At 40.1% G+C, this 57,671-nt stretch carries 59 protein-coding genes, 1 tRNA gene and 1 other annotated feature (2 of these 61 running past the window's edge); of the genes, 17 read left to right on the top strand and 43 right to left on the bottom strand.

The genetic code is table 11. The features are described from left to right. From IGI49_RS00830 to IGI49_RS00780, 11 genes are all read right to left on the bottom strand, one after another. Nucleotides 1–195: the 5' portion of a PTS mannitol transporter subunit IICBA gene (locus IGI49_RS00830; protein ID WP_429963058.1), read on the bottom strand. 1,566 nt of this gene lie to the left of the window's left edge; 195 of the gene's 1,761 nt are visible here — the first part of the coding sequence; the start codon lies at nucleotides 193–195; the stop codon falls past the left edge of the window. Between the two features lie 359 nt (nucleotides 196–554). After that, nucleotides 555–1,439: an IS3 family transposase gene (locus IGI49_RS00825; RefSeq protein WP_429963057.1), complete on the bottom strand. Its 885-nt coding sequence runs from the start codon at nucleotides 1,437–1,439 to the stop codon at nucleotides 555–557. Between the two features lie 14 nt (nucleotides 1,440–1,453). Then, nucleotides 1,454–2,137, bottom strand: coding sequence for a transposase (locus IGI49_RS00820; RefSeq protein WP_429963056.1), 684 nt, complete (start codon nucleotides 2,135–2,137; stop codon nucleotides 1,454–1,456). Nucleotides 2,138–2,220: 83 nt separating this feature from the next. Further along, nucleotides 2,221–2,958 carry a helix-turn-helix domain-containing protein gene (locus tag IGI49_RS00815; RefSeq protein ID WP_429963055.1) on the bottom strand — a complete coding sequence of 246 codons (738 nt, stop codon included), beginning with the start codon at nucleotides 2,956–2,958 and terminating at the stop codon, nucleotides 2,221–2,223. A 161-nt stretch (nucleotides 2,959–3,119) separates the two neighbouring features. Continuing rightward, nucleotides 3,120–3,491, bottom strand: coding sequence for a DUF956 family protein (locus tag IGI49_RS00810; protein WP_429963054.1), 372 nt, complete (start codon nucleotides 3,489–3,491; stop codon nucleotides 3,120–3,122). 106 nt (nucleotides 3,492–3,597) lie between these two features. After that, nucleotides 3,598–4,509 carry a PTS system mannose/fructose/sorbose family transporter subunit IID gene (locus IGI49_RS00805; RefSeq protein ID WP_207704297.1) on the bottom strand — a complete coding sequence of 304 codons (912 nt, stop codon included), beginning with the start codon at nucleotides 4,507–4,509 and terminating at the stop codon, nucleotides 3,598–3,600. An 18-nt stretch (nucleotides 4,510–4,527) separates the two neighbouring features. Next, nucleotides 4,528–5,337, bottom strand: a complete 810-nt coding sequence (locus IGI49_RS00800) for a PTS mannose/fructose/sorbose transporter subunit IIC (protein ID WP_207704296.1) — start codon at nucleotides 5,335–5,337, stop codon at nucleotides 4,528–4,530. Between the two features lie 33 nt (nucleotides 5,338–5,370). Next, nucleotides 5,371–6,345 carry a mannose/fructose/sorbose PTS transporter subunit IIA gene (locus IGI49_RS00795; RefSeq protein ID WP_429963053.1) on the bottom strand — a complete coding sequence of 325 codons (975 nt, stop codon included), beginning with the start codon at nucleotides 6,343–6,345 and terminating at the stop codon, nucleotides 5,371–5,373. A gap of 75 nt (nucleotides 6,346–6,420) precedes the next feature. Further along, entirely contained in the window at nucleotides 6,421–6,921 is a 501-nt protein-coding gene (locus IGI49_RS00790) for a PTS system mannose/fructose/N-acetylgalactosamine-transporter subunit IIB (protein ID WP_207704294.1), read from the bottom strand. 186 nt (nucleotides 6,922–7,107) lie between these two features. Then, the gene (locus IGI49_RS00785) at nucleotides 7,108–9,885 is read right to left on the bottom strand and encodes a sigma 54-interacting transcriptional regulator (protein WP_429963052.1); all 2,778 of its coding nucleotides are present in this window, start codon (nucleotides 9,883–9,885) and stop codon (nucleotides 7,108–7,110) included. Nucleotides 9,886–10,204: 319 nt separating this feature from the next. Further along, nucleotides 10,205–10,477, bottom strand: a complete 273-nt coding sequence (locus IGI49_RS00780; protein ID WP_207704292.1) for a SemiSWEET family transporter — start codon at nucleotides 10,475–10,477, stop codon at nucleotides 10,205–10,207. A 442-nt stretch (nucleotides 10,478–10,919) separates the two neighbouring features. On the opposite strand from IGI49_RS00780, the gene IGI49_RS00775 reads away from it, so the two are divergent. From IGI49_RS00775 to IGI49_RS00765, 3 genes are all read left to right on the top strand, one after another. Next, complete coding sequence (locus IGI49_RS00775) at nucleotides 10,920–11,216, top strand: MazG nucleotide pyrophosphohydrolase domain-containing protein (protein ID WP_429963051.1); 297 nt, start codon at nucleotides 10,920–10,922, stop codon at nucleotides 11,214–11,216. Then, nucleotides 11,209–11,988, top strand: coding sequence for a helix-turn-helix domain-containing protein (locus tag IGI49_RS00770; protein WP_429963050.1), 780 nt, complete (start codon nucleotides 11,209–11,211; stop codon nucleotides 11,986–11,988). The genes IGI49_RS00775 and IGI49_RS00770 overlap by 8 nt, the downstream gene beginning before the upstream one ends. A gap of 85 nt (nucleotides 11,989–12,073) precedes the next feature. Then, nucleotides 12,074–12,457: a VOC family protein gene (locus IGI49_RS00765; RefSeq protein WP_429963049.1), complete on the top strand. Its 384-nt coding sequence runs from the start codon at nucleotides 12,074–12,076 to the stop codon at nucleotides 12,455–12,457. Nucleotides 12,458–12,491: 34 nt separating this feature from the next. Here IGI49_RS00765 and IGI49_RS00760 read toward each other — a convergent pair whose 3' ends face one another. From IGI49_RS00760 to IGI49_RS00745, 4 genes are all read right to left on the bottom strand, one after another. Beyond that, on the bottom strand, nucleotides 12,492–13,130 hold the full coding sequence (locus IGI49_RS00760; protein ID WP_207704288.1) for a DUF536 domain-containing protein: 639 nt from the start codon (nucleotides 13,128–13,130) through the stop codon (nucleotides 12,492–12,494). Between the two features lie 299 nt (nucleotides 13,131–13,429). Continuing rightward, nucleotides 13,430–14,761, bottom strand: a complete 1,332-nt coding sequence (gene rsgA, locus IGI49_RS00755; RefSeq protein ID WP_429963048.1) for a ribosome small subunit-dependent GTPase A — start codon at nucleotides 14,759–14,761, stop codon at nucleotides 13,430–13,432. Nucleotides 14,762–14,899: 138 nt separating this feature from the next. Continuing rightward, nucleotides 14,900–16,804, bottom strand: a complete 1,905-nt coding sequence (locus IGI49_RS00750) for an endonuclease MutS2 (RefSeq protein WP_429963047.1) — start codon at nucleotides 16,802–16,804, stop codon at nucleotides 14,900–14,902. Between the two features lie 326 nt (nucleotides 16,805–17,130). Beyond that, entirely contained in the window at nucleotides 17,131–17,292 is a 162-nt protein-coding gene (locus IGI49_RS00745) for a hypothetical protein (protein WP_429964948.1), read from the bottom strand. Between the two features lie 69 nt (nucleotides 17,293–17,361). Here IGI49_RS00745 and IGI49_RS00740 point away from each other — a divergent pair, with 69 nt between their 5' ends. Both IGI49_RS00740 and IGI49_RS00735 read left to right on the top strand, forming a co-directional pair. Beyond that, nucleotides 17,362–18,123 carry an ABC transporter ATP-binding protein gene (locus tag IGI49_RS00740; protein WP_429963046.1) on the top strand — a complete coding sequence of 254 codons (762 nt, stop codon included), beginning with the start codon at nucleotides 17,362–17,364 and terminating at the stop codon, nucleotides 18,121–18,123. Further along, nucleotides 18,113–19,414 (top strand): FtsX-like permease family protein, encoded by a 1,302-nt coding sequence (locus IGI49_RS00735; protein ID WP_429963045.1) that lies wholly within the window; start codon nucleotides 18,113–18,115, stop codon nucleotides 19,412–19,414. The genes IGI49_RS00740 and IGI49_RS00735 overlap by 11 nt, the downstream gene beginning before the upstream one ends. A 37-nt stretch (nucleotides 19,415–19,451) precedes the next feature. Here IGI49_RS00735 and IGI49_RS00730 read toward each other — a convergent pair whose 3' ends face one another. The 5 genes from IGI49_RS00730 to rplU form a co-directional block, all read right to left on the bottom strand. After that, nucleotides 19,452–20,018 carry a methyltransferase family protein gene (locus IGI49_RS00730; protein WP_429963044.1) on the bottom strand — a complete coding sequence of 189 codons (567 nt, stop codon included), beginning with the start codon at nucleotides 20,016–20,018 and terminating at the stop codon, nucleotides 19,452–19,454. Between the two features lie 223 nt (nucleotides 20,019–20,241). Next, nucleotides 20,242–21,594, bottom strand: a complete 1,353-nt coding sequence (brnQ, locus tag IGI49_RS00725) for a branched-chain amino acid transport system II carrier protein (protein ID WP_429963043.1) — start codon at nucleotides 21,592–21,594, stop codon at nucleotides 20,242–20,244. A 206-nt stretch (nucleotides 21,595–21,800) separates the two neighbouring features. Then, the gene (rpmA, locus tag IGI49_RS00720; protein ID WP_207704279.1) at nucleotides 21,801–22,094 is read right to left on the bottom strand and encodes a 50S ribosomal protein L27; all 294 of its coding nucleotides are present in this window, start codon (nucleotides 22,092–22,094) and stop codon (nucleotides 21,801–21,803) included. A 16-nt stretch (nucleotides 22,095–22,110) separates the two neighbouring features. Beyond that, complete coding sequence (locus IGI49_RS00715; RefSeq protein ID WP_429963042.1) at nucleotides 22,111–22,452, bottom strand: ribosomal-processing cysteine protease Prp; 342 nt, start codon at nucleotides 22,450–22,452, stop codon at nucleotides 22,111–22,113. A 16-nt stretch (nucleotides 22,453–22,468) separates the two neighbouring features. Further along, nucleotides 22,469–22,777: a 50S ribosomal protein L21 gene (rplU, locus tag IGI49_RS00710; RefSeq protein WP_010755682.1), complete on the bottom strand. Its 309-nt coding sequence runs from the start codon at nucleotides 22,775–22,777 to the stop codon at nucleotides 22,469–22,471. A 20-nt stretch (nucleotides 22,778–22,797) separates the two neighbouring features. Then, nucleotides 22,798–22,868: a sequence feature (ribosomal protein L21 leader region), on the bottom strand. A 112-nt stretch (nucleotides 22,869–22,980) separates the two neighbouring features. On the opposite strand from rplU, the gene IGI49_RS00705 reads away from it, so the two are divergent. The 5 genes from IGI49_RS00705 to IGI49_RS00685 all read left to right on the top strand — a co-directional run bounded on the left by IGI49_RS00705 (nucleotide 22,981) and on the right by IGI49_RS00685 (nucleotide 26,379). Continuing rightward, on the top strand, nucleotides 22,981–23,625 hold the full coding sequence (locus IGI49_RS00705) for a uracil-DNA glycosylase (protein WP_429963041.1): 645 nt from the start codon (nucleotides 22,981–22,983) through the stop codon (nucleotides 23,623–23,625). A gap of 4 nt (nucleotides 23,626–23,629) precedes the next feature. Next, on the top strand, nucleotides 23,630–24,298 hold the full coding sequence (locus tag IGI49_RS00700) for an O-methyltransferase (protein ID WP_429963040.1): 669 nt from the start codon (nucleotides 23,630–23,632) through the stop codon (nucleotides 24,296–24,298). Nucleotides 24,299–24,404: 106 nt separating this feature from the next. Continuing rightward, nucleotides 24,405–25,247, top strand: coding sequence for an alpha/beta hydrolase (locus IGI49_RS00695; protein ID WP_429963039.1), 843 nt, complete (start codon nucleotides 24,405–24,407; stop codon nucleotides 25,245–25,247). 62 nt (nucleotides 25,248–25,309) lie between these two features. Beyond that, nucleotides 25,310–25,383 (top strand) — tRNA-Arg (locus IGI49_RS00690). A gap of 237 nt (nucleotides 25,384–25,620) precedes the next feature. Further along, the gene (locus tag IGI49_RS00685; RefSeq protein WP_429963038.1) at nucleotides 25,621–26,379 is read left to right on the top strand and encodes an SDR family NAD(P)-dependent oxidoreductase; all 759 of its coding nucleotides are present in this window, start codon (nucleotides 25,621–25,623) and stop codon (nucleotides 26,377–26,379) included. Nucleotides 26,380–26,485: 106 nt separating this feature from the next. On the opposite strand, the gene IGI49_RS00680 is transcribed toward IGI49_RS00685, so the two are convergent. Then, entirely contained in the window at nucleotides 26,486–29,026 is a 2,541-nt protein-coding gene (locus IGI49_RS00680) for a cation-translocating P-type ATPase (RefSeq protein WP_429963037.1), read from the bottom strand. Between the two features lie 304 nt (nucleotides 29,027–29,330). On the opposite strand from IGI49_RS00680, the gene IGI49_RS00675 reads away from it, so the two are divergent. Both IGI49_RS00675 and IGI49_RS00670 read left to right on the top strand, forming a co-directional pair. Continuing rightward, nucleotides 29,331–29,705 carry a MerR family transcriptional regulator gene (locus tag IGI49_RS00675; RefSeq protein WP_429963036.1) on the top strand — a complete coding sequence of 125 codons (375 nt, stop codon included), beginning with the start codon at nucleotides 29,331–29,333 and terminating at the stop codon, nucleotides 29,703–29,705. A gap of 65 nt (nucleotides 29,706–29,770) precedes the next feature. Then, nucleotides 29,771–30,556: an SDR family NAD(P)-dependent oxidoreductase gene (locus IGI49_RS00670; RefSeq protein WP_429963035.1), complete on the top strand. Its 786-nt coding sequence runs from the start codon at nucleotides 29,771–29,773 to the stop codon at nucleotides 30,554–30,556. A 332-nt stretch (nucleotides 30,557–30,888) separates the two neighbouring features. Here the strand turns inward: IGI49_RS00670 and IGI49_RS00665 are convergent, their stop codons facing one another. Genes IGI49_RS00665 through IGI49_RS00655 form a run of 3 tightly spaced genes read right to left on the bottom strand, consistent with a single transcriptional unit; the run spans nucleotide 30,889 to nucleotide 33,135 of the window. Beyond that, a complete protein-coding gene (locus IGI49_RS00665) occupies nucleotides 30,889–31,650 on the bottom strand; it encodes an ABC transporter permease (RefSeq protein WP_429963034.1) in 762 nt (253 codons plus the stop codon). A 13-nt stretch (nucleotides 31,651–31,663) separates the two neighbouring features. After that, entirely contained in the window at nucleotides 31,664–32,389 is a 726-nt protein-coding gene (locus IGI49_RS00660; protein WP_429963033.1) for an ABC transporter permease, read from the bottom strand. After that, nucleotides 32,386–33,135 carry an ABC transporter ATP-binding protein gene (locus IGI49_RS00655; RefSeq protein ID WP_429963032.1) on the bottom strand — a complete coding sequence of 250 codons (750 nt, stop codon included), beginning with the start codon at nucleotides 33,133–33,135 and terminating at the stop codon, nucleotides 32,386–32,388. Before IGI49_RS00655 ends, IGI49_RS00660 begins: the two co-directional genes overlap by 4 nt. A 149-nt stretch (nucleotides 33,136–33,284) precedes the next feature. Here IGI49_RS00655 and IGI49_RS00650 point away from each other — a divergent pair, with 149 nt between their 5' ends. Both IGI49_RS00650 and IGI49_RS00645 read left to right on the top strand, forming a co-directional pair. After that, nucleotides 33,285–33,995, top strand: coding sequence for a response regulator transcription factor (locus IGI49_RS00650; protein WP_429963031.1), 711 nt, complete (start codon nucleotides 33,285–33,287; stop codon nucleotides 33,993–33,995). Continuing rightward, on the top strand, nucleotides 33,995–35,350 hold the full coding sequence (locus tag IGI49_RS00645; RefSeq protein ID WP_429963030.1) for a sensor histidine kinase: 1,356 nt from the start codon (nucleotides 33,995–33,997) through the stop codon (nucleotides 35,348–35,350). Before IGI49_RS00650 ends, IGI49_RS00645 begins: the two co-directional genes overlap by 1 nt. Nucleotides 35,351–35,405: 55 nt before the next feature. Here IGI49_RS00645 and IGI49_RS00640 read toward each other — a convergent pair whose 3' ends face one another. Continuing rightward, nucleotides 35,406–35,924 carry a S26 family signal peptidase gene (locus IGI49_RS00640; RefSeq protein WP_429963029.1) on the bottom strand — a complete coding sequence of 173 codons (519 nt, stop codon included), beginning with the start codon at nucleotides 35,922–35,924 and terminating at the stop codon, nucleotides 35,406–35,408. Nucleotides 35,925–36,270: 346 nt separating this feature from the next. Here IGI49_RS00640 and IGI49_RS00635 point away from each other — a divergent pair, with 346 nt between their 5' ends. Continuing rightward, on the top strand, nucleotides 36,271–37,803 hold the full coding sequence (locus tag IGI49_RS00635; protein ID WP_429963028.1) for an MFS transporter: 1,533 nt from the start codon (nucleotides 36,271–36,273) through the stop codon (nucleotides 37,801–37,803). Between the two features lie 130 nt (nucleotides 37,804–37,933). Here IGI49_RS00635 and IGI49_RS00630 read toward each other — a convergent pair whose 3' ends face one another. The 12 genes from IGI49_RS00630 to IGI49_RS00575 form a co-directional block, all read right to left on the bottom strand. Then, nucleotides 37,934–38,638, bottom strand: coding sequence for a helix-turn-helix domain-containing protein (locus tag IGI49_RS00630; protein WP_429963027.1), 705 nt, complete (start codon nucleotides 38,636–38,638; stop codon nucleotides 37,934–37,936). A gap of 26 nt (nucleotides 38,639–38,664) precedes the next feature. After that, complete coding sequence (locus IGI49_RS00625) at nucleotides 38,665–38,895, bottom strand: hypothetical protein (protein WP_429963026.1); 231 nt, start codon at nucleotides 38,893–38,895, stop codon at nucleotides 38,665–38,667. 67 nt (nucleotides 38,896–38,962) lie between these two features. Then, complete coding sequence (locus IGI49_RS00620) at nucleotides 38,963–43,447, bottom strand: WxL domain-containing protein (protein WP_429963025.1); 4,485 nt, start codon at nucleotides 43,445–43,447, stop codon at nucleotides 38,963–38,965. Then, the gene (locus tag IGI49_RS00615; protein ID WP_429963024.1) at nucleotides 43,431–43,757 is read right to left on the bottom strand and encodes a hypothetical protein; all 327 of its coding nucleotides are present in this window, start codon (nucleotides 43,755–43,757) and stop codon (nucleotides 43,431–43,433) included. The genes IGI49_RS00620 and IGI49_RS00615 overlap by 17 nt, the downstream gene beginning before the upstream one ends. A 35-nt stretch (nucleotides 43,758–43,792) precedes the next feature. Next, entirely contained in the window at nucleotides 43,793–44,866 is a 1,074-nt protein-coding gene (locus tag IGI49_RS00610) for a DUF916 and DUF3324 domain-containing protein (RefSeq protein ID WP_429963023.1), read from the bottom strand. Nucleotides 44,867–44,932: 66 nt separating this feature from the next. Next, nucleotides 44,933–45,577, bottom strand: coding sequence for a WxL domain-containing protein (locus IGI49_RS00605; protein WP_429963022.1), 645 nt, complete (start codon nucleotides 45,575–45,577; stop codon nucleotides 44,933–44,935). 277 nt (nucleotides 45,578–45,854) lie between these two features. Further along, nucleotides 45,855–46,715 carry a sensor histidine kinase gene (locus IGI49_RS00600; protein ID WP_429963021.1) on the bottom strand — a complete coding sequence of 287 codons (861 nt, stop codon included), beginning with the start codon at nucleotides 46,713–46,715 and terminating at the stop codon, nucleotides 45,855–45,857. Nucleotides 46,716–47,112: 397 nt separating this feature from the next. Further along, nucleotides 47,113–47,856, bottom strand: a complete 744-nt coding sequence (locus IGI49_RS00595; protein WP_429963020.1) for a LytR/AlgR family response regulator transcription factor — start codon at nucleotides 47,854–47,856, stop codon at nucleotides 47,113–47,115. Nucleotides 47,857–48,132: 276 nt separating this feature from the next. Beyond that, complete coding sequence (locus IGI49_RS00590; RefSeq protein WP_429963019.1) at nucleotides 48,133–49,140, bottom strand: lipoate--protein ligase; 1,008 nt, start codon at nucleotides 49,138–49,140, stop codon at nucleotides 48,133–48,135. An 11-nt stretch (nucleotides 49,141–49,151) separates the two neighbouring features. After that, nucleotides 49,152–49,889: an MBL fold metallo-hydrolase gene (locus tag IGI49_RS00585; protein ID WP_429963018.1), complete on the bottom strand. Its 738-nt coding sequence runs from the start codon at nucleotides 49,887–49,889 to the stop codon at nucleotides 49,152–49,154. After that, nucleotides 49,886–50,671, bottom strand: coding sequence for a DUF975 family protein (locus IGI49_RS00580; RefSeq protein WP_429963017.1), 786 nt, complete (start codon nucleotides 50,669–50,671; stop codon nucleotides 49,886–49,888). Before IGI49_RS00580 ends, IGI49_RS00585 begins: the two co-directional genes overlap by 4 nt. Nucleotides 50,672–50,701: 30 nt before the next feature. After that, a complete protein-coding gene (locus tag IGI49_RS00575; RefSeq protein WP_429963016.1) occupies nucleotides 50,702–51,781 on the bottom strand; it encodes a M42 family metallopeptidase in 1,080 nt (359 codons plus the stop codon). A gap of 133 nt (nucleotides 51,782–51,914) precedes the next feature. Here IGI49_RS00575 and IGI49_RS00570 point away from each other — a divergent pair, with 133 nt between their 5' ends. Continuing rightward, complete coding sequence (locus IGI49_RS00570; protein WP_429963015.1) at nucleotides 51,915–52,328, top strand: NUDIX domain-containing protein; 414 nt, start codon at nucleotides 51,915–51,917, stop codon at nucleotides 52,326–52,328. A gap of 76 nt (nucleotides 52,329–52,404) precedes the next feature. Then, complete coding sequence (locus tag IGI49_RS00565; protein WP_429963014.1) at nucleotides 52,405–52,677, top strand: hypothetical protein; 273 nt, start codon at nucleotides 52,405–52,407, stop codon at nucleotides 52,675–52,677. Between the two features lie 51 nt (nucleotides 52,678–52,728). Here the strand turns inward: IGI49_RS00565 and gndA are convergent, their stop codons facing one another. The 6 genes in view from gndA to IGI49_RS00535 are tightly spaced (at most 18 nt apart) and all read right to left on the bottom strand, a layout consistent with a single transcriptional unit that may run on beyond the window. Beyond that, nucleotides 52,729–54,138 carry an NADP-dependent phosphogluconate dehydrogenase gene (gene gndA, locus IGI49_RS00560; protein ID WP_429963013.1) on the bottom strand — a complete coding sequence of 470 codons (1,410 nt, stop codon included), beginning with the start codon at nucleotides 54,136–54,138 and terminating at the stop codon, nucleotides 52,729–52,731. Next, nucleotides 54,135–55,091, bottom strand: coding sequence for a Gfo/Idh/MocA family protein (locus tag IGI49_RS00555; RefSeq protein WP_429964947.1), 957 nt, complete (start codon nucleotides 55,089–55,091; stop codon nucleotides 54,135–54,137). Before IGI49_RS00555 ends, gndA begins: the two co-directional genes overlap by 4 nt. 18 nt (nucleotides 55,092–55,109) lie before the next feature. Then, entirely contained in the window at nucleotides 55,110–56,267 is a 1,158-nt protein-coding gene (locus IGI49_RS00550; RefSeq protein ID WP_429963012.1) for a PTS fructose transporter subunit IIC, read from the bottom strand. Beyond that, on the bottom strand, nucleotides 56,267–56,575 hold the full coding sequence (locus IGI49_RS00545) for a PTS fructose transporter subunit IIB (protein ID WP_429963011.1): 309 nt from the start codon (nucleotides 56,573–56,575) through the stop codon (nucleotides 56,267–56,269). Before IGI49_RS00545 ends, IGI49_RS00550 begins: the two co-directional genes overlap by 1 nt. After that, on the bottom strand, nucleotides 56,563–57,033 hold the full coding sequence (locus tag IGI49_RS00540; RefSeq protein WP_429963010.1) for a PTS sugar transporter subunit IIA: 471 nt from the start codon (nucleotides 57,031–57,033) through the stop codon (nucleotides 56,563–56,565). The genes IGI49_RS00545 and IGI49_RS00540 overlap by 13 nt, the downstream gene beginning before the upstream one ends. Before the next feature lie 11 nt (nucleotides 57,034–57,044). Next, nucleotides 57,045–57,671, bottom strand: partial view of a BglG family transcription antiterminator gene (locus IGI49_RS00535; RefSeq protein ID WP_429963009.1) — the end only. It continues 1,302 nt past the right edge of the window; only the last 627 of its 1,929 coding nucleotides appear in the window; its start codon lies beyond the right edge, outside the window; its stop codon occupies nucleotides 57,045–57,047.

The following is a 57,671-nucleotide window of genomic DNA, read 5'->3' as shown; positions in this document are numbered from 1 at the left end:
CAATAAGAAAGTAAGCATCGGGCCAACAAGTGATGCTAGCTGTTCATTTGGGAAATACCCCGCCTCAATAAATAATGCTGTGATAACACCCCATGCGATAAAGGCCCCGATATTCGGCATGACCATCCCTGACAAGTGGCTGCCCAGTCGCTGGACTTTCGCTTTCAGTCCACTTTTCTTTGCAGTAGTTTCCATTTTCATTTCCTCCTTCAAAATAATAAAATAGAATGATTTCGTTTACATGTATATTGTAGCTTGTATCAGTAAGTGCTTTCAATCAATAGTAAATAGAGCTTTGGCACAGAACTTTGTGCCAACTTTGTCAGACATATTTTTTGACAGCATCTTATATTATGTCAAAAATGCCTAAAATCCTCTTAATAAAGCGAATAAATAATGCTGAATCCAATTATATAATCGAAATAAATGATCATAAAAAAAGACGTCGAGTCTTGGTGCGCACCCCGTCAATAGGACAGTGAAATAGTATAAAAATTTTGTGGACTGCTCATCAAAAATAGATGAGTAGTTTTTTTTGAATATACCTTGGTGATTTATGCAGCTTTGTAGTAATTGTTGTGAAATTCCATCGGCGTCATTACTTGTAATTTTCGTTGGTAACGTCCAGTATTGTAGTACTTCATGTAGTCAGTAATCATTGTGACGAGTTCTTCGCGACTGGTAAACTTTCGTCCATAATAGTTTTCTCGCTTAAGCATTCCCCAGAAACCTTCCATAGGCCCATTATCAGTACATTTCCCTACACGAGACATACTCTGAATCATATCGGCTTTTACGATGCGGCGGAAGAAGTTCACATGGGTATATTGAAACCCTTGATCACTGTGGAAAATTGGATGAGCCTCTGGCTCCAATTCGACTGCTTGATCAAACGTATCAAAGACCAAGTCCAAATCATTGGTGTCACTCAGTACATACGTGACAATGCGGTGATCGTAAAGATCTAGAATCGCACTCAAATAGAGTTTTTTGACTATTGGTCCAATAAAATACTTGAATTCTGAAACATCTGTCACCCACTTCTGATTCGGCGCCTCTGCATGAAATTGGCCACGCAAAACGTTCTTTGCTTTGTAGTACGGAGCATAAGCACGCCTTGTAATACAATTTGCTGGATGTTTTATCCTCGATTGGATTTGTTCATGACGACAGATGCGTAAGACTCGTTTATCGTTAACATTTATCTTATAGGTCCGCTTCAATTCATCTTTAATTCGACGATACCCCATATCTGGATGCTTCTCATGAATTGTTCGAATGTCTTTTGTGATTTGACGATTGATTTGTTCACGTACACTCTCTGGATGTTTCAACCAGCGATAATAGGCAGAGCGTGTTATCCGCAAGAGTTCGCACAAGGGTTTTATCGGGTAGTCCATTTCTTCGTGCAAGAATTTGATTGCTTGGTAAGCAGCCACGTTTCGAAATTACCCTAACGATTCCTCCTCTCCAATTCCCTCACTTTTTTTAACAGGTCATTTTCCATTCTCAATTGTCTAATCTCACTCTTCAATTTGGCTAGCTCAATTGCTTGTTCTTCTTCTGGTGTTCGGCCGACTTGTTTCGCTTTGCGTCGGCCTCGCCGATCTTGAAGCCCGTCATAGCCTCGCTGCTCATACTTCTTCACCCAGTTATAGACGTTCTGATAGGACACTTGATACTTGATTGCCATCGCTCCATAATCCTTATTATTGGCTAGACACTCTAATACAATCTTCAGACGTTCCTCTTGACTGGTCTCACGGGTTTGACTCATTCTACTTCCACCACTTTCTGATTTGAAGTCTTTATGAGTATTATAAACCTTGATCCAGTCCTGTAGTTGCCTCTTGCTTCTTAATCCATACTTTTTGGCGATATAAACTTGGCTGCCTCCACCAGTAAAGTAATCTTGAACGGCTATCAGCTTCAAATCCTTCGAATAATTGTTATTCTTTCTTGAAGCAACCAAACCTGCGGCTCCTTCATTTTCATACAAATTGCACCATCGTTTGATTGTTTCTGTGGAAACCTGTGCTTCCTTGGTGGCTCTCTTCAAACTGATCTCATGTCTAAGATAACTCTCGACAATCTTTAGACGTTCTTCTGGACTCAGCTTCATCCTTCTTTTTCCCATAACAAATACCCCTATCTAGGATTTAATTATTTCCTTGTCCTAGATAGGGGTAGCATATCATCTGCCGATCAACGTCTTTCTTTCTATTGGACAATTTCCGCTCTTTTTTCAGAAGTACGTTTCAGCAAGCTCACATACGCCTTTTTGTGCTCTTCTATAAAACTTTCAATGGCTCGTTTCTTGTCTGAAGACCACTCTTTGTCTTCTATTATATTGGCCTGATCATCCACTTCAATACTTCCGGTATAGGTTTTACCATTAAATTTCGCATGATTGACTGTGATCGTTCTTTGGTTCTTTTCTTTCTCCTGCACGACCAAATTGCCTTCTTGGCCAATTACCCATGGATGACGTTCCTGTAAAGGAATAGGCAGCCATCCGGTTTGTAAAATGTACGTGTAAAACGCACCCCCGCCTTCGCTCAACTTGTACTCATCAGGAAACTGCGAATCTGTTCCTCGCTTCCAAGAATGAGTCACCAAATTATCTCTGTATTTTTGTTCATCCCAGCGCAGCTTAGCCAAAGAACCTGCTGCCAAAATAGCGACCAGTGCCATCACGCCTAACATAATTTTATAGTATTTATTCCAACGCAGTTTTTTTGAATAGTCCTTGGTCATTTCTCGATCCCCTCTCAATAAGTTATCCAGAGAGATACCAAATAAATCACTGATGGCAACAATCATTTCCAGATCGGGATAGTTTCGTCCCACCTCCCAGCTAGAAATGGTTGGCCGCGATACATTCAGCAGCTGACCTAGCTGCTCCTGGGTCCATTCTTTTTTTAAGCGCTGCTCTCTAATTTTGTCACCGATATTCATTAGTACCCACTCCTTATTTCCATTATCCGAATAGCTTATCAGAAAAGAAAGCTATCTTCTCTAGCATCCAACTTTTCTCTTTGATACAATACGTATCATCTTGATTTGACGGTCTTTTATGTACATCTGGGCAAATAAAAAAACTGACTACTATAGCCAGTTTATCTGCTAAATCTTGACTTAAATCCTCGCTTCACGACATCCCAAAAGCTTAAGGATTGTACCATGTTACTCGGATCAACATATTCGCGAATCGCCCGCAAGACTTTTTTAGGTTCCTTCGAAGAGAAAGTATAGGTTCCGTTCTTCTTAGTTTGAATGGCATAGCGCGGAATCCATTTACCCTTGAACATAATAGAAGCAATCACATGATCTACTTCCTCCCAAGGAATTTGGATGAATTTACGTGCATCACGATCATTGAAAAATTCGAACCCCTTATCGCCAATCATAATTTTCCCATAATCGGTCATTCCCATATGAGAAGTGGCATTCATGACTAAGTCAACTTGGGTGTTGATTGATTGAACCATTGCTTTACTCCATCTCCTTTGATTTCACTAGTCATTATACTGGTTTTTAGTTTTTTAAGCAAAAGACATAAAAAGCCCAGGCATCACTGCCCAGGCTAAGTTTTTCTTACATTAATCCTACTAGGTGAGCAAGGATACCCACTACGAACAAACCAAGAATGATGATGATTGGTGAAACTTTCTTCTTAAGCAACCACATACATAGAAGTGTTAAGCCCAAGCCAGCTAATCCTGGAATTAAGCTGTCCAAGTTATCTTGTAATGTTGTTACTTTTACATCGCTCAGTGAAAGTCCAGCTGCTTGTTGTTCTAATGCTGACTTGATTCCTTCAGCACCTGATGGCAAGCTGCCCCAGTCAATAAAAGCGCCTTTGTCTAACTGAACTTCTGATACAGTTGGTTTGAATCCAACAGATACCCACCGGTTAACCAATGAACCAAGGATAAACATCCCCAGAATTGAAGCCCCTTTAGTAATGTCTTGCAATAAACCACCTGATAAGTCATCAGTAATTTTAGAACCTGCTTTGTAACCAAATTCTTGAGTGTACCACATAAATGCCATACGGATAGCATTCCAACCAACAAAGTAGATGATTGGTCCTAAGATATTTCCAGCTAAAGCTAGAGAAGCAGCTAACGCACCCAGGATTGGTTTAACAGTGAACCAGAAAACTGGATCTCCGATACCGGCTAAAGGTCCCATCATACCAACCTTAACCCCTTGGATTGCTACGTCATCTACAGGAGCGCCATTTGCACGTTCTTCTTCCAGTGCCAATGTTACACCGATAATTGGTGAAGCTACATACGGATGTGTATTAAAGAATTCTAAGTGACGTGTCAATGCAGCGGCACGATCTTCTTTATTAGGATATAATTTCTTGATCGCTGGGATCATTGAGAAGGCCCAACCACCATTTTGCATACGTTCATAGTTCCAAGAACCTTGAATAAAAGTTGAACGCCACCAGATGGAAATGCGATCTTTTTTCGTTAATTTTATTTGCTCTGCCATTTCGTGTTAGCTCCTTTCTTAATAGTTATCAATAATATCGCCTAATGGGTCACCAGTATTTGAACCGCCGCCGTTACCTGAGCCGCCGCCTTGTTTAGAAAGCGCCAAGTAGATAAGAGCAAGAGATACACCGATTGCACCAAGACCAATAAGAGTAATTTGTGAAATTGTTGCCAATACAAAACCAATTGCGAAGAATGGCCATACTTCTCTCGTAGCCATCATGTTAATAACCATTGCATAACCAACAGCTACTACCATACCACCGCCGATTGCCAAGCCGTCTGTTAACCAAACAGGCATAGATTCAAGCAAGCCGCGCACTGGACCTTCACCAATTGCTAAGATTAAGATAGCAGGGATTGCAATACGAACCCCTTGCATAGCGATAGCAATAATATGCCATAATTCAACTTTTCTGATATCGCCTTCTTTTGCTGCTGCATCCATTAAATGTACGAATGCTGTAGCAATTGTACGACAGATGATTGTTAGCAATAGACCTGCAACAGCTAGTGGAACTGCGATAGCGATAGCTGAAGATACTCCAGCTTGTCCTTGTCCACCAAGTACCAAGATAATTGCAGATGCAATTGATGCCAATGCAGCATCGGGTGCTACGGCAGCGCCGATATTCGCCCAACCAAGAGCGATCATTTGTAGGGTACCACCAAGAATAAGACATGGCATTAGGTTACCTGTAACTAAGCCGATTAACGTACAAGCGATTACTGGTTGGTGGAAATGGAATTCATCCAAGATACCTTCCATACCAGCTAAGAATGCGACGATAACGACTAATATCATTTGAATAATATTTAATTCCATGATTATTAATCCTCCGTTTCTCTGATAAAATAATTATTTTTGTTTGTTCAATTCTTCTTGTGCTTTTTTCATGATTTCATCCATATCGCCTTTTGAATCATTTGGCACTTTACGAACATCAAAGCTTACGCCTAGATCTTTTAATTTTTTGAATGAATCTAGATCTTCTTGACCGAAAGCCAACACTTTGTTTGGTTGAACTTTACCCGGTGAGTGAGCCATTGAACCGACATTGATTGTCTTCAATGGAACGCCGCCTTCAACTGCTCTTAGTGCATCTTGAGGATTCTCAAAAAGCAATAATGCGCGTTGTCCACCAAAATGTTTATCGTCTTTTGCCAGCTCGATCATTTTAGCAACTGGTACAACGTGTGCTTTAACTCCTGGAGGCGCTGCTTGTTGGATCAATTTCTTACGAAGTTCATCCTTTGCTACGGTGTCGGATACAACAATAATACGTGTTGGTCCTGTCGTTTTTGTCCATGCAGTCGCTACTTGTCCATGCAGCAAACGAGAGTCAACCCGTGCTAAAACATAAGACAATGAACCTGGTGTTCCAGCATTTGAAGGTTGTGCTTGAGTTGGCGCTGCAGATGCTTCAGCAGGTTCCAATTCTTCTGGTCTAACTTTTACTCCTTCTTTTGCAGTGCCCAAAATATGAGCGGCAATTTCATGAGCAGTATTCATTGATAAACGAGAAGCATATGCTTCAATCAACATTGGTAAATTCATCCCAGCAACAATTGCCCAAGTGTCTTTGTGTTCTTCAAACAAGCTGTTGGCTTGGTTGAAGGGGGTTCCACCCCAAAGATCGACTAAGAACAGCACTTCATCCTGATTTTCGAAAGAAGCAATCGCGTCTTTCATTTTTGCCTTAACGTCATCTGGACCTTCGCTCGGCATCAATGTAACAGCTGTTACATTTTCTTGTTCTCCAAAGATCATTGCTCCGGATTGCAAGATACCATTTGCGAATTCACCATGACTGGCAATGATAATTCCTACCATCTTTTTACCTCCTACTAGTATTGTTACAGTGTTAAATGAATATAAATAAGTTCTAAGAACCTGTAACCAAATTTTTTACGGCAGCATCTTTTCTTTTTGAATCTGTTGGATCAAATCATTTTTGCGATCCGAGGGAACCTTCCTTGTTTCCAACTCAATTCCATGTTCAGCAAGTGTTAAAAAGCATCTCACATCGTCTTCATCTAAAGAAATAAAATTAGTAACCATTTTTTTGCCTTCTAGAAAACGCATACCGCCAATATTAACTGACTTTAAGTCAACACCAGCTTCGACTACTTCTAAAACATCCTGAGGTACAGCAAACAGGAGCATCACACGCAATTGATCAAACAGCTGGTCATGATAGATTTCAACCAATTTTTTCTTTGTAATGACATTGGATTTAATCCCAGGCGGAGCTGCTTGCTTTAACAGGAATTTACGCAATTCGTCATGTGCCACCTCATCGCTGACAACAAGGATACGTTCCACGCCAGTAGCCTTAGACCAAACCGTAGCTACTTGTCCATGAATCAATCGATCATCAATCCGAGCCAGTCGGACATCCATCACCATTGCGCCACCCCCAATTCTGATTCAACTCATTTAAAAAGCTTCAATGTGCGTTTGAGTACACAAGCACTCACTTATATATAAGCAAGTGCCGTGCCAAAATACACTAGATTAAAAAAGCCTTAAATCAAGCCTTTTCAAAGATACACAAAAAGCGATACAGTATACTGTATCGCTTTTTGTGTATCTTTATTGAACCAATTCTTCATGGTTTCTTAATAGCTGGTAAATATAGTATCGTTCAGAATCAGGGAATGTAACCTTCAGTTGATTTTCCAAATCATTCAATCCACGATTCAGTGTCGTATTGTCAGTCACATGCTGATACTCAGTCAAGGTTGCTTTATCAATATGCAAAGGTTGATTTAAAATGCTTCGTTCAATCGCTCCAGCCATATGCATGACGAAATTTACCATTAATGCATAATCAGAGGAATGGCCTTCATCAAGAATAACTGAATTAGCCAAACGCCAGACCGGTTCGATAATTTTCTTGGCATTAATAAAGGTGTAGCTTTCTTCCATAAAACGGATACATAGATCTCTTGCCGTTTCGTGGCTCAGCTCAACCTCCATTTGATTCTCCAAATCATTTTCCAGCAACAGCTCATCAATCACTTGATCTGCCCGCTGATTGATAAATTTTTCCATTGGAATGTATGGGGCACCAATTTTAGGATCCATAATTCCTGTGGTCGCGATTATTTTGTAGTTCTTTTTTAATTGAGGAATTTTAGTGCCAATTTCTGTAACTGAAAGTGTCAGCACTTGTATGTGATCCAGCTTGCGCTGTTTCAGCGGCCATTCAATAATTTCTTTCAGTCGCTGAGCAGTCCCTTCACCGGAAGCACAAATTGCCAGAATTGCCTGCTTTTCTTCTGATTTCGGCGTTTCTTCCTCTAAAACAACTTTTCCATATCCACGGAAGCCTTTTAAAGACTCATACAACTCTTCGATTCCTGATCCTAGTACACTAGACTTTCTGGCAGCCTCTACCACTAGTGGTGTCGTGACCATATCTAAAGTTCGAATCGATATACCGGTTTCTTTTTGCAGCTCATCGTTAAATGAAGCTAACGAACCCATGTCTACCATTAGCAGAACACCGCTGCCTTCTTCCACCTGAAGAACCGCCTCGCGAATTTTTTCAAAAGCCGTTCGTGGATGCATATCCAACGGCATGTCAACCGCTCTTAAATTGTTCACATCTAAAAGTTCTCTTACTACTTGCGCCATCGAAGAAGCTGTACTATTTCCATGTGCGGCAACTACCACACCAATTTTCCCAGTCGGTTGATCTTCTCGTAACGAAACCAATAGAACGGTCAAATAATAGTCTTCGCTATCAGGAATTCTCACTTGAAATTCATGCTCCACCAATTGACGAATTTCTTGAGCTACTTGGAACTCTTTCGGGTAGTTCGTCGCCATCTCGCGAATGTTCGCATTGGTCTCTCTCGTTTCCCCTTCATGAATTTTTTTCAAGAAAGAAGAAATATGCAAGCTCATAGCATAAACAAAATTTTGTTGAAAATAGGTATTTAATCGTTCACTTACTAAGGTAGCAATTCGATTGCTGACTTCGATAACATGCTTGTCAACAAACTCAGCCAAACGAGTTTCAGTATCAAAGTTAAATCCATGATCTTTGTAGAAGGATTTCAAATGAATGTTAATATCTGTTGAAATAAAATGATTGATCGTTTCCTGATCCAATCCTTCCATTTTTAAAAGCGCGGCTTTATCGCCAATAATATCATAGAGATTATACGGTAGTTCATACGTGTCCGTTTTAATTAATTCCTCAATTTCATTTGGTGTAACAATCATTTTCGGTTCCAAATATGGCGAAATATCCGTTGATTTTATTCGATCTGCCGATAGCTGTACCAAGCCCGACTTAATCCCATCGGTTAAATCATTAAGGGCAATACTAATTTTATCCTGGTTCATGTGCAGCATAAATCCACGAGCACATACCAGTTGGACATTTGATTTTAACTGCCCGACATTCCCGTAAGTCACACTGCCTAACAAAGCCTTGACCACATCTTCAGCTAAAGTAATATTGCGTTGAATTCGATTGGCTTCCATTGCTACCATCACCCGCACCAATTCAATCTGTTCGGCAGCTGGCCGACTATTAAAAGATGGCATCTGAATATTAATAGGGATCCGACGGACAAAGGTATCTAATAAAGAAGAATGAGGGTCTTCTGTTGTAGCTCCCACAATTCGAACGTCTGCTTGATGATTCTTACCGGTTTCACCTAGGCGATTATAGCTGCCATGATCCATAAAGTAAAAAATCATTTCCTGACCTTCTGGTGGCAAACGATGAATTTCATCTAGAAAAAGCATTCCACCGTCTGCTTGCTGGATCAAGCCTTCTTTGTCGCTGTCTGCTCCGGTAAAAGCACCTTTTACGTAGCCAAATAGATGACTCATTAATAATTCTGGATTGTTCGCGTAATCGGCACAGTTAAAAACCACCAACTCACGTTCTTCATTAATTACCTGTTGCGACTGTGCAAATTGGAACATCGCATGGGCAAAAAAAGTTTTACCTGAGCCGGTAGGTCCTGTAATCAAACAGTTCAACCCTCTCGGAGGATAGAGAATAGCTGCTTTTGCTTGCTCGACGGCATTGCGCATACTGCCGCTGGATCCGATAATTCGAGTGAAAACGTCTCCCTGCTTTTGAGTCAGAATCCGCTTTTCCGGTCGCTCCTTTTGAACAGTGGAAAATGCTTCATTCGTTACTTGAGCCAATCCCGATTTTTGAGCTTGTGCAAAATAGCGAACCGGCCGACCATCCGTCTTGCGTAAGGTCCCGTTTTTAATCAACAAATTCAAATCTTTACTAGCATTCGTTCGCTGAATCTGCAGCGCTTCTGAAACGTCATTGGTTGTCACATTGGCATGATCACAAACATACTGGTAAATCCGATCAATTCGTCGTTCCATTTTTCCACCCACTTTTAAGTGTATCGTTTTCTCTATCTATTTCACAAAATCGTAATTATTTTCTAAAGAAATAATACACTAATTCTGTGTCAAACACAAAAGATTACCCTTTCTCTTTACGCATTTATAATATATTTCATTAAACAAATGCCTCTTTTAACGACTGATAAACACCAAAAGGTTATCCTTTCTTAACTGACAAATTATAAGCAACAGTAGTGTATTATTCTCCGGTCAGCGAATCCTTACTATCTTTTATTCTAATGGAAAAACGCTCCTTTAATTTAACTCAATAAAAAAGACCCGTAAAAACGGATCATTAAATCGCAGTAAAGAAAGTAATCGCCCCTAAGAAAATTCCGGGCAAGTTCGCAATTACTAAAGGCCAATCTTTTTGTTTCTTCAGAGCTCCATAGATTACCCAGCAGGTACAGTTAATCATTGCAACAAATGGTTGGATAGGACTCCCCTTATCTCCTTGAAGATTATTCAAAATCTGAGGAATGTAAGACACATACATCATCACTGATAACACTGACGCTGCCCTTCCTAGCTGTTGAATTTTGTGTTCTTTATCATTTTTTTTGCTCATTTTTACTCATCCTTTAAATAAACTTTTCTCTTAATTAGTATAGCACAGACACCTTTAATCACCTGTATAGGACACTCTTAAAGCAGTAATTAATTAGACATAAATTGTTCCTAAAAAGCAATAAGCAAAAGATTTGAAGCAGAAGCAGCTTTTACTAGAATTAAATTCTGCTCTCATTGGGGCAGCTATCCTATTCTCTACTGCAAAAGTAACACCAGCAATTAGATTGCCTTTATATAGATATAGAAGACTAGGATTATGGTGATTTAAACTGATAAATTTATGTATAGAAAGCTCTGCTGCCAATTAGCTAAGTCTTTTCTTCTTTAGTCTGCTAAAGACTTTTGCATAAGATTCATTTCAGATTTTCAAAGAATGATTTTTCTTTTCTTCCCAATTTTAACCCTATATAATAGAAGAAAACTAATTGAGGAGAAGCGTTATGAATGAATTATTAGCAGAAATCTTTCAAACGGCCGAAAAGGAACAAAAAAATGAGCAGCAGCTGGTACTAAAGCTGATGGAAGAAGTGGGTGAAACTGCTCAGGCCTTATTATCCAGCCAAAAGGCCCCAGGGAGCGAATACAAACACCTAACAACTGAGGATGTACAGGAAGAATTAGCGGATACTTTGTTGGTCACTCTCGCACTTTTCCAGAAACTAGGTGTCAGCAATGAACAATTGCACTGCTTGTTGCGAACTAAATTGGCTAAATGGCAGGCAAAGCAAGATGCCTAAGACAGCTGGATACTATCCTATCCAAATTCCTTATCTGTTGTCTGAACCCTTCCAGCAATACGTTGATTATCAGGAAGAATCAGTTGCTTCATTGAGTGAATTTGTCATTTGCTGCTGGCAGATGATTCCTCGTACTAAAGAAATTCAGCCACTCGAAAACATCATTATTGCTGATGGGTGCATTGATTTAGTTGTAGCCTTTGATCAGCAACGAATAGGATTTTCCGGTACTCGAGAGACTGATTTCCATTTCCCGGTTTCATCTACCGAACGCTTCATGGGCCTTCGCTTAAAACCCGGCGCTTTCGCTCAACTTTTTCAACGATCAGCTGAACAAGGCATGGATCAATTTTTACCCATTGAAAGGATCGACTCTGATTTTGATGCAGAAGAATTCTTCAAGCACTCTTTTTCTGAAGCAAAAGAATACTTGATTGCTTATTGCGAGAATCAATTGATGACAAGAACAGCTGATGCCTACACTAGATTGTTTGACGAACTGACTGAACAGCTGCCAGCTTCAGCAGCCGAATTATATGATCAACTTGGGCTAAAAGAACGCAGCTGCCAGCGGATTTTTCAAGAGAAGTATGCCTTATCGCCAAAAAAAGGGCTCTCCATTTTACGCTTTCAAAAAGGCTTGAATGACTTGCTGCAGACCAATGAACAAACTACCTTGAATTATTATTACGACCAATCCCATTTTATCCAAGACTTCAAGCGCAACATTGGGATTACACCTCGAGAATTAATTCAGTATTACCGTAATTGACGGATTTTTCCTATCGGTTCCAGCATTTTTACTTTAAAGTAGAAAAAAAGGCGGCTCAAATGAGCAGCCGGTGGGAGGAATATATATGTATCAACAATTAACTGCTAATTTAATGGTAGATAGCATCGAAGAAACACTGTCTTTTTATCAAGAGAAATTGGGCTTTACCCTAGTAGCATCTGTACCTAATGAAAATGGTTATTTACAGTTTGCTATTGTAGAAAAGGATGGACTGCATCTGATGTTTCAAGAACGTCGCAACATGATGGACGAATATCCAATGCTGGAAGCTTCTGCTACTAAGCCTGGGATTACTTTATTTATTAAAGTCACAGATTTTGATCAGCTCTATCAATCGCTGAAATCCAACGTGTCCTTGGCAGCCGATCTCCACGAGACCTTCTACGGTACCAAAGAATTTGCCATTCTTGATAATTCAGGCTATGTTTTAACCTTTGCCGAAAACTAGAATCATGTCCCAGCTAAAATTTAGCTGGGATTTTTTATTTGAAGCTCCAACGTTTCTTCAAGAAGCTGGTTTGTCCAGCCGTCGCCTTTTCATATTTATCCTGCAGGTCGGCGTAGTAATTCATCCAATGGTTTAGATTTTCAGTCACTCGCTGCTTTTCTTCTGCCAGGCTGATTTCCTTTTGTTTTAAACGTAAATTCTCCTGCTTCAGCTGTTTATTTTCTAAAACCAAAGTCTCAACAATTTGTTCATCCAAAAAGGGAATCTTTTCAGACGAGATGAATTCTCTAGTGTTTTCCGTCATTTGATTACTGAAAAAACGCAGCATTCGTTTGTCCTCAAGACTCAGCTGCTGCTGCTGATCCAAGAGCTTTTGCAGCTGGATAATCGTCTGATCCTTTTGCTCCAGCTGCTCTAAAACAAACTCACCCACACTGGGAAAACCTTTTTCTTCTATGGGGTCTTCCAAAATCTGCTCTCTCGGCGATTCGCTAGTGATTCGTTTTTGTTGGCGCAAGCGCTGATTATCAACAATTAAGCGAATGAACTTTGTCTGCTTGCTGCTTAAAGCGGACTTGCCCACTACGACAATTCCCATTTGATTCAGTATTCTTTTTATGGCTCCTTTGCTTACCAACAGTTCCTGCGCTAACTCTTCTATCGTTTTCTCCATGTCTTACTCCCCTAGTTAACGTTCTTTTTTGCCTCTCATTCAGATTATAAATCAATCAATATCGTTTAACAATCACGCTCTTTTCCAGGAAAATCCCCATTTTTTATTAGATATGAGTCCTATATCAATTGAAATTGAGTAGTTATTTATCTTAGTTACTCTCTAGCAAATATTCCGCTCGTCGAAAATCCTGTCTTTGTTTATTTTTAGTTAAAAACAATGCGGCAATTTTAAGGAAAAATGATAAGGAAAATAAAAGACTACAGCAACCTTTTTTCTGGTTGCTGTAGTCTGGTTGCTCATTTAATAGGAAAAGGGGAATCTCTCATTACTTGCTGGATCAATTGCAGCAACTTCTCTTGATTATCATCGGCTGCTACCCGATTGGATTTCAATACTCCGCAGGAACGGCAGCGATGTATAATTGCCCATTCACCTTGACCTTTCGACCAAAGGCTGACCGCCTCCATGGTCCCTCGGCAAAGAGCTGCCCGATCTCCTGGACGATTATCGACATGTTTACTGGTCAAACAATGAGGGCAATGATTCCGATGTTTGCTGCCAGCCGTTTCTGGAGCGGCAGCTTTCCCACACTCTTCACAGATGAAACTCTCAGTACACGATACTACACGATAATCCGGTTGTTTCAGCTGTTTAGCAAATTGAGAAATCTCTTTAAGACGCTGCTCCTTCTGCCGCAGGTATCCTTCCTTGTCTTCCGTATAGCGAGCCTCAGCGGCAAGCTTCAAATAGCTTTCCCATCTTTCCAGCGAAAGTTCACCCGCTTGCAGAGCCGCTTTCACTCGGCAACCCGGTTCTTTTTGATGTTGGCAGTCGCTAAATTTGCAGTGCCCTAAATAATCACTGATATCAGAAAAGCTTTTTTCCAAACCTTCAGAGCTGTCCCACATGCCTAGCTCCCGCATCCCAGGAGTATCAATAATTTGAGTACCTTCTTGTAAAAAAATCAACTGGCGATGACTCGTCGTGTGCTGACCTCGATCATCCTTAGCTCTGACCTTGGCTGTATCCATATAGTTATCCTTGGCTAAATAGTTCAACAACGTCGATTTGCCAACGCCCGAAGAACCTAATAAGACAATGGTTTTGTTTGGTTGCAAGTATTCATCAAGCTGGTTGATTCCGACGCCAGTTACAGCGCTGATCCCATGAACCTTCGCTCCTATAGCAACTCCTTCAGCTGCTGCAAGCTGGCGGGAATAGTCCGGCACTTCATCAATTTTCGTCAACAATACCACGGGTAAGCCGCCCGATTCCCAAGCCAAGCTCAAATATCTTTCCAGCCGCCGCAGGTTAAAATCGCGACCCAATGCTTGTAAAATAAAAACAAAATCAAAGTTGGCCGCTACAACTTGTCGTTTGTTACTGCCAACGGCTGAATCAGCCCGAACAAATAAGGACCTGCGCGAATAGGTTTTTAAGATTAGGCTGTGATCTTGACCTCGATAATCTAGAACTACCTTATCACCGACTGTAGGATAATCCTCAGCCTGTTCCGGGTAATTCCCTCGCTTCACCTTGGCAAATCCAGTGCCTTTAGTGCAGGTAAAGCCAAATAAATCTTTATGAACAGAAGTAATTAATGCTTCTTCTAAATAGTTTGTATTCACAATTTTTTCTCCTTATGTTTAGTTATCCTGCTCCCTTCTTGACTTTCCAGCTTTTTTCACATCATTGATCCATCAGCTGAAAAGCCGATGGTTGACACTTAGCATCAAACAACTACACCTCTTTCTACTCACTTCCGACTATTTACCAGAGAAACGTCTTTCTCGCATTTCTTTATCTAACTGCTTTTGGGCTGTTTTCGATCCGCGATCTAAGTCGCGATTTCTTTTCCGAGTTTGGTAATCACTAAACAGGCTGTCTAACTCATAGTCCTGCGGGTACAGCTCCTGAGCTGACATCATCAATTGCACGCGCTGCCGCAGCACCTTAACGAGTTGATCATCTACCAAGACTTCGATTTGATCGTCACCCTCATCCTGATAAACTAAGCCAATCGCCTCAGTTTCCGTTAGCCGGACGCGATCACCCTTTTGATAAGTCGTGATCTCCTTTTCTTTTCTAAACAAACTAGTCTCTTCCACTGGTTTGAAGTTCTGTTTAGTCGTTTGATAATCTTTTTGATCAATATACTTTTGAGCCTGACGAATCAGTTCCTTAGACATATGCATCTTTTTCGCAATCCACAAAGCCTGACTATCTCCAATTTCACCGACCTGCAGCCGATACTTCGGTGTTAAGGTTTCACGATCAAAAGCCATTGCCGCTGGAACAAAGTCTTCATGAATTTCAGCAAAACGTTTGATTTCGCCATAATGGGTTGTAGCAACAACTAAACCGCCTTTCTCATACATGGCTTCCATAATTGCCACTGCCAGAGCGGCACCTTCATTCGGTTCCGTTCCGCTGCCGATTTCATCCAACAGAATCAGCGTATTGCGTTTCACCTGGTTCAAAATCTGGGCGATATTATGCATGTGACCAGAAAAGGTACTCAGGGCATTTTCCAAATTCTGCTGATCCCCAATGTCTACAAACAAATTGTCTAAGACCGCTATCTTAGTTCCTGCTTGTGCTGGAATTTGCAATCCGATCATGGTCATCAACGTCAGCAAACCCACTGTTTTCAAGACGACTGTTTTTCCACCTGCATTGGCTCCAGTAATGACTAACCCGCGATAGGCTTCTCCTAACTGAAAGTCCAATGGTACCGCATCCTTCGGTAAGAAAGGATGGCGGCCTTTTTTAATCTCAATAATTTCCGACTTATTCACACTCGGTGTAATCCCCTGCAGTTCACGACTATATTTTGCTCGGGCAAAAATAATATCAAAGGCCGTAATAGTTTCCACCGCATAATCAATGACTGTTTCATATTCAGCGAACAAGCCGGTCAGCTCTGCCAATACCTGATATTCTTCGGCGACTTCTTCAGCCTTTAACAGCGCATGCCGTTCATTTAGCTTTGCGATAGCAGTCGGCTCAATAAAAACAGTTTGTCCTTTGCTGGATTGTTCCACGATCGTTCCGGACACACGATTTTTGTAGCTAGCTATAATCGGAACAGTGTAATGCTCACCCTTTTTGATAATTAAGGCTTCCTGCAGCATTTCCTTATTGGAAGGATGGCGAATAAACTTCATTAACTTATCTTGAATAGTTTTCTCAGCTTCCTGCAGCTGCTTGCGCACTCGACGTAAGCTCTTGGAGGCATCGTCACTAACCTTTTTGTTATGAATTTTTTGATAAATACTTTCTTCAACCGCTTCTAGCTGCGGCAATTCCTTGGCATAATTGTACAGCAATGGCGTCTGGAACTGATTTTTCTCGAAAAACTTAGTGATCATTCGGCTGCTGCGTAAAAAGTCAGCGGCTTCGATCAGCTCCTGCGGTGACAAAATCATCCCCCTTTTTACTTGGCCGATCAAATGGTTAATCTGACTCAAGCCCATAAAAGGAACATGCTGACTGCTGTCAATGATCAGTCTGGCTTCCTCGGTTTCCTTTTGCCACATTTTCACCGTTGCCAAATTGCTTTGCGGTGTAATCGTGGCGATTCGTTCTTTACTATATTCACCAATCGCTCGCGTTTGGATTTCTTTAATAATCCGGTCAAATTGTAAATGGTTAATTGTTTCGTTATTCATTGATCTCTTCTCCTTCTTTGAAGAGAGATACCCGTCCCTAAATAAATTATTCACCTAGAAAATACAAAAAAGACGATAGCCATACTATCGTCTTAGAACACACTCATTCTATCTATCGACAGGTATCACTCATATAAGCACGCCAAATAAACCTACTTGTTTACTGGCTATTCAACTTACTGATTTAGATACCTGTTACACTCACAAAAATATCCCCATTCGCTCTAGGTTTTAATTTATTCTCAACAACACTATAACAAGTCGTCGAATTCTTGTCAACTTTATGAAAAAAACGATTCACCGAGGCAGCAAATTGTTAGAACCTCTTATCCTCGCCAGAAGGATTTAGAGAAAAGAATAAAGATCGGGAATATTTCCAAGCGCCCTATCAGCATAATGAAAGTGAGAGTTAATTTTGAAGCATCCGACAAAAAAACAAAATTCCCAGTTGGACCCACCAGATTAAATCCTGGTCCTACATTGTTAATACAAGTTTTCTAAGTCTATCCCCGTCCATTATGCTATGATTAAACTAATAATTTTTAGGGAGTTGAGTTATGCGTATTTTAGAAGTGAAAAATCTTACCAAAACCTATGAAATAGACGACAATCACTACAAAGCCTTGGAGAACCTCTCCTTTTCCGTTAGAAAAGGTGAATTCGTAGCGATTATGGGCGCTTCTGGTTCAGGAAAATCTACCCTACTAAATATTCTTTCTACCTTAGACTTCGCTAGTTCTGGACTTGTACTATTAGGAAACGAAGATCTCTCCCAACTGTCGGAAAAACAACGGGCCGATTTTCGCAGCCAGCACTTAAGCTTTATTTTCCAAAACTACAATTTGCTGGGAAATTTGACCCTGCAGGAAAATATCGCCTTGGCTCTAACTGTCAAAGGACATCCTAAACAGGAAATCTATCAATTAGTCCTTGAAACTGCTGCTAAATTGGGCATTGAAAAACTATTAGCCAAATACCCGCACCAAGTTTCCGGTGGTCAACAACAACGCTGTGCTTGTGCTCGGGCCTTAGCAACTTCGCCGGACTTAATTTTAGCCGATGAACCTACTGGTGCTTTGGATACCCAATCAACCAAGCAACTGCTGACTATTTTGGAATCCATGAACGAAACGCTGGGAACAACAATATTGCTGGTCACTCATGATGCCATTGCTGCTAGTCATTGTCAACGTGTCTTATTCATGCAGGATGGCCAATTCGTTAATGAGCTTCACACAAAAGACCAAACCCAAAAAGAAAGCTTTCATCAAATTCTTGAGTTGATGGGTGCTTTAGGAGATGATGCCCATGTATCTTAACTTAACCTTACGCAATGCCCGACGTTCGCTAAAGGATTATTCGATTTATATCATTACCCTAACTGTTCTAACTGCCATCATTTGTTTATCCAATATTGTTTCAACTATTTCAACCGTAACCGGAATTGAAGGCACCTCCCTTCCGGTGCTGATTGTTTCGATCGCCGTAGCGATGCTTCATTACATGAATCAATTTTTTCTTAAACAGCGCTCAAGAGAACTCGCTACCTATTCTTTATTAGGGATGAATAAAGATCGAATTGCCCTGTTAATTTGTGTTGAATTATTTTGGCTGGGAATACTTTGTTTATTACTGGGGACGTTCTTAGGTACTGTCCTTTTTAGTATCTTTACGCTTTTAGCTGAATCCAACCTTTCACTAAACGTTCCCTTATTTACAATTTTCGTTCAAAATTTTGGCTGCTTGCTGCTGATTGAATTGTTCACGGGCATCCTTTTGCGTCGAAAAATTAAACAGCTGCCACTAGGTCAGCTGGTAGATATGAACGCTCAGCAGGAACGAAGAGAAAAACGTACCCTTAACTTTTGGAAGAAAACCTGCCTGATCAGCACGCTTCTCACAATAATTATTAGCGGTCTGATACTGTGGGATTTTGAATCCTTTGGCTATTCCCTCACTTCCATGCTGAGTGTTCCATTGATCTCTTCTATCTACTCTTTTTACAAATTTGGCTTTCTAGAGTTACAAAAATTCCGCCAACCGGAAAATGCTAGGCTTTATGAGAATAACCGTCTATTGCATATCAGCAAGCTTCTAAGCAGCCATCGCTCCAATGTGATGCTGTACACCATTCTTTCCTTATGTCTACTGTTTGCGTTCGCCTCCTTGGCCTTCGCCAATGCACTAAAGTCGGGATTGTTCCCAACCTTTTCAGTTTCTGAATATATGGTTTTTCTGCAAAGTGTCTTAAGCTTTATATTTACTTTTCTTTATTTTTGCTTGCTATCTCTGCTGCAAATGGTGGACAGTTATCAGACAAGAAATGATTTTCGCATTTTACATTATTTAGGCAAGAGTCAGACAGCGTTGAAGAAATTCGCCTTGATCGATCTGCTAACCCGTTTCCTTTTACCCCTTTTGTCATTTGTGTTGATTACTGGACTGCTGCTATTAGGTCTTTCAGCAAGCAACTTCTCGACCATTCTGGTTCAAACACTCTGGTCATCAGCTGGTACCTATTTTGTCATTCTGCTAGTTTTAAGCCTTTTGTTTTCCAGTATATCCTATCAGCTGAACACCCGAACCATCAAAGAAGTCATTCAGTCTTAGTTCAAAAAAATCGGTCCCCGCGGATCGATTTTTTATCTTAAAAATATTTTCTGACCTTTTGCTGATAATCTCGATAATTTTCACCGAATTCAGCTGCGAGATAAGCTTCCTCTTGATTAATCTGAAGATGAAAAAGGATCAACGCAACAATTGCCAGTGAGATTGTTAAGATATTTGGAAACACCAACGCTATGCCTATATACAAACAGTCAAAACCTACAAATGCCGGATTACGACTGTATTGATAAATCCCTTTAGTCACCAGTTCAGTCTCTTGCCCTTCACTAAACCCAACACGCCAATTATTCTGCATCGTTCGCACAGCGACAATAAAAATCCCCATTCCTAAACAAGCAATGCCTAATCCAAGTATACTTAAAAGCAAAGTCCCAGGTTCTGTAAAAAATGGCACAATAACTTGAACAACTCCTCCCACTCCAGTTGCGGCCCGCAAGAGTCTTTCAAAACGTACATTTTTTTTAGGTTCCTCACTATCTCCTAGAAAATTTACCTTAATCCCCCGACGCGCTAATAACACTGCCTTCATAAAATAAGCGGAATAAAAAACTAAAACTATTCCCAACATCAAACCTCTAATCATCATTTAAAAACCCCAATTCATATGTTTGTTTATTCATATGAACATTATCGCATGTGGTCGATTAATCAGTCAAGTACTTCCTAATTTTTGCGGCTAGCCACTTTCGTTAAAGACATTCCCTGAACTTTAAGACGGCTTACTGAGTTTATCCTAAAAACTCTATCTGTTTTTTACAACCATCAAAAAAAGCCCACCGATTGGTGAGCTTTTCTCAAGACTAGCATTCCTAAGCGACTGTTCTTCTCTCCGTAAACAGCGCATAAATTAACCCAATCAAGAAGCCAACGAGCGCTGGTAAAATCCAACCCATACCGATGTGAAAAAAGGGTAAGTATTTTCCGACAAAAGTTAACAGTGAGTCGATAACAGGCAGTCTCAAAATACCTGAAGGGCTAGCTGCCAATCCATCAAAAATTGCTGGAATAATAGTAAACGCGGTGGTCATTTGATAAACAACCTTCCGCTGCTTAAAGAGTGGACTGACAATAGACAATAAAATCAAGGTCATTGCTAACGGATAGACAAACATTAAAACAGGTAAAGAAATTTGAATAATTTTTGTTAATCCAATGTTCGCAAACAAACAAGGCAATACACTAGCCACGACGATGAAAAATTGATAGCTGCGTTTTGGAAACAGCTCAACAAACGTTTCAGAGAAAGCCGTAACTAAGCCAATTGCTGTCTTCAAGCAAGCAGAAATAACTATCAATGCCAACAAGATACTGCCAGCTGTCCCAAGATATTCATTCGCAATTTGTGCTAACGCGATACCGCCGTTTTCACTCAAGGCAAATTTCCCAAGACTCATTGCTCCCAGATAAGCCAGCAAAGTATAAATGATACCCATCAATAGGATACTAATTGCTCCAGACTTAATCGTATCCCTAGCAATTTGGCTCGGCTTCTTAATACCCATGGACTGGATAGTAGTTACAATAATAATTCCAAATGCCAGTGAAGCCAAAGCATCCAAAGTATTGTATCCTTCGATAAATCCTCTAGAAAAAGCGGTGGTCTGATAAGCTGGCTGCACCACCGCACCTGCTACCGGACCCAATGGACGTGTAAATCCTAAAAACAACAGCGTACCTAGCAGAAGCAAAAAGATCGGATTCAAAAACTTCCCTACATAATCCAAAATCTTAGTCGGCTTGCGTGAAAAGAACCAGGTTGCTGCAAAAAATACTAAACTGAAGGCTGCCAAAACAATTGATTGATTCCCGCTATCAATAAATGGGGCCAAACCAATTTCAAATGACGTGGTGGCTAGCCGCGGTAACGCAAAAAAAGGACCGATAACCAGATAGATCAAGATGGTAAAGATAAAAGCATACCTTCGATCAATCTTTGAGGCTAACTCAAAAACCCCTTTACTTTGGGAAATCCCAATAGCGATGACACCTAAAAAAGGCAGCCCAATTCCTGTAACCAAAAACCCCAGGTTCGCTTGAAAAACATTCTCACCCGCCAATTGACCCATATTCACAGGAAAAATTAAGTTTCCTGCTCCAAAAAAAAGACCAAAAAGCATGGACCCTACATACAAATATTGCTTAAAAGAAAGCTTATTCTCCAAAAAATCGCCTACCAACTATATAGTCTAAAAGAAACATAGAGTAATAGTACCTAAGAGAATGAAAGTTTACAAGTTATTCTCTTCAAATTTTCATTCTCAAGTTAAATGAAGTATCTTTTGGTAAAATATATGTACAGCAAAAATATCTGTGGTTTGACTACAAAAAAAACTAGAATCCTCGAAAGGATTCTAGCCATTAGTACTAATTAAGCTTCTTGAGCTGCTGGATATACTGATACTTGCTTTTTGTCGCGGCCTTTACGTTCGAAACGTACTACGCCGTCGCATTTAGCGTACAAAGTATCATCTCCGCCTTTACCCACGTTTACGCCTGGGTAAATTCTTGTACCGCGTTGGCGGTAAAGGATTGATCCACCTGTAACAGTTTGACCGTCTGCACGTTTAGCGCCTAAACGTTTAGATTCTGAGTCACGTCCGTTAGAAGTTGAACCGCCACCTTTTTTATGAGCGAAGAATTGCAAATTCATTTTCATCAACATGAGATGCACCTCCTGGTTATTGTTTGATAGTTTTGGTTTGAATGTACTGATCGTTCTCTTGTTCAATGGCCTGTAGGCCCAACAATAAATTTTCCAATAAAATTTGCGTGATATTGGTTTGCTCCTGAGTCAATCCTTCAGCAAGTTCGATATAAAGGTAACCACCTTCAACTTCATCCGCATCAATGGTTGGCTGAGTTCCAGCTAGAGAATCAATGCCGTTAACGGTACTAATTGCTAGAGCAGAAACACCGGCACACACGATATCATGTCCGTATTCACCGGACTGTGCATGACCAGAGAGTTCAAAAGAAACAATCCGTCCTGATTCATTACGTCTGAATGTACCTGTAATCATTTAGGCACCTTCTTTATTACGCTTTGATTGAGTCAATGACAACTTTAGTGTAAGGTTGACGATGACCTTGTTTACGGTGTGAATGTTTTTTAGGTTTGTACTTGAATGTTACGACTTTCTTTTGTTTGCCGTGTTTTTCAACTGTACCTTCAACGGTTGCACCTTCAACGATCGGAGCTCCTACTTTCGTAGTTTCACCGCCGACTAAAACAACTTGATCAAAAGTAACTTTTTCGCCAGCTTCAACATCTAATTTCTCGATGTAGATTGCTTGACCTTCTTCTACTTTGATTTGTTTGCCGCCTGTTTTGATGATTGCGTACATGCTTGTGGCACCTCCTTATAATTTATACTTAGACTCGCCATCACAAGTGACTTGCGTACTTAAGACTTGCTCTGTGCGGTTGTAGCTGTGGAGTCCACAATTACAACATTCTTAGTTTACTAAAAAAATACTATCAAGTCAATGATTAAATTATTGACGAGTGACCGGGTTATTCTTTACTATAGAAAGGCGAGGTGAAATACATGGAATATCCGGAAATACTAGTAACGCTGGTCCAAGAGAGATCTGTCGGAATGCGCTTGGAAGGTTTTGTCACTGGACAAGGACCCACTAAACCAAAATTGATGCTGGTTGGTGAAGCACCTGGGCGTAACGAAGTCGAAAACTTTATTCCCTTTAGCGGAGCTGCCGGTAAAGAATTGCTCAGTGCTATGGCTTCCATCGAACTAACTCGAGAAAACACCTATATCACTAGTGCCGTTCGCAGTCGTCCTTTTAAGGAAGTGCATCGCATCAATCGCCGGACAAACCAAGAAGAAACGGTTTATCCTAATCGGACACCTTCAAAAAAAGAAGTGTTGGCTCATGCCCCGATACTGGATTATGAACTGTCCATTATTGATCCACCTGCAATTGCTACCTTAGGCAACATTGGGTTACAACGACTTCTGGGGCCCGGTCACCAGATTACTGAGCTGCATGGACAACTTTATCAAGGACCGGTTCAAGAGCTGAATCAGGAACAAAACGGGTATCAATCTTCTCACAAAGAATATTTAGTTTATCCCTTGTATCATCCAGCCGCAATTTTTTATAATCGTTCATTAACAGAAAGTATCGCTGAGGATTGGAAAAACCTCGGCTTATTATTAGAAGAAAAGAGGTAGCAACATGCGCAACGAAATGATGCACCGTCCAATTGTAAATCAGGACGTTTTACACTACATGCGAACAGAACAAAAGCAATTAACCGGCAAATTAGGCGAATTAGAAACCTACGCTCATGAACAAGGGATCCCTGTCATTCCTCATGAAACTGTCGTATTTATGCAATTTCTACTAAAACAATTACAAGCAAAGGAAGTTTTGGAAATCGGAACAGCGATTGGTTTTTCTGCCAGCTTAATGGCTGAAATTTTAGGTGAGGATTCCCATATCACCACCATCGATCGCTTCCCAGTCATGATCGAAAAAGCCAAAGCTACTTTTGAAAGAATGGGTTTAGAAGATCGAGTGACTTTATTGGAAGGCGAAGCAGCCGAATTATTACAAACTCTTGAAGGTCCCTACGATTTCATCTTTATGGATAGTGCTAAATCAAAATATATTACTTTCTTACCAGAATGCTTGCGTTTGCTAAGACCTGGTGGTGTGCTGATGGTAGATGATATTTTCCAAGCTGGAACTATTTTCCACCCGATCGAAGAAACACCACGGAAAAATCGAGCGATCTACCGCAAGCTGAATGAGTTTTTAGAGACTGTAACTAAAACTCCTGACCTAACTTCAAGTTTGCTTCCTTTAGGCGATGGTGTGGCATTGATTACCAAAGAGAAATAAAAACGGCTCAATTTTTACTTTTTTCTTGAGAATTTCTATTTTCTCTTGTTCCCAAGGCAAAGCAGCATAAACTAAAGAGGAAGACACTGTATGGGAGGTCCTTTGCTTGAACAAAAGAAAGAATTCGCTGATTACTTATTTGATCATTACTATTATTACCTTTGGGTTAGTTTGGATCGGAACAAAAAATCGAGCGTCTGCTTCGCCGCAGGAATTGAATGCTTTGCCAATTTCGGAACCAGTTGTAATGGTCCCCGGCACAAATGGCAATGTGGATCAGTTTGACGGGTTAATTAAAACATTGGAAAAGAAAGAGTCTGGTATTGATGTAGTGAAGCTCACTGTCGAAACAGATGGCTCGGTCCAAGCAGCTGGTAAATTTTCGACTGGAACCCAACATCCGATTTTAGTCGTTGCCTTTGATGACGGCTCAGATGAGTCCCTTTCTAAGCAATCTGAATGGCTGCAAAAGGCGTTTGCCTATACAGAACAATTTTATGCCTTTTCTACCTACGACTATTTAGGTTATTCTAATGGCGGATTAATCCTCACCGGCTATTTAGAGAATGAGCAGCAAAAAAGTGACCCCACCCTCAATCATTTAGTAACACTCGGAACTCCTTACAACGGAACAGACTGGGAAGACAACGACAATAGCACTGTCTTTACCGAACCAAGAAAAAAGAGTCCCCTATTGATGGACTATTTAAAGGGCCGTGACAATATTCCGAAGAATATCTCTGTTTATAATATTAGCGGAAATGTTGACAATCAAAACACCGATGGGACAGTTCCCCTAACCAGTGTTTTAGCCGGAAGACTTATCTATGGCGATTCTAAAAGTTATCAAGAAATCACTATTGATGAAAATGCAGATCATGGATCGCTCATTGAGAATACAAAAACGGTGCAGCTGATCCAGAAATATCTGTTTGATCAAATAAAATAACTCAATAATGATTGACATTCTAAAGTAGTTTTTCTATAATAGCTATTGTTGCTAAACTACTTGTGCTAGTAGCTCAGCTGGATAGAGCACTCGCCTTCTAAGCGAGCGGTCGTGGGTTCGAATCCCTCCTGGCACGTAATAAACATCGTTTTAACTACTTATCGAGGTATTAACAGGAAGAGATTTTCTGTTGATACTTTTTTATTTACTCAAAAGATCAGCCACCCATTTCCTAATACTTCTCACTGATAGCTCAGCAATTTTGATCACGCCAAAAATTAGTAAGTTAACTTTACTAGAAAGCGGTCATCCCACCTACTTGTGAAAAGGTTTTCATTTTGTTAAAATTATAGAAAAAAAGGGAGGTTTTTTTTTGAAAAATTACTTAGATTTAACTGGTCGTGTGGCTGTCGTTACTGGTGCATCATCAGGATTAGGTCGTGAATACGCAAAAGCTTTAGCTGAGAACGGAGCGAAGGTTGCCATTTTGGCTCGTCGGGTTGAACGTTTAGAAGAAGTAAAAAATGAAATTGAAGGTGCAGGTGGAGTATGTTTGCCTGTTCCTGTCGATGTCACTGACGAAAGTGCTGTGGTTACTGCAGTTCAAAAAGTTGTAGATCATTTTGGTAAAATCGATATCTTAGTGAACAATGCTGGATCGATTCAGGTGACACCTTCCGTTGATTTATCTTTGGCAGATTGGCAAAAGGTCGTGGATGTCAGCCTAACCGGATATTTCTTAATGGCACGAGAAGTTGGAAAAAATATGATTGAAAATGAATACGGCCGGGTCATTAATACAGGTTCGATGTTTGGTATGATAGCTGGCATGCAAATGCCAAACCTTGCCTATAATGCTACAAAGGGAGCTGTACCAAACTTTACCCGCAGTCTTGCGCAAGAATGGGCCCAGTACAATATCACTGTCAATGCCATCGCACCAGGTATGTTTCCAAGTGAGATGATGATAATCGACGAATCCGTCGAACAACTATTACAATTCCGTACGCCAATTGGACGTCCAGGAAAAATCGAAGAGCTCTTGGGGCAATTATTATTGTTTGCTTCTGAAAACTCTTCTTATACTACAGGACAAACTATTGCCATCGATGGTGGCTGGACTGCGGTATAAAAATAAGAACCCTTCTTTTTGTTTGTCAGTAAACAAAAAGAGGGGTATTTTTAGGTTCTATGGACTGCATAGAATTCCAAAATTCCTAGTTCTCTGCAATCGTTAATCAATCCTTTATCGGAAGCTCTTGAACTTCACGCCTATTGATAACCAATTTGACCACATCATACCAGCAAACCGCTGCCATACCTAGGAGCGCACACAATGCCAATTGTGGAAGTGATAATGCTGCTAAGTCTAAAAAGCCGTTAATAGGAGAATAAATTAGACCGAGTAAAACAACGATGGTCCCGCCTAATATTCCCCAAATCACTTTATCATGGCGCAACTGGAGGAAGGTTTGCATTCCCAGCAAATGATTCGAGCTGTTCACTAAGACTAAAAAGATATTAGAAATGATTAAAACAGTCAATCCCATTGTTCGTGCCAACTCATCATTAGCCGGTGCTTGCTGCAAACTAAGATAATAAGCACCAAAAGATGCGATAAAAATGACCAGACCTTGAATCACACTTTTCACTAACAATTTTGTTGACAAAATACTCTCATAGCGATTTCTTGGTGGACGATTCATATTGTCAGGCTCACTTGGCTGCCTTTCCAGCACCACCGAACATGTGGGATCAATCACCAACTCCAGCAGCACAACATGCGTAGGTAGTAAAAATAAAGCTGTTTGGGCTATTCCTAAAAGCGGCCCGAACAAAGCAGTTAAAGCAATCGGAATGTGTATGACAAAAATATAACCGATTGCTTTTTTGATGTTATCGTAAATTCTCCGACCATCCTTAATCGTGTTAACAATAGTAGAAAAATTGTCGTCCATCAGAATCAAATCCGCTGCCTCGCGAGAAACCTCCGATCCACGTTTGCCCATCGCAATGCCAATATCCGCATATTTTAACGCTGGTGCATCATTTACTCCATCGCCCGTCATTGCTACAACCTCATCGTTTTGTTTAAATGCTTTGACAATTTTCATTTTGTGTTCAGGTGTTACCCGTGAAAAGATAGTCATATCTACCACTTTTTCTGCCAATTCTTCCTCATTTAGCTGATCAATTTCTTGACCTGTCATCGCATACTCTGCATTCGCAATTCCCACTTGCCTAGCAATAGCACTAGCAGTAATTCCGTTGTCTCCAGTAATCATTACTACTTTAATTCCTGCTCTTTGACACTGTAAAATATCTTGTTTTATCCCAAGGCGCGGCGGATCACTTAATCCAATTAATCCTAAGAAAGTAAGAGAACAGTCTTTAATTGAGGCGGGAACTTCGTCTGCTGCTGCGACTACCTGCTCTCCTACTGCCAGAACACGCAAACCCCTTTTAGCAAATTGATCAATTTCTTTAAAAACCGCTTGCTGCTCTTCCTTTGAAAGATTAGAGATTGATAGAACGCTTTCCGGCGAACCCTTAACTGCAATTGCAGCTCGGCCCTGTTTCTGCCAAACATGTCCCATCATTTTCAACTCATCAGTAAAAGGATACTCCGTAATTAACACATCAGAAAACAATGCCTGCTTATCCCAATTATGCTCAGCTGCGTATTCCAAAATCGCAATTTCCATTGGATCATAGGGTTCAGTTTCGCAAGCTAAGCCCACAATTTCAGTGAAACGCTGCTGAACTGCTTGGTCTGTCACCCAACTATCAGTAACCGTCATCCTATTCTCCGTGATTGTTCCGGTTTTATCCACCGCTAGAACCGATACCGAGCCCATAGTTTCAACTGCTGGCAATTTACGAATCAACGATTGCTTTTTAGCTAAACGCCAAGCACCCATCGATAGAAAAATCGTCAACACAACGGGGAACTCTTCAGGGATCATAGCCATTGCAATGGTAATTCCAGATAAAATACTCTGAATTATGCGGTCGGTAAAGGCTAAGGTATCATCATTGAAGAAAGTAACCACTGCTACAAGCAATAAAAAAATAAAGGCGATTATTGCACACGCCTTTACCAGCTTGCCTATTTGTTTATCTAAAGGAGACGGAGCATTTTCTGCCGTCACTAAATGCTTGCCAATTTTTCCGTATTCCGTTTGTGATCCGGTTTTATCCACTAGTATCGTCGCACTTCCTGTCGTGACCAGTGTCCCGGTGTAGACATAGTCCTCACGCCAATAATCCGCACCCAGATTTTCTTCAGAAAGAGCGAGTACTTTCCAGACCGCTTCAGCCTCCCCAGTCAACGAGGACTCATTTACTCTCAGATCACTCGCTTTTATAACATAACCATCCGCCGGGATCTTTACTCCTTCTTCAATCAGCATTAGGTCTCCAGGAACTAGTTCCTCACTTAAAATCTCGACTGTTTGCTTATTGCGAATTACTTTGATTCTAGGCGCAGACAGATCCTTCAAAGCATTCAAGGTTTGATCTGTCTTCCATTCCTGAATCACTTCAATTGCAATAATCACGACGACAAAAGTCAGCATAATCAGCCCATCCTGCGGCTCACCTAAAAAGAAATAAATCAGTGCAGCTACCACCAATAAGAGAAACATTGGTTCTAAAATAATATGAAGGACTTTTAAATAGAAAGGTTCCTTCTTCTTTTGTTCCAATTGATTTTTTCCATACTTTGCTAATCGTCTTTCAACCTGATCAGTCGTTAAGCCATCCCAATTCGTTTTCATATCTATCTCTCCTCTACCAAAAATAAAAATGGTCCACTCATCATACCTGCATTTTTTGATGATTACGACGCTATTTTTCTATTTCTTAGGCAACTTTTACTGTTTAGCAGAAACGAAAAAAATAAAAGCTGGTCGCTTAAAAAAATTTCTATAGGCCACCCTAATATAAATTTACGCGGGGTTAAAATTTGAATCAGTCTCCCCCTGATGGTTCCTCTAAAGTACAACGAAAGCTATTGGTGATCGTAACCTTTTACGATATACTTGTCTTTAAAATAACTGTACAAGCAAAGGAGGAGCGCTAGTGATTTACAGCATTGGAAAATTTTCAGAATTAACAGGCTTTAGCATCGATACCCTGCGCTACTATGAAAAACAAGGAATTATTATCCCTAAAAGAGACCATAATAATCGACGGATTTTTGATGAAAAAGATGTGGAGTGGTTGGCCTTTATTCGTAAATTGAAACTGACAGGAATGAAGCTGAAGGATATTCAAACTTATTCTAGACTCCGCTACGAGGGGGATCAAACTGTTCAACCACGGTTAAATTTACTATTGGCGCAATCGGAACTTCTCTACCAGCAGAAAGTCGAAATTGAACAGCATATCAGCTTTCTGAATCAGAAAATTTCTGTCTATCAAAAGATGCTGACTGAACAAAATAAAACAGAATAACTCGCTTGACATGGAGTATACTCCAGCATGTATTTTTATTACTATACATGAAGGAGGATTCAAAATTGACCACTAAAAAATACACTGTAATCACTGGTGCCAGCTCAGGAATCGGCAAAGAAACGGCCAGAGCCTTTGCACGACGCAATAAAAATCTCCTCTTAATTGCTAGACGAGAAGAACAATTGCTTCAGCTTAAGCAGGCTATTCAAGCAGAAAATCTACAGATCGATGTCCAACTATACCCGACGGACCTATCCGTAATTCAATCTATCGAACCACTTTTTGAAAAACTGTCCGTTTACGAAATAGAAACCTGGATCAACAATGCAGGCTTTGGTATGTATGGCGAGCTGGCAACAAATGACATTGAAATGATCGAAGCCATGCTCCATTTGAATATCGAAGCGCTCATCTTACTGTCCACCCTATTTGTAAAAAAATACCGCAATACACCGGGTACCCAGCTAATTAATGTCTCTTCTGCCGGCGGCTACACAATCGTTCCTACGGCAATTGTTTATTGTGCCACCAAGTTCTTTGTCAGTGCTTTTACTGAAGGCTTAGCCGATGAGCTGAAAACTACTGGCGCTAAGATGCAGGCCAAGGTTTTAGCCCCAGCCGCCACTAAAACAGAGTTTGGTAAAGTTGCTAATCAAGCAGAATCCTATGATTATGACCAGGCTTTTGGCACCTACCATACTAGTCAAGAGATGGCTCAGTTTTTATTACAGCTGTATGATAGCCAGCAAACCGTAGGCTACATTAATCGTGATTCCTTCACATTTGAATTAAGTCAGGGACGTTTGCCTTCAGCCATTGGTTCAACAAACAACCAAAAGTACAACTAACTATTTTTTATGAAAGACACCAACTCCCAGCAATAGTATACCTTTGACCCAAGCAGCCAATGGTCCGATGACAAGGGCAACCAGCGGCATGGGGCTGTCCGTGATCATTTAAATCAGCGAGAGCAATCTTCCCAGCAAACGCGGTTCAGCAGTTTCTTTAATTGGTCACGATCTTTGCTTATTTTTGAATTAGTCATAGGCAATTGATTTTGAGAGGCTAATTCGGAAATACTGCATTGACAACTGGTGTTAAAATACCTGCTGCACCAGAGAGAATTGCCTATATCCTAAAAAAGAATCCTTACTAAAAAGAAAACGGAAAGCAAAACAATTTACATTCGTACTTTTCCAAAGCACCAAGAAGACAGCTGTAAAGCGAGTAAAAAAATCAGCAGGGCTATCGGAAGAAACGGAAACCATTGCAAAGCACTAGTGGTCTCTCCTGTTGAAAAAGCATTCAGCAGGAGAGACACAAAGTATCCGCTGTAGCAATAAGGATAAACGATCCAAAAAGAAGTATTCGCTGCCAAAATAGCTGGAATTGTCAGCAAAAGATTTAATCCAATCGACCAAATCGGTTTGGAAAATAAAACTGTCAGCAGCCATATCACTCCGATACATGGAAGCATGGTTAGGAACAATCCGCTGCACCACAATGAAATCTGAAAAACAGGTATTCCACCAGGCACTCCCATCATTTGCGTTGCTGCAAATCCAGCAACGACAAAAACTAAAAAGAAAATAATGATTTCTGCCAGTAAAACGAACACCAGTAGACAAAATTTTGACAATGATAAAGCCGACCTGCTGACTGGCAATGTCAGCATTTTGACTAAGCCTCGGTTTTGAGTTTCCTGTGCAGATAGCATGGTACAAAAGACAATCATGCTAAACGGTAAAAGATAGTACGCATACACTAATGCACTTTGGATAAACATTGCTCCCCAAGCATTCGTATACTCTGGAGTAAAATATTGACTGATATTAGCAATTCCCGAGACGACCACCAAAATTGGTGCTATAAATAGCAGGGGAATTATTTTTGAACGCCTGATTTTCAGATGCTCATTCTTTAGCAATTTAGAAAAGTTCATGTAAAGCCACTCCTTATACATAACGTATTTTTTTAGTTGCGATCAGACCAGCGGCTAAAAATATGGCCGCTTCTCCAAATAACAGAACCACTATTTTAGGATCAACCTCCGCTGTCATAGCTACTGCTGGACGAAACAACAGGACAAATGGATGGAGTAAGAAAATAGCTGGCTTGACTGTAGCAAAGATTAATCCGGTTAAAAATCCAATTACACCGACTCCTAAAGGCAGCCAAATATTTTCAAAATGAGCAGCTATCAACAACATAAAAGTTAATACGGGTAAAGTTGTTGCAAAGGAATACCCCGCAAATCGCAGCAATGTAGGCCAATCAAAGGCTCCCTGGCTCAACTCTGTCAAACCGATCTTTGCCAACGCGGCATTTTCCAACACAATAGCCATAAACAGCCCCCCTGTAACAATCACAAACTTACTTAGGTAGTATTTCGTTAGCGTAATGGGCAGTACATACATTTTTCTTACTGCTTGTCCTTTAAATTCCAATTGATAAATTAAGCAAGCAGCCATAATCACCCCAAACAAATTAAAAATCAGCACTACTCCATATAATTGAGTCAGTAAAATATCCATCGGCGGCAGCGGAAGTCCCAACAAAGAATCTTTGCGAAGACCAAAATTTAGCAGGCTGTATAGTGCCCCTACTATGCCCACTGCAATAAGAATCCAAATAATCCCAGTGCGCTTTTGTTTTCGTAATTCAATCAAAAATTCCATCATAAACGAGCCCTCTGTTTCCTTGCAGCATTATCTTTTTGGATCATTGTTAGAAAGATATCCTCTAGATGTTGGCTTACCTCTCCTTGTTGCCGTAACGCATCTAGGCTTCCTTCAAAAAGCAGCCGGCCATGATTCAACACGCCCACATCAGTTGCCATCTGTTCAATCTCAGCCAGCATATGTGACGATATCAAGAGGGTGCAATCGTACAGGGTGGGCAATGACCGAATCAGATTACGGATCTCATGAATCCCCGTCGGATCTAAACCATTTGTTGGTTCATCGAGAATAAGAATGGGCGGCCGACCAATTAAAGCCGTTGCCAATCCTAACCGCTGCTTCATTCCCAATGAATAATTTTTTGCTAACCGATCACCAAAGCTGCTAAGATCAACTAGCTCCAACACCTCATCCACCGCCTGTTTCTCCAAGCCAAGAATACGTTGAATAATTATAAGATTTTCCCTTCCTGTTAAATTGGGATAAAACGAAGGACTTTCTATAAATGAACCTACCTCACTTAATATTTCCATTCGATCTTTAGGAAACCTTTTCCCATTAATAGAAAAGTCGCCGTCGCTAGGAGAGGTTAGACCCAGCAGCATTTTCATCGTCGTCGATTTTCCCGCGCCATTTGGTCCGATAAACCCATAAATGCTATTTTTCTTAATATGAAGGGTCAAATTATCTACAGCAGTAAACTCCTTGTATTGCTTTGTTAATCGATTAGTGGTAATAACTTCCATAATCAGTCGCCTCGCTTTCTTTCCTCTATCATGCAGTACTAAGCTTACGTCAACCTCCTGCTGACCTTACATTTACCTTACCTTTTCATTGCTAAGGTAAATGGCTTTGCTGGGAATGCTATAATAATAAAAAAATGAGGAGTGACAGCATGAAAGATTCCTATCTAAAAGAAAGACGGCTGCTTCTAGTTGATGACGAACCAGAATTATTAAAGCTGTTAACTTCCATTTTGCAGGATGATGGCTTTCGAAATCTTCACACAGCTTCCAATATGAAACAAGGTTTGACCCAAGCAAAAGATCTGCAGCCGGAATTGATTTTACTAGATGTGATGCTGCCAGATGGTGACGGATTCACCTTGTTTCAGTTGCTGCGTCAGTTTACTGAGGTTCCTGTCATTTTTCTGACGGCCAAAGATCAGCCCGTGGATAAGCTGGAGGGGTTAGGTTTGGGGGCGGATGATTATATCGTTAAACCCTTTTTGCCTCAGGAATTACTGCTGAGAATACATGCGGTCTTACGAAGATGCTACAAAGAAGATGTTATCAGTACGCAATTGGATTTTTGTCGGATTGATTTTAGTCGAGCGGAAGTTTCTCGCGCTGATGGAACTCAGTTGGTGCTTACCGCTACTGAACGTACCTTGTTAAGTACTCTAGCTCGAAATGCGGGAAGAATTGTTACCATCGATACGTTGTGTGAAGCAGTGTGGGGGGAGAATCCTTTTGGCTACGAAAATAGCTTGATGGCTCATATACGACGGATTCGAGAGAAAATTGAAGAAGCACCTTCTCGACCAACCTCTCTTTTAACTGTCAAAGGTCTCGGGTATAAACTAGTGATAAAGAGGGCTGACTAATGCACTCATTCAGCAAATACATTACAAAGTATCTATCCGCTTTCGCGGGATTCATTTTATTGCTGCTTTTAATCAATTTGATCCTGTTCGGTTTAGCTTTTCAGAAGATTATTTTTCAAAGCAAGGAGACACCTTCTCCCAAAGTGATGCTGGAACAAACCACCAAGGATTTTTCAGCAGAAGGATTAAGCAATCAAGGCAAACAACGACTAGAGGAACAAAATATTTGGGGAATGTATCTTGATGAATCCGGCCAAGCAGTCTGGTCGCTGGATTTGCCTAAAGGAGTTCCGACAGCTTATTCACTACAGGATGTTGCAACCTTTTCTAAAGGCTATATAGCAGATTATCCTGTGTTTATTCAAAAAGAAGGAGCGGGTTTGCTCGTTCTCGGCTATCCCAAAAACAGCTTCACAAAATTAATGAGCAATTACTACCCGATTCAAACAATCAAATCATTGCCAGCCTTTGTGTTCGTCGTTTTAAGTTTAGATTTTATTTTACTTTTCGGTGCTTACTTTTTATCCAAAAGAAAAATCATTGCCAGTACTCAGCCGATTGTTGAAGGTCTTCAGCAGTTATCTGCCGGTGAAACCGTTCAGCTAAAAACTAAAAATGAGCTTTCTGAGGTAGCTAAAAATCTCAACCTCGTTTCCTATAAATTGAACCAGCAAAACGAGGCCCGTGCCAACTGGATCAGCGGCGTATCCCACGATATTCGAACGCCTCTTTCTATGATTTTGGGATACGCAGACCGAATCGCTGCAGATAAGACTACTAACCAGGCTACACAAGAACAGGCAGCGATTATTTTGCAGCAAAGTATCAAAATCAAAGAACTGGTTCAAGACCTGAATTTAGTCTCGCAATTGGAATACGACATGCAGCCTCTAAACAAAGCCTCAACTCATGTTGCAAAGATGCTTCGCTTATATACAGCAGAATTATTAAATTCAGGTATTTCAAACAAATACGAACTGGAGTTAGTCATTCCCGCAGAGGCCGAGACGTTCTATTTCACCTGTGATGAACGATTACTAACACGTGCTGTTAATAATCTCGTCCAGAACAGTATTCAGCACAATCCTGAAGGCTGCAACATCCAAATTTCTTTGTCGTTGGAAGCACAGGCTTTTGCAATTATTGTAACTGATGATGGACAAGGTGCTTCGAAGCGTGATTTGCAGCAATGGATAGACAGCAATCCTCTGAATAGCACTGATGAACATTTGCAGCTGCGTCATGGTCTAGGCCTGCATTTAGTCCAACAAATTACACACGCTCACCAAGGAACAATGACTGTTGAAACTAATTTGAAGAAAGGTTTTCAGACCACTTTGATGTTTCCATTTTAATAATTAGCAAAAAAATATCCTTACTATAGCCAGTCGCTATGATACGGATATTTCTTTATTCATCACAAGTCTTCTCTAGTATTTCCTTCTTACTATAATAACTCTTCTGATACAAAATCGTCAGCAACGTCAGCACGATCGCCAATAAGAATAATGAAGCTTTTACCATATTCATAAATTGAGTATTCACTAAGAAACCAATATAGGGCAGATAAAAAGCCGGTTTGCCGATGAAATTACGGAAATGCACCAAACCCATTTCAGCATTTGAAACATTATCCCCTTTTACAAAATAGCCATTGATCTTCTCATCAACAGACAGTACACGACGTGTTTTCACTGACTGACCTTGATTTTCGTAATACGTAATGGAGTCTCCCGCTTGAGCCTGTCTCCTGTTAGGACGAACAAACAGCAAGCCCCCCTTACTATATTTTGGCGCCATTTTATTGTCTTCTACAACATATGGGGTAACCTCCAGCAAACGAGGAATAACAATTGTAAGTGTTGTAAGCAAAAAGAAGAACACAATAACCGCACCATAAAAAACGGTTATTTTTTTATAGTAATTCATTCTTTTCCCCTTCCATTTTTCTACTACGTTTTATTCCCCAATATCATATCACACCTATTCGTCTAATAGCTACGACAGTTATCTTTTGTTCTGAATTTATTTCCAATTTTAAATTGTTTTCTAATATGATACTATTAATGTAGCTATCATTCTAAAATAAAAAGACTAATGAAAGATGAGGTATTATTTTATGTCCCAAAGAAATAGCGGACAATCTAGCAAATTATTCTCTTTCCAAACTCGACACACCTCTGTGCTCATTACAATAATGACCGTTATTTTAATTTTATTTTCTTTTATTTTTTTCCAAATCGGAAAAGAACTTAAAAAAACAGATGTTATGGAGATGAAAAACGACTGGGTCTTTTTTGTTGAAAATCACTCCGATCAGCAGCTATTTGGTGAAAATACCCGCCGCATTGAATTTGTAGATCCGAACGAATCTTTAATTATGCAGCAATCCTTGCGACAACCCATAACAAATCCAGAACTAATTCTACGTGCCAATCACCAGTGGGTCACAGTATTGTTAGACAACCAAATCATCTACCAATACCAAGAAACTGCAAAGCAAGAAAATCCGGGCTTGCTGTTTACCAAAATTACTCTACCTAAGGATTATTACCAAAAACCCTTACGAATTGTTACAAAAAGTCCTTTCAAGTATTATGCTGGATTACCTGCTCAAGTCTTTCTAGGTGAAGCGGATGAAATAGCTCACTTTTTTCTAATGCATTCCGTACCGCAAATGATTATATTGTTCATTTGTTTGGGTATTAGTCTTTCGGCTGTTGTCATGTTGGTCTCTCGAAAAAAATTGAACAAACAACGAATCGCCTTAACCGGACTTTTATGTGCTTTCTCCTTATTAGTCGGAATCCAGTCTTCGGTAAACAATCTTTCAACCGGCACTTTATTCGCTCCAGATAAGCTGTCTCTGTGGTATAGTTTGACATCTATTCTGATTCCAATTGCTTTGACCAGCTATTATTGGCTAAGAAACACACTGTATCGTAAATGGTACTTGCCAGTGATTATTATCGAGTACTCACTGCTGGCGACCACCATCTTCAGTTTAATCACACAGCAAATACCTTTACCCATGATTCTGCAGGTAGCCAGTGGTTTAAACGTATTTCTGACCTTGTACACCGCAATGATCTCACTACTAGAAGCAGCCTCTGACAATCGCTTCTATGTCATTTGTTCACCAGGGATTGTGATGGCCGCAGTTATCCACTGCTTCTTTTACATTCAATTATTCATTGGTGCAGCCAATCTAATTATCGATTGGCCGATGATTTTATTTACAGCTCTAGCTGTTTTGATTTGCGGGTATCATTTTGGGGAAGAATATGCCGCCTTGTCCAAACACAAAAAAGAGGCACAAGCTTCAGCAATTCGCTCGGCTTCCTTTGATCAAAAGCTGGAGAGCTTAACCCTTTATTTCAGCTCTCTGATTCACAAAAAAAACCAAGAACAAACGCAGCCAATCAATCTCACACTGAGTATTTTAGAAGAACATTACCAGGAGGCTTTCAAAAAGCTGAATGGAAAACTAACCTGTACCTTCAGCCTGCAAAAGAAAAATCAGCTATTAGAAGAAGAACTGCTGCAGCTTTTGATTCAAGTCTTTGAAAAATTATTGGTTTTAAAACAGCACATTGGCTGTGACGCAACGCTGCATATTACTCAAAAAGACGATCAGTTGATTATCGAAAGCCAAATGGAGCCTTACAGCAGGCCGACCTTTGATCAAACCATTCAGGAGGATTTAAGTTTTTACCGGCAAGAATTACAGGACTTGGTTGGAAAGAAACGCGGTCGCTATGAGCGTTTGGAGCATCAAATGATTATACGATTATCTCAGATAACCTGATTCGTAGTGATACTTCAATAGCTTATCCAAATTAAAAAGCAGAAAAACCACACACCTCATTCTATGGTTTTTCTGCTTTTTTTACTGTAAATTGCTTAATAGTCCTGCTGCATATGAAAAAATTGAACTGCTATTTTTGCTGTTGCAGCAGCTCGGAAAGCGTTGGATTTAACTGGTACCCCTTGCCCCAGCTTGTAGTAATCATTTCTTCGTTTATTCCAACATCTTTCAGCTTTTTCTTTAATTTATTAATGGTGTATGACAGCTGACTCAACCTAGACTGTGTACATTCCGAATTCCAAACTAATTCGCATAGACGGTTTCTAGTAATAAATATTCCTTCATTTTTCAGAAAAGCATCCATGATCCTCTTCTCTGTTTTTGTCCAATGCAATTGAAAAAAGAGATTTTCCTTTTCTAATTGTGATAGACAAGGTTTGCTGGTTGTTCTTCTTTTATGTACCATTTCTTTACTTGCCAGCACCATTTTATCTCGAATTTCTTCTATATTACTAATGTTTAGGAGCCAATTGCTAATTCCCTGCATTTCCCACTCTGATGCTTTTTGCTTTGTTGGTTGCTGACTAACCTTTCTGATAATTGTCAGAGGAAGCGAATCCAACTCTTCAATAATTGATTTAGTTTGTTCATCAGAGATCGTTTCGCTAATAAATACGTACTCAAAAAAGTGGAATAATTGCTTACCTGTGCCATGAAAATTGAGCTCGTGATTTAGTTGACTTGTACAAAATACTTCGTGCCCTAAAAGCTTCAGGTTTTTTTCAAACGACTGTTCGGCATAAGGACAGCTGGATAACAGAATGACTTGACTCATCTTCTCACCTTCTTATTTTTGCTTGATTAGATTTTTTCCAAAATGCTTATTTGATCTTGAATATCCATATAGAAATAAACTGACAGTATGATGCATAACGCTGAAATGATTAATAAGGAGACATTTAAACTTAATGACCAGCGACTTCTTTTTTGTTGCTTGATTAGCTGCATATCCTTAATCAGAAATATAAAAAAGCTTAGTAAAGCAATCATGCCAATAACAGCTAATATAATCATCCATCCATATCTTTCCACGCTATTTCCTCCTTTATTCTAAAAGCGGGAAGAAAAGAGGATCTCGTCGCTCTTTTCTTCCATAAACTTATGGTAAAGTATCCATTGTCCAGGTTACCTTTCCACGGTATTCTCTAGTTGCCTGAGCAGTTCCTCCAAGAACCTTCAATTGGACCGAGTTTCGATCAATCGTGTACTTGAATTTCCCTTGGGCTGAGGCACTGTTAGGACTTTTCCATAGTTCGACGCTTGTGTTACTTGGTAGTACTTCATATCCAGAATTACCAACATTAAAGGTGCTGGATACGTCCTCGGGCCAAGTTGCTCCACCATCAGACGATCTCGACAACTTTTTACCAACGATTAATGCAGCATTAGTTAGTTCAAGATTGCTGCCATCAAAAGTTGTAATTGAACTTAACTTAGCTGAAAGTACCCAATTGTTGACCATTCCAATATTTTCAATTTCCATGTTAAACGAACCACTTGTTGAAGCTAATGGATTCGTTGTATCCACATCACTGCGGGTTAAGCTGCCAAAGTTGAATTCTGGTACATTTTCAAAGTAATAGCCTGGCATACGCGTCAATGTTGTCACTGTATTTGCTGTTGACCAATCTGACCATTTGTTGCTTTCATTTTTCATTCGGTATTTTACATAATAAACTGTGTTTTCTTTCAAATTTTTCAGTTTAAATTCAACCGATTTCGTTATCAGATCGATCGCTGGTGCACTGTTCAACGACGGATTTGTTCCCGTAGAATTGTAGACAAGCGTTCTAAAATCATTGGCATTTCCGGTTAAACTAATTGCCACCTCAGCGTTGTCATTCGCACGAGTAGGATCAGGATGAGCAGGGCTCATAACATCCACATTATAGCTTCCGCTTACAGTCGCTTTTGCGGTGTTCACTGTTATTGGTCGCTCGGTTGCTGATGCAGTTGGTGTATTCACCGTGAGTGTCGTGCAGAAAACAGTTTCTGGTGAATCTACAGCTACTTCCTCATAATCTGGTACAGTTAATCGACCTTTGTATTTCGTACCTGGTGCTAAACCGGAAATAGTTCGAGCACCGTTGTAATTGATGTTGCTAGCAGTACCATCGACACCAGTTACGCGGTCATGAACTAAGTCTGTGTACACTGTAGTTGCGGAAAGCCAATTAGTTTCTGAAGCTTTCATCATCTTGAATTGACCATTCGCCCAAGTTGCAGAAATGTCCCCGTAATATTTAGAAGCATGTAATTGTACAAACGTTGGTCCTACTATAGCATTTTCTGCTTGTGGAATAGTTGGTCCATTAATTCGCAATTGAATCCCCTGTGTACTAATTATCCCTTCACATTCTGTCCAATTAGACCATACTTCGGTTTGCACCTCTTCTTGTGGGAAATTGCCTATCCCGTTCTCTATTTTATAACGAACATCGTACACCGTTTTAGATGATAAACCCTTTAGTCTAAAAGTAACCCGCTTACGAGAAGAAAAATCAAAGTTGAGATCATGAACACGTACGGTTTGCCACTGAGATGTTCCATTCTTTCTAATTTGAACTTCAATGTCATTAGGATAAGCCGGATTTTCTCTTTCTTGAGTTGCAGCTGCGTAAAAACCGCTTAGAACAGCTTCAGCATTTGTCGCATTAGTTGGCTTCACTGTACTGGTTGTTGTCAGTACAGTAGGAATAGTTGGTGTGACAAAGCTGGTCCATTCAGAGTAAGTATCGCTAGTTGGTGTCTCTGGTCCTGGTTTTTTTAAAACAGCACGTGCGCGATATTTTGCTCCAGCTCTAAGACCAGATATTGTTAACTTACCATAAGTTCCACCAATTGTTCCTGGATGCGTTAAATTTTCAGCCTTCGTAATGATCATACCTGCTCCGCTTTCGGATGAATATTCAATTCTTCCCCGAGAAGGAGAAACATTTCCTCGATATTCACTATTACCAACTACTGCACTGATAACTGGAGTAGCAGTATTGGAGACTTTCAATTCGCTAATTTTAGGTTGTACTACTTCTAAAGGAATAACAGCCATAGAAACTATATTATTTGTCTGTTTCGGATCAGACCATACTTCATTGGCAGAACCATTATTTTTTCCATTCTCTACTTTGTACCTAACATTGTATGCTGCTCCAGCTTTTAAACCATTTACTTTAAAAGTAATACGTTTATTTCCAAAATCGATATTTCGATCTTCTTCTCGAAGGTTAACGTTTACCCATGAACTCGTACCCACTTCTTGAATCTCAACTTTAATTTTATTCTTGTCTGGATGAGCAGCTCGCTCACGCATGTTAGTTGCTGCTTGATAAAATCCTTTGAAAGTTGCAGAACCGTAACCGTTTGTTGCAGTAGTTGGCTCTTGTTTTCCAGTAAGTTCTAGATCTGTCAATATAGTTGGCGTGACAAAATCATCGGTCCATTCAGACCAAGCTGGCACATTATTTGAAGCCATAATACTGGTTCTTGCTCGATATTTTGATCCAGGATATAGATTAGTGAGTTCTACTGTTCCATAGTTTCCATTAGAGTATGGAAGATTGGTTGCCTTCTGAGATTCCATTCCAGTTCCAGATTCATTTGAATATTGGATGAACCCTTGATTTGGTAGAACCGTACCCGTATAGGTATTGTTACCAGCAGTAGCACTAACAGAAGTTATATTCGTTACGTTAGGTGGCTCGATTGTTACAGGAATCCCCTTTGTTGTGAAATTTCGCGACTCTGAATCTGCCGACCAATTATTACTAGCATTTCTCACTTTATAACGGACAAAATATTTAGTATTAGCATTAAGTTTAGATAATGTAAAGGATACCTGTTTGTTTCCAGGATTGATAATTGGATTTGTAGTTGCTGGTGTTGTTCCAGTATTAATTACGTTCCAATTAGAATTGTTGGTACTAATCGATACTTCTACTTGTGAAGGATGCGCGGCTACATTCCCAACATTATAAGTTGCTACCACATTTGCCGTAGCATTGTTGTTAACAGTGGGAGTACCCAAAGCCGAAATTCCCGGTTGATTAACAGTATTTGGGGTATAAAAGTAGCTGCTTAATCCTGAATATCTATCTATGCGGTCATAGTCTTTTAATACCACTCTTCCCTTATATCTAGTTCCTGGTGTCAGTCCTGTAATTGTTGCTCCCCTATAGTTTCCACCAGTAGAAGTATCATGATTCAAATTGGTTATTTTTGTCTCATAATTACTACCCTCGTTAGAAGTGATCTGAACTAACCCATCATTCGCATCTTGAGATATGTCTCCATCGTAAGAGCTCCCATTCATACTAATTGATGTTGTTGTGGCACTGCTTTGTACGAATCCTGGTACCCTAATGTTGGTCAATGGTGTTGGCGGTTCCGTTCTGAAATGATAGGATCTTTCCTGATTCATATTTGTTAAACCTGAAAAACTCATATGTTGAGCCCACTCAGTTGTTTCATCACGATTCCTAATATAAACCATCCAAACATAGTAATCAGTATTAGGTGTCAGCCCTGTAATAGCTACCTCCTCTCTACTATGATATGCATTAGTTATTGTTCCTCCCGTATGAGGAATATTCACTATTCTTAAAGCATTTTGCTTTACAATAGCCCATGGTCCGCGATTAATTTGCGGATGTGTGCCATTTATATTCCTTATAAATTCAGGGTCTGTATGAACAACCGCATAAACCGGATGCGCTCGATTTGAAACACTCGTTACTGAAGATTGAAAAGAAATTTTTCCACTTTCTTTAGTTACTTCCCGGATGCGAACATAGTTCAAGTAATCATTATCTATATTTCCATGATGGTCAAATGAACTAGAGAACAAAGAAATCCCTCTGTCTAACCTAAAAAAGTGTTGCATTTCTTCTGAATCTTTTTTATCTAAAGCCTTAGTTGATTTAGTATTTTGTTCTAGCTTGTTTTTAATAAAATACTGGGCTTTATGAACATCAATAGCTCGCAAATCATCATTTTCATACCTCTTGACTTCATAATCCAGTAATAAACGATACTCTGCTGATTCATCAGCATCACTGGAAAATCCAAAAGGAACTTCTTCTTTGTTTAAAGAATATTCTTGATTTTCATTCAGTGTAATCTTATCGACCGTTTCCCACTCGCTATCCGCAAGCCTTTTTTGCAAAATCGTCGCTTTCAAAAGTGTCTTTGAATAAACATTATCTTCAACAATTGATTCAGCTGTGATTTTACCCTCGATAAGGAACTGTTCATCTAGCTTTTGCTCATCAAGCTTAATCACTGGATGTGGAGAGTCCGCTTTATTCTCATCATTCAACATTCGTTCGTCATACTCTTTTTCGACTTCTGTTGGAATGACGGGGGCTTTCTCAATCACATTTTCTGTAGTACTTTCTATAGTGCTCTCTACTGTTTCTGAATCAGAAGAGACCGATTCCTTCAGATTCTCACTGGTTGATTCACTGACAGTCTCTTGAGTAAAACTTTCTTCAACCGTCGTGGCTACAGCTAGCATTGGGCTCAAACTTTGAAGCAGCAAGCCGCTGACCAGCAGATAATTGATTAGTTTTTTAGTTGCTGGCTTCATAAGTCTGATCCTTCCTTTCCTTACCTAATACAAAAAGAAGAACGGTAACGCCCAGTGTCAAGCAGCCTAAACAAGAAAGAAGCTGACTATAGCTTTCACCTGTGACCGGCAATCGTTTTCCACTTGTAGCAATGGATGAGTGGTCGCTTGGATTCTTCTGAATAACATCTCCCCCGCCGTCAACTACAGGAGGCGAAGTTTGAGTAATGGTAACCTTAATCTTGGTCTCTGCGCTGGTTGCTGCCTCTGCAGGCAGATTAATTGCCAGCATAAAAGTCAAAAGACTGAAGAGCCCAAGACACTTGATCACTTTTTTATCATAAGTTCACCTTCCTTTCTATGAACTTATCTTGCTTCCCATTTTTTTCTACGAAGATACAGACAGCCAATATTCATGAGGGTCAGTATTCCTAGCGCCATAACTACCAGTGGTGCCCACTTAGGATAGGTTAAGGTGTAAACCGCTTCTTCATTCATCTTTTGAGCTGTTTCTTTATTGATGCTAAATTCCTCTTCCCATGACCAGCTATGTGGACCGGAGAAAGCTTTGATAGATAGAACATAGTCTCCTTGCTCAATCGGATCCAAACCCCAAGTTGTTGAAAAATCGAATTGTGAGTTTGGTGCCATCCGCATACCCGTTGCTTTACGTTCTCGGAGTACTTCTTTTTCGCCCTTTTTACGTAACGCTGTCTGGACTTCCAGTTCGTTCAAAATTTGACTTTCTGGATTTTGGAGACGAGCTTGAATCACTCGTTTTCCTTGATCAACGGTTGGCTTCACACGGATCAGATTTAAAGACGAGCCATTTTCATAGTCGTCCTCCTCTGACATAGCCACTAACCCCACCCGATAACCAAAGGAAGAACCAATACCCTTTTCCTCAGTCTCATCTGTAGCACTCATGGCACAAATAGCCCCTATCTTCACTCCTTCAAAAGCTTCAGCGGGCGGATTGATGGTGATTGTCACGTCTTTTGTTTCAAACTCTTTGACAGTGACTTCCTTAGGCTCTACACTAGCTAATTCCTCAATCGGCTGAACCAGTGTCTCATCCTTGATGATGTCCTCATGGTCATAATCAATCGTTCCCTCGGAGGTTGTATACGCATTTTTGATATAAAGCTTTACTTTTTCTTCTGCTTTTTGAGTGCTTTTTACCTTTAAAGTCAATTTTTGCGGTTCTTGCGGAGCTACCTTTATAAAGAAGAAACTTTTGGTTGGATCTAGCTGAGTAGTCGGTTTAACCGCCTCTACAGTAAAGCCCACCTTTCCCTTTTCTTCTTTTTCAGGTATCTCTTCACTAGCAAATGCTCGGTTACAAGATAAAAAGAATAGGCTTACTATAAGGAAAAGACTAGTAACTAATTTAAATGAAGGATGTCTGACGAATTTTTCATGATTTTTCTGCCTGCTCATAGTGTTTCTCCTAACTAAAAAGGGAGAGAAGAGAATTGTCCCTTCTCTCCTTATTCTTTAGAATGATTAAATCGTATCAGATAAAGTCCAAGTTACATTTCCCTCGAAGGTATCACTTGGGTGATCTGTATCTGCTGCTGCAAGGTTCAATTCCATTGCTTGAATAGGAACAGCAAAGCCTTGACGTGTACCTGTAGAGCTTTGAGCAATTTCTAAAGATGCACCACCTAGTGGAAGCGTCACTGAAGCCGTTTCAGTAACACCAGCTGCTACACCACCTAAGTTGGATGAAGTCGGTTCTAATGGTTCTGTCCAATCTAAAGTATCCCCTACACTTACTTTAATAGATCCAGTACTAATTGTTGCACTTGTTGAAGCTAGTGCAGATGCTTTTGCTGATAATTTCCAGTCTGTTCCTGAAGTTCCTGGACGAATATCTCGCAATGCTACATAGCGGTTTGATAAAGTAACATTTGATGTTACAGCTTCACCTGCGGTATGAGTCTCAAAGTCTACTAGAGCTGGTACATAACGTAGAGACAAGTCATCGCCATCTTCTGGAATCACAATATGTCCATCTGCATCGAAGCTTACTTTTACAGGTGTATCAGCTGTATCTGCTGCAAAAGCGCCAATACCACCTACACAAATGCCTCCCATCATTGCCGTGCTAGCTAACCCGACTAAAACTTTTTGCTTTAAATTTTTCATCTCTTTTTCTCTCCTTTTTCTTTTATAGTTTGAGATGTATATCGAATCCGAATAACCAGATTGATACCGAAAATGACCAGCTTACTCTTTTAAGAAAGATCTATCATAAAATATAATGGAAAGTTCCAACGGCCTATTACAAAGATCATTTTTTAAACAAATCCATGATAAAAATTTGTTTTAATAAAGGAATAAACAAATAGCCGCGTTACATGTATTACTGTAACACGGCCATTTATTTATTTTATCTATTTGTAAAAAAATGACTTTTTTCTCGTCATATGTGGTCTTCGAACAACAGCACCTCAATTGAGAATTGTTTGTCCTCCCATTTATAGGTAAGCTCCCCATTGTAGTTGTCAACTACAGCTCGCATACTCTTCAATCCTAAACCATGATCCCCTGATTTTTTTCTTGTATCTAGCGAATGGTGTAAACCATCCGTACTATTTTTACAGTGAACGAATAAACAATGTCTTTTCAAAAATACTTCCAAAAAAATAAAGGCTCCATCCTCACAATAGCCACAGGCTTCGATCGCATTATCTAAGATATTTGATAAAACATTAATGAGATCATTGTCCGCAATTGCTAATTCAGAGGGAATCACTATCTCTACCGAACAATCAATCTCCCTTTCTTTTGCTAGACCAATTTTATCCGCAACAATAAGATTTACCAATTTGTTTGAAGTAAAGAAGGTTTTTTCATAAGTAACGGATTTCTGAACTAAGGTTGTCAGCAGTCCTCCAAGTTTTTCATACTGCTGTTCTTGATAGTAAGCTTGTATTCCCAGCAACTGATTTTTCATATCATGCTTAAGCATACGTACTTCTTCCTGATGCTGCTCAACCTTTTGATAATATTGATTTTCCAAAACGAGTTTCTTTTCATTCAACTGATGTTGGTAATTTTGTTCATGCACTTTCTCGATCACCTTAAAAGAGAAGTAGTACATGATTAACAAAATCATATGAGAGCTTACTAAAAATTTATCCGTACTAAACAACACGTAACTAGAAATAGTAAAACAAACTAACACAATCGCAATATAAAGAAAGGCAACATGAGCTGGCAGTGAGTGGTGCCTCTTTGATTTTCTATTCATCAGAAAAACAATTGGCAAAATAAGCAGCATTACCAGCTCCCCTGCGTACCAATCTGTTTGTAATAATAGAGCTATTTCCTCAGAATTTTTTATTGAAATCACTATGAGCCACAGCACAGATTCTGCGAAGACAAAAAAGAACTGCATGAGAAAACAAATAAATAGCTTCTTATACCATTCGCCATAAAAAAATAAGCTAAAAATCCCGTAATATAAACAGAGAAGCAAAAAGAGAACAATAAGTCGTAAGTAGCCTGTCAGTATAGAATTAAGCTGCTCATTCAAATACGAGACAAGCATTATGGTCAGGAATAAAAAAAAGAGGGTCGTCCTCTTTTTCCCTGAAGGCTTAACCTCCAAAAAAGTCGAATGAAGCAGATAAGTATTCATAAAAAAAAGCGTTGTAAAAACAAAGTAAGAGAAAAACCTAGCTAGCATTCCCCTCACCACCCTTAAATGACGTATTTCCCATCATTCGAAGATAGTTTCGATACTGCTTTAAAAACGACGAACGCAGTCTCTTGCTGATAGGCAGTCTGTTTTTATTCTTCATAACCACTATTTTTTCTTCCAAAACATCGATATAATTCATGTTCAATAAATAGGACTGATGGATTCGGGCAAATGTACTTAAATCAAGTTTTTCCTCGGCCTCCTTTAATGTCCCATAGTACTCGTGACACTCTTTGTCTGTAGTAAAAACACGGATTTTTCTCCCTGTACTCTCAAGATACTCAATTTGAGTTATGGGCAGTGTTTTTAATTGCTTGCGAACGACGAAGTGGAACAGTTTTCTTTGCTTCATAAAAAATTTTTCTGCAGATAATAAAATGGACGAAAACTTTTCCTTATTCAACGGCTTTATCACATAATGAAAGGCCGTCACATCAAAGGCCTCCAAGACCCATTCCTTATGACTTGTTACAAATATAATTAATGCATCCAAGTCTAGCTCTCGGATTTTTTTGGCTGTATCTACTCCATTGGTTCCCCGCATTTCGATATCCAATAAATAAATCTGGAAATAACTAGCATGCCTTTGAATATAAGCAAGAAGCTCGTCTCCAGAGGTAAATACTTCAGACGTACATGTTTTTTGAAATAAATCCTCCAAACATTGTTCGATTTGATCACAAAAGAAAAGATCATCATCACAAATGGCAATATTCATACCAACTCCCCCTCAATAATTATATTATCATATAAAATTTAACCATACGATAAGAATAAGATTATTTTTTAAACAAAAGCATATTTATCGATGAAAAAAAACCTAATTACACCGTTTTTGCATTAATTTTGATTACAAAAATATCTTTTGTGTCAAAGAGTTACCTGACGATGCTTAAGAATCTTTATCATAATTTATATTAAGTAAAGGCGATCAAAAGAACAAAAAAAAGCAGTAAGCCGCCTAAAACTAAGCGATTTGCTGCTCCTTCTTCTCTTAATAGAGTAATGATAAAAATTCCTCTTTAGTGACGTTGCCAAAATAATGCGTCAGATCAATTTGATCCACTACCTCTTCCAACGCAGCTTTCTCATATCTTGTACCAACCAATTGATCTTCTACGTCCTTAATTTCCCCTAGACCAAAGAAATCACCGAAGATTTTTGCTTCTTTGATTTCACCTTCAGCTACATTCAAACGGACCTCAATGGAACCAATTGCGAAGCGTTGGCGACGTTCTAAGTCAAACTCTGGAGAACGACCATAGTTCCAATCCCAGTTTCGGTAATACTCGTCAGAGATTTGATTGATCGCTTTCCAGTCCTCATCGTTCAATTCATGCGTCTTCACCTGGTCGACACTGTCCACACCAAAAATCTGTAACAGAATCGCTTGGCGGAATTCCTCAGTCGTCATATCTTGTTTATCATCCGGCAGGAACGGCTTGATGTTGGTAACACGAGAACGTATGGATTTAATCCCTTTTGATTCGATCTTGTCTTTACGAACCTTCAGAGCATTAACGACTTCATCGACATTACTGTCAAACATCAAAGTTCCGTGAGCAAACATCCGACCATTGGTTGAGTACATTGCATTCCCAGAAAACTTCTTATCCTCAATGACCAAATCGTTGCGGCCCTTCAACTCAGCGCCCTGAACGCCTAATTTATGCAAAGCTTCTACGATTGGTTCAGTCAGCTTCTTGAAGTCTCGGAAGGAATTGCCGTCATCTGGCATAATGAAGCTGAAGTTCAAATTCCCAGTATCATGATAAACCGCTCCCCCGCCACTTAATCGACGGACAACCTTAATCCCCTGCTCTTCCACATATTCTTTGTTAATTTCTTCAATCGTATTTTGGTTGCGCCCGATGATAATAGAGGGCTCATTGATATAAAACAATAGAATTGGCTCATCCAATGGCATATTGCGTAATAGATAGGTTTCAATGGCAAGGTTTACTCGTGGATCACGTTCTTGATCGTTTGGCACGTAAAGCATTCAATCATCTCCTAAATAATAAATTGTTTATGCGGTGCTGCCAGCTCCACTGGAATTTCGCCGCTGGCCGCTTGAGCCTGCTGACGCAATTCCTTTAAATCCCCCTGCTGCGGCAAGTGAGTCAACACTAATTTTTTCACAGCAGCATTTTTAGCAAAAGTTCCCGATTCCTGCGCAGTGAAATGCGCCTTATGATGCTCATTTCCGTTAAACAAATACGTATCTGCTAAGAACAAATCAGCATCCTTAGCAAACTCATTAAAGCCTTCCAAGTAGCCGGAGTCCCCAGTAAAGACGAAGACTTTCCCCGTTTCATCCTCAACAAAACGCATCGCATAGCAAGGAACCGGATGAATAGTTTTCATAAAAGTAATAATAAATGGTCCTACCTTTAAGTCTTCTGCTTCAAAGTATGGACGACCTTCCGTTACCCCTTCCATCGTTAGATCATTAAAATGAAAGTCATCTTCTGTATGACCGTAAATTGGTAAAATCGGTTTTGGTACTTGGGTTGGGTAAAGCTGCCAATAATACTGTAGCACACCCAAATCCGCAATATGATCATGATGGTAATGGGTTAAAATCACTGCATCCAACGCTAATGGGTCCAGTTCTTTTTCCAGTTCAACTAAGGTTGCACTCCCTGCATCCAGCAGCAAATTAAAATCACCGCTTTGCAGCAAGTAGCTAGTGGTGCCTTGTCCCTCATAAGGATACGCACCTAGACAGCCTAAGACCGTCAATTTCATGCCATCGTCTCCTTTGTTTCCAATTTTTCTTTTAGTGCTTGATCATAAAAAGCTGCTGTCGCTGCATTTGAATAAGCAACTGCCCAGAATAAAGGAATTACAAACAATAGGGCACCTAAAGCGTACCAGCCAATAAAGGAAAGCTCTAGTAATATATACTGCCCCCAACGATCCTTGATCAAATCCCAAGCTTTTTTGATACAGTCAGTTGCACTTAACTCAGGATAATCAAATCTCAAATAAGCAGCAAAGCGGAATAAACCACCGATGATACCTGTCACAAAGAAGAAAAGAACCAAAGTAACGAGGAACAACAAAACAAAACCTGCACTAGCTAACTGTCCTAAGCTAAAATAATCGACGCTTCCTGCACCAATAACTAAACTGAAATAGAAGGCCAAGCCGCCCTGTAAGATTAACGGAATGAAAATAATGAATCCTAATACATATTGTACAATCAAGTAAATGACATTAATAATCAGGATTGGCAGATAATACTTCCCTTGGAAAACCACAAATATTTGCCCAATATCCGCACGACCGCCACGAACCACAAATAAACCGACATAATAAATCGCGTAAGAAAAAGCAAACAAGACAAAGGTACTGATTAAAAATGACATCACCGATTGAACTGACCCGTTGTTAACCACACCTGTTACTTGTCCAATTGCCATACCCAATAGTGTGCTAAGAAAGATAAATCCAGCATTCATTCCCCACTGACCTTTCAACCTCTCTTTAGCAATTTTACGATAATCACTAATCTTCAATTTTTCCATTTTATACCTCTTTCATTTTTCATTTCTATTTTAATAGTCTCTCAAACTAGCTAAAGCATCGTTGTCTAAGCGAGCCACTACCTCTGTTACTAATCGAACCGTATTCAAATAATCATCCTCATGAATGATCGTATTATGAGAATGCAGGTAACGCACTGGTACAGTAATCGCCAAAGATGGCACGCCATCACGCGTTAAATGCATTTGGCCTGCATCTGTTCCACCACCAGCAATCACGGTGTATTGGAATGGAATCTCTAATTCCTCCGCTACCTTGATTACAAAGTTCAATAAACGTTTGTGAGGAATCATGGAAGCATCATAAATTAAAATTTGCGGACCCTTGCCTAAAACCGAATCTGCTTCCTTCGGCGTCATGCCTGGAGTATCCCCAGCTGTTCCGGTATCCAAAGCAAAAGCCACATCTGGATTTACTAAATGAGTGCTAGTGCGCGCACCACGTAATCCAACCTCTTCCTGCACATCACTTCCAGCAAATAATACATTGTGATGTTCACGTTTTGATAAGTTTTCTAACACACGTAAAGCTACAGCAGTTCCAACCCGATTATCCCAAGCCTTAGCCAACAAGAATTTAGTTTTATTCATGCGCTTGTATTCTGTATAAGGAGTTACCATATCGCCAGGACGAATTCCCCATTCTTTGGCCTCTTCCTCACTGGAAGCACCAATGTCAATAAACATATCTTTAATTTCATAAGGCTTTTTACGCGCTTCTGGTGACAAAACATGGGGTGGTTTTGAGCCAATTACGCCATGAATAATTTCGCCATCCATTGTTTTGATTTCTACCTGCTGTGCCAGCATCACCTGATTCCACCAGCCGCCAATCGTTTGAAACTCTAAAAAGCCTTTTTCTGTAATTTTCGTAACCATAAATCCAACTTCATCCATGTGTCCAGAAATGAATACCTTTGGACCGCCGCCAGCACCATGTTTAGCCACGACACTACCTAAGCCGTCAAAAAAGATATCATCTGCAAAATCCTTAGCATATGCTTTGAAGACTTCTCTTACCTCATCTTCATTTCCAGCAATCCCTCGGGCTGAAGTCAAATCAATTAGTAGTTGTTCTTCCTTTTGATCCACAATACATCCTCCTCATTCTTACAAGTACATGAAAATTTGATGCGTGTTTTCATACTTCCAAGTATACCATTGTCAAAAAACTTTGCGTAGTCTAGATGTTTTTTCTTGGTATAATATATCCGAGGTGAAGAAAATGGCACGATTATTAGCTGTAGAATTGACCATGATGGTTATGATTGAAAATACACTGGGACAAGTCCTTGTTCAGGATCGCCAGAAAAAAGATTGGCCCGGCTGGACGTTTCCTGGCGGCCATGTAGAAGAAAACGAAAGTGTTCAACTGGCGGCCATTCGCGAAATCCAAGAAGAAACGGGCTTAGTTATTGATCCGGTTTTAATGGGGACTGCCGAATGGAATCATCTTGCCAGAAAAGAGCGGGAGCTGGCATTTTTATATACTGCCACAACCGCAGATGAACCTCACAATGACAGCCATCTTTTCTGGGTGAACAAAGGAGAATTACAGACACAGCGCCTAGCTGGAACCTTGAATAACTTATTGCCTGTATTTTTTGGTGAGCTTCACCATTATTATCAAGAAGATTAAGTTTAACTTGAAGAAATAGTGTATTATATCTGGCGAATTATTGGTAAAATAAGGAAAAATGGAAAGAAGGTAAACGATGCGCGGAGTAACCTCTAACGACCAACGAGTCTATCGCTACGAATCTCCTTTTTTACTACAGGGAGAAAATGACTTGTCCTTAAGTGAACTTAGAAATATCTTTATTCGACAACTAACAGGCAATCCTCAAGCAAAATATGTTGCCAACAACTATGCTCTAGAAAAACACAAACGGACGATTTCAGTTTGGCGCAAAGATGGCAAAGTCCTTTCCGACGATGAACAGGCTCGAATTGATCAGGTGCTGCCAAGAATTTTCGAGACACATTAAAAAAGATACCTCCATGACTTCCAAACTTGGAATATGGGGGCATCTTTTTTTCTAGTACCACTTATAATGAAAAATACCTTTTCTATCCGTTCGCTCATAAGTATGGGCGCCAAAGTAGTCACGTTGAGCTTGAATCAAATTAGCTGGCAAACGCTCCGCCCGATAGGAATCAAAATAAGTAACCGCAGCAGAGAAAGTCGGTACTGGAATCCCAGATTGAACTGCCAATACAACAATTTCTCTCACAGCCGTTTGATATTGTTGAGTTATTTGACTGAAATAATCATCCAGCAATAAATTTTTTAAGGCTGAGTTCTTATCATAAGCCTCAGTAATTCGCTGTAAGAATTGTGCACGAATAATACAGCCAGATCGCCAAATTTTAGCTAATTCACCCAAAGGCAGGTTCCAATCGTATTCCTCCGAAGCTGTACGCAACTGAGCAAAACCTTGAGCATAGCTGATAATTTTACTGAAGTAAAGTGCCTGACGTAATTTTTCAATTATTAATGCTTTATCCCCAGAATAAGCTGGATGAGTTGGTTTGAATGCTATCTTGCTAGCAATAGTCCGCTCTTCTTTATAGGTAGAAATGAACCGAGCGAAAACCGATTCCGTTATCACTGACAAGGGCACACCTAAATCTAAAGCATTTTGACTGGTCCACTTACCGGTACCTTTATTGCCTGCTTTATCTAAGATTAAGTTTACCAAAGGCTGATCGCTACCTAGATCATCCTTGCGAGTTAAAATATCAGCTGTGATTTCAATTAGAAAGCTATCCAGCTCTCCTTGGTTCCATTCGGCAAAAATATCGGCCATTTCGGTAACAGATAACCCTAACAATTGCTGCATGAAATCATACGCTTCGGCAATTAATTGCATATCTCCATATTCGATGCCGTTATGAACCATCTTCACGTAATGACCTGAACCATCTGGACCGACATAAGTAACACAAGGGGCTCCATCTTCAGCCTTTGCTGCAATTTCCTGCAAAATCGGTGCTACTAGCTCATAGGCTTCCTTTTGACCACCTGGCATGATCGAAGGACCTTTCAAGGCACCCTCTTCCCCACCAGATACCCCTGTTCCTATAAAATGAATACCCGAGTCAGCCAGTTCTTCACTACGACGCTGCGTTTCTTTAAAATAGGTATTACCACCATCAATCAGCACATCTCCCTGATCCAAATGCGGTAGTAGAGCCTGAATAGTTGCATCGGTCCCAGCGCCAGCTTGCACCATCAAGATAATTCGGCGTGGCCGTTGGATTGCAGCAGTAAATTCTGCTATTGAGTATGCAGCTTTTAAGTTCCTATCTGGATGATCTGATAAGACCTCTGTGGTTTTAGCAGTAGTCCGATTATAAATTGCAACGGAGTATCCACGGCTTTCAATATTCAAAGCCAAATTTTTCCCCATTACTGCCATACCTACGACACCGATTTGTTGTTTCATTCTGTCACCCCTATATTTTTTCGATAGAGTTCATCAATAATAGTTGTAGCCTCGATACTTACTGCGGGAGTCATTATAGGGCTTGTCAGCAATCCTCGTTGAAGACAGTCATTTACATGATCAATCTCAAAGACAAATTCAGAATTCATCTCAAATACCAGCGTCTCCTCTTTGCCCTCTTTTTCCAGAGACAAACGGTCAGTCTTCCAAAAATTAGGAATTGTCAATCGTCCGGTTGTTCCATAAATTTCTATCCGACTGTCCGTTACAATGTCTTTAGTAATTAAGATACTTACCATGACATTAGGTGCCATCTTTAGATTGATCACACAACCATCATCAGACATGGGAGGCTGAATCGCAAAATTTCCTGAATTGTTTTCCAAAGGCTGCTGAAAAGCAGTGAGTAAAAATTCCAAAGAATAAGTGCCTGCTCCACGTAAAATCCCACCACCATTAGCAAGCTTTTTGAACCATTCGCCACGCTCAGCACCGGTATGACAGCTGATAATGTTCACCCATTGAATCTCACCAAGCTCCTGCTGAGCCAGTAATTGCCGAACCTTTTGATGAGCAGGCAGAAAGACCGACTTTTGTGCCTCCATTAAAAAAACGCCTTTTTCCTTGGCAACTGTAAAAACTTCCTCTGCCTGTTCTTTCGTCATACAAATAGGCTTTTCGCATAAAACATTTTTTTCTGCCTGCAAAGCTTCTTTTAAACAATCATAATGACCGCCATTGTAATTGGCAATATAAATAATATCAATCTCATCGTCCTGATAAAGCTCTTGATAACTTCCATAATAACGAGGAATTGCAAGTTCATTTGCCATTTTCTGGGCCTGCTCAAATTTTCTGCCAGCAATGGCGACAACTTCTCCAGCATGACTTTCCCTAATTCCTTCTATAAAACGGGGAACAATTGTTGCAGTACTTAGAATTCCGTAACGCACCTTCTTCAATCCAATCACCTACACTTCATTTTCTTTAACTGTCTTTTTTAGCAGCTTGCTGCGCCAGTTAGTTTTTTCAGCTTCCATCATCCCTTCTGAAGCAGCGACTGCTTCAATCTGTAATTCCTCCTGTGATAGTGGTTTTTTGATTGTCGCATAGATTAAGCCTGTGGCAATTGATCCAATTAACCAGGCTGCAATGAAACCCAACGGTCTTGTCATCATCGGGATAACAAAAACTCCACCGTGAACTGCTGGCGATTCTGTTCCAAACACCATACCTAATCCACCTGTTAGAGCAGCCCCGGGAATTGTTGCACAAAGTACCCGAATTGGATCTTGCAATGCAAAAGGAATTGCTGCTTCAGTGATGTAGCAAAAAGACAAAGGTACTGCTGCTTTAGCATTTTCAATATCGCTTCGTGTAAACTTTCGCTTCTGAAAAAAAACTGCTAACGCCATACCTAACGGTGGGGTCATGCCAGCAGCCATTTTAGCCGCTGTTGAAGCGAAATTCCCCTGTGCATTCAAAGCTGTAGCAAAGGAAGAAGCAATTTTAGTAATAGGGCCGCCAAAGTCTACGCCCCAAAAACCGCCTAATACTGCCCCAAAAACAAATCGAGATCCACCTTGCAACGAATTCAAAAAGGATTCAATTCCGTTAGTCATCCAAGCGATTGGTTCGCCTAACAGAAATTGAAAGGCGCAACCTACAGCTAACGTTGTAAACACAGGAATAACCAAGATTGGAATCATTCCGTTCAGCCATGAAGGAACCTTCCAAGTTTTAATCCACTTCACTAAATATCCAACTAGGAAACCACCTAATAATCCGCCGATAAATCCCGCTTTGATTTCATTAGAAAGCAACCCGATAGCCAATGCTGGTGCTAACGCTGGACGATCTCCAATTGTATAGGCAATTCCAGCACATAATACGGGTACCGCAAAGATAAAAGCAGAAGCTCCGATTTGATTAATCTGGAAAGCGACCGTGCCCACCATGTCAGGATTGGTGGCAATATCGTAACCGCCAATTGCTTTAGCAATTGCTTGAATAATTCCACCTGCAACAATTACAGGAATCATGTAAGAAACACCTGTCATAAAGGAGGCCTTGATTTGATCCTTCATCGTTACTTTTTTGACATTTTTCTTGCGTTCGATTTTAGCCATTATGCGATCGCCTCCATCAATTCTTCAATCAATCCATCGGCATCCTTTACTGCCTCCTGCACCCCGCATTCTAATATTGGCACTGCATCAAAGCGTTTCACATTTTTAATCGTAATATCTGAAGCAATAATCATACCATTTGCGCGTTGGATATCTGCATCAGTTAATTGATTTTCAGGACCTTGTGCACCCTGGGTTTCAACTTTGATCTCGATTCCTCTTTTTTCTGCTGCTTTTTTTAAGTTTGCGGCTGCCATATATGTATGGGCAATTCCGACAGGACAACTAGTAATCGCTAAAATGTACATAATTTTTCCTCCTCTTTTTCAAATAAATGAACAATCTCATGAGTTGTTTGAGCTAACAGCAGACCCTCTCGAAAATCTTCTTCCATTAATAAGGTCGACAGCTGCGACAACAATTTCAAAAAGTCTTTTTTGGCACTTTCAGGTACAGCCAACATGATGACATAGCGAACAGGCTGATCATCCAAAGATGCCCATTCCACTTCGTTTTCCAGACGCACTAAAGTAAAACAGGTCTCCTTTACTCCTTCACTTTTGGCATGAGGTATGGCAATTCCCATACCAATACCGGTTGTACTTTGCGCTTCGCGTGCCAGAACATCTTCTAAATATTTGTCCGCATTGCTTAGCACTCCGTTTTCAGACAGTAGTTGAACTACTCGTTCAATAACATCTCGTTTTTCCCGTCCACCCAGATTAAATTGGATTAGATGAGGATTGATTGCTTTGCTTAGCTTCATATTTTCACTTCCTACTGCATTATTAGCGCTAATGCTTCTTTTTTTGTTTTTGCCTGCAGCACCTTGTTGACTCGAGCAGTATCTTGAGTGAATGCTGCGAGTTCTTCAAAAATATCTGCGAATAAATGTTGGATATTCGTATCAATTGCTAACACGAAAACTAATTGGACTTGCTCATTCTTCCATGAAATAGACTTTTCCAATTGAATAACAGCAATCCCTTGCTTTACAACACTTCCTTGGTAGGCATGGGGGATTGCCACCAAATTGCCGATAGCGGTGGAAGACAAACATTCTCTTTGTAAAACCAATTCTAAAAAATCAGCTGTAACGTAGCCATCTTTTTCCAGTGCGTTCACCCCTTGTCGAATCACTTCTTCTGGTGTCTGCATCTTTGACTGCAAAAAGACCAGCGACGGAGACAAAAGGGGAGCTAAATGAGAGGATTCTTTCGTGTTCAAATTTTGTTGAACAGCTTTGCGCTCTTGTTCATTCAATACCGGGGAAACATAAACAACTTTAACATCCGGTATATTCAGCGGCACAGTACTGATAATCAACTCTGCTTCATAATGAAGCAGCCGGGGATCTACCGCCGAAGAGATACCTATGATTTCTAATTGTGGAAATTCTTTTTC

The sequence above is a fragment of the Enterococcus sp. AZ071 genome (assembly GCF_050499065.1).
GTDB lineage: Bacteria > Bacillota > Bacilli > Lactobacillales > Enterococcaceae > Enterococcus_A > Enterococcus_A ferrettii.
Note: the sequence above shows the minus strand (reverse complement) of the source record. Positions and strands in the feature narration are given on the sequence as shown.

Bases quoted from the DNA above. Each gene is read 5' to 3' on its own strand.
- IGI49_RS00820 (WP_429963056.1), bottom strand. From the start codon at position 2,137: ATGGGAAAAAGAAGGATGAAGCTGAGTCCAGAAGAACGTCTAAAGATT.
- IGI49_RS00815 (WP_429963055.1), bottom strand. From the start codon at position 2,958: ATGAATATCGGTGACAAAATTAGAGAGCAGCGCTTAAAAAAAGAATGG.
- IGI49_RS00810 (WP_429963054.1), bottom strand. From the start codon at position 3,491: ATGGTTCAATCAATCAACACCCAAGTTGACTTAGTCATGAATGCCACT.
- IGI49_RS00805 (WP_207704297.1), bottom strand. From the start codon at position 4,509: ATGGCAGAGCAAATAAAATTAACGAAAAAAGATCGCATTTCCATCTGG.
- IGI49_RS00800 (WP_207704296.1), bottom strand. From the start codon at position 5,337: ATGGAATTAAATATTATTCAAATGATATTAGTCGTTATCGTCGCATTC.
- IGI49_RS00795 (WP_429963053.1), bottom strand. From the start codon at position 6,345: ATGGTAGGAATTATCATTGCCAGTCATGGTGAATTCGCAAATGGTATC.
- IGI49_RS00790 (WP_207704294.1), bottom strand. From the start codon at position 6,921: ATGGTGATGGATGTCCGACTGGCTCGGATTGATGATCGATTGATTCAT.
- IGI49_RS00785 (WP_429963052.1), bottom strand. From the start codon at position 9,885: ATGGAACGACGAATTGATCGGATTTACCAGTATGTTTGTGATCATGCC.
- IGI49_RS00780 (WP_207704292.1), bottom strand. From the start codon at position 10,477: ATGAGCAAAAAAAATGATAAAGAACACAAAATTCAACAGCTAGGAAGG.
- IGI49_RS00775 (WP_429963051.1), top strand. From the start codon at position 10,920: ATGAATGAATTATTAGCAGAAATCTTTCAAACGGCCGAAAAGGAACAA.
- IGI49_RS00770 (WP_429963050.1), top strand. From the start codon at position 11,209: ATGCCTAAGACAGCTGGATACTATCCTATCCAAATTCCTTATCTGTTG.
- IGI49_RS00765 (WP_429963049.1), top strand. From the start codon at position 12,074: ATGTATCAACAATTAACTGCTAATTTAATGGTAGATAGCATCGAAGAA.
- IGI49_RS00760 (WP_207704288.1), bottom strand. From the start codon at position 13,130: ATGGAGAAAACGATAGAAGAGTTAGCGCAGGAACTGTTGGTAAGCAAA.
- IGI49_RS00750 (WP_429963047.1), bottom strand. From the start codon at position 16,804: ATGAATAACGAAACAATTAACCATTTACAATTTGACCGGATTATTAAA.
- IGI49_RS00740 (WP_429963046.1), top strand. From the start codon at position 17,362: ATGCGTATTTTAGAAGTGAAAAATCTTACCAAAACCTATGAAATAGAC.
- IGI49_RS00735 (WP_429963045.1), top strand. From the start codon at position 18,113: ATGTATCTTAACTTAACCTTACGCAATGCCCGACGTTCGCTAAAGGAT.
- IGI49_RS00730 (WP_429963044.1), bottom strand. From the start codon at position 20,018: ATGATGATTAGAGGTTTGATGTTGGGAATAGTTTTAGTTTTTTATTCC.
- rpmA (WP_207704279.1), bottom strand. From the start codon at position 22,094: ATGTTGATGAAAATGAATTTGCAATTCTTCGCTCATAAAAAAGGTGGC.
- IGI49_RS00715 (WP_429963042.1), bottom strand. From the start codon at position 22,452: ATGATTACAGGTACATTCAGACGTAATGAATCAGGACGGATTGTTTCT.
- rplU (WP_010755682.1), bottom strand. From the start codon at position 22,777: ATGTACGCAATCATCAAAACAGGCGGCAAACAAATCAAAGTAGAAGAA.
- IGI49_RS00705 (WP_429963041.1), top strand. From the start codon at position 22,981: ATGGAATATCCGGAAATACTAGTAACGCTGGTCCAAGAGAGATCTGTC.
- IGI49_RS00700 (WP_429963040.1), top strand. From the start codon at position 23,630: ATGCGCAACGAAATGATGCACCGTCCAATTGTAAATCAGGACGTTTTA.
- IGI49_RS00680 (WP_429963037.1), bottom strand. From the start codon at position 29,026: ATGAAAACGAATTGGGATGGCTTAACGACTGATCAGGTTGAAAGACGA.
- IGI49_RS00665 (WP_429963034.1), bottom strand. From the start codon at position 31,650: ATGAACTTTTCTAAATTGCTAAAGAATGAGCATCTGAAAATCAGGCGT.
- IGI49_RS00660 (WP_429963033.1), bottom strand. From the start codon at position 32,389: ATGATGGAATTTTTGATTGAATTACGAAAACAAAAGCGCACTGGGATT.
- IGI49_RS00655 (WP_429963032.1), bottom strand. From the start codon at position 33,135: ATGGAAGTTATTACCACTAATCGATTAACAAAGCAATACAAGGAGTTT.
- IGI49_RS00650 (WP_429963031.1), top strand. From the start codon at position 33,285: ATGAAAGATTCCTATCTAAAAGAAAGACGGCTGCTTCTAGTTGATGAC.
- IGI49_RS00645 (WP_429963030.1), top strand. From the start codon at position 33,995: ATGCACTCATTCAGCAAATACATTACAAAGTATCTATCCGCTTTCGCG.
- IGI49_RS00640 (WP_429963029.1), bottom strand. From the start codon at position 35,924: ATGAATTACTATAAAAAAATAACCGTTTTTTATGGTGCGGTTATTGTG.
- IGI49_RS00635 (WP_429963028.1), top strand. From the start codon at position 36,271: ATGAAAAACGACTGGGTCTTTTTTGTTGAAAATCACTCCGATCAGCAG.
- IGI49_RS00630 (WP_429963027.1), bottom strand. From the start codon at position 38,638: ATGAGTCAAGTCATTCTGTTATCCAGCTGTCCTTATGCCGAACAGTCG.
- IGI49_RS00620 (WP_429963025.1), bottom strand. From the start codon at position 43,447: ATGAAGCCAGCAACTAAAAAACTAATCAATTATCTGCTGGTCAGCGGC.
- IGI49_RS00610 (WP_429963023.1), bottom strand. From the start codon at position 44,866: ATGAGCAGGCAGAAAAATCATGAAAAATTCGTCAGACATCCTTCATTT.
- IGI49_RS00605 (WP_429963022.1), bottom strand. From the start codon at position 45,577: ATGAAAAATTTAAAGCAAAAAGTTTTAGTCGGGTTAGCTAGCACGGCA.
- IGI49_RS00600 (WP_429963021.1), bottom strand. From the start codon at position 46,715: ATGCTGCTTATTTTGCCAATTGTTTTTCTGATGAATAGAAAATCAAAG.
- IGI49_RS00595 (WP_429963020.1), bottom strand. From the start codon at position 47,856: ATGAATATTGCCATTTGTGATGATGATCTTTTCTTTTGTGATCAAATC.
- IGI49_RS00590 (WP_429963019.1), bottom strand. From the start codon at position 49,140: ATGCTTTACGTGCCAAACGATCAAGAACGTGATCCACGAGTAAACCTT.
- IGI49_RS00585 (WP_429963018.1), bottom strand. From the start codon at position 49,889: ATGAAATTGACGGTCTTAGGCTGTCTAGGTGCGTATCCTTATGAGGGA.
- IGI49_RS00580 (WP_429963017.1), bottom strand. From the start codon at position 50,671: ATGGAAAAATTGAAGATTAGTGATTATCGTAAAATTGCTAAAGAGAGG.
- IGI49_RS00570 (WP_429963015.1), top strand. From the start codon at position 51,915: ATGGCACGATTATTAGCTGTAGAATTGACCATGATGGTTATGATTGAA.
- IGI49_RS00565 (WP_429963014.1), top strand. From the start codon at position 52,405: ATGCGCGGAGTAACCTCTAACGACCAACGAGTCTATCGCTACGAATCT.
- gndA (WP_429963013.1), bottom strand. From the start codon at position 54,138: ATGAAACAACAAATCGGTGTCGTAGGTATGGCAGTAATGGGGAAAAAT.
- IGI49_RS00550 (WP_429963012.1), bottom strand. From the start codon at position 56,267: ATGGCTAAAATCGAACGCAAGAAAAATGTCAAAAAAGTAACGATGAAG.
- IGI49_RS00545 (WP_429963011.1), bottom strand. From the start codon at position 56,575: ATGTACATTTTAGCGATTACTAGTTGTCCTGTCGGAATTGCCCATACA.
- IGI49_RS00540 (WP_429963010.1), bottom strand. From the start codon at position 57,033: ATGAAGCTAAGCAAAGCAATCAATCCTCATCTAATCCAATTTAATCTG.